This is a genomic window from Streptomyces rugosispiralis (genome assembly GCF_024505145.1).
Classification (GTDB): Bacteria; Actinomycetota; Actinomycetes; order Streptomycetales; family Streptomycetaceae; genus Streptomyces; species Streptomyces rugosispiralis.
The window spans coordinates 57672-111641 of record NZ_JANIAA010000009.1 but is presented as its reverse complement, the minus strand read 5'-3'; the positions used below and the strand labels follow the sequence as shown (position 1 = coordinate 111641).

At 72.1% G+C, this 53970-nt stretch carries 57 protein-coding genes and 6 tRNA genes (2 of these 63 running past the window's edge); 25 read left to right on the top strand and 38 right to left on the bottom strand.

Annotation, left to right across the window (positions count from 1 at the left end):
* The 4 genes from NP777_RS17095 to NP777_RS17080 form a co-directional block, all read right to left on the bottom strand.
* Nucleotides 1–624, bottom strand: the 5' portion of a protein-coding gene (locus NP777_RS17095) for a carbohydrate ABC transporter permease (protein WP_391858529.1). Its footprint begins 378 nt before the window's first position; only the first 624 of its 1002 coding nucleotides appear in the window; its start codon is at nt 622–624; its stop codon lies beyond the left edge, outside the window.
* Nucleotides 625–635: 11 nt separating this feature from the next.
* Complete coding sequence (locus NP777_RS17090) at nt 636–1916, bottom strand: ABC transporter substrate-binding protein (protein ID WP_256651007.1); 1281 nt, start codon at nt 1914–1916, stop codon at nt 636–638.
* Nucleotides 1917–2183: 267 nt separating this feature from the next.
* Nucleotides 2184–2255, bottom strand: a tRNA-Val gene (locus tag NP777_RS17085).
* Nucleotides 2256–2321: 66 nt separating this feature from the next.
* On the bottom strand, nt 2322–2777 hold the full coding sequence (locus tag NP777_RS17080) for a TIGR02611 family protein (protein WP_256651006.1): 456 nt from the start codon (nt 2775–2777) through the stop codon (nt 2322–2324).
* A 190-nt stretch (nt 2778–2967) separates the two neighbouring features.
* Between NP777_RS17080 and NP777_RS17075 the strand changes: the two genes are divergently transcribed.
* Complete coding sequence (locus NP777_RS17075) at nt 2968–3381, top strand: SsgA family sporulation/cell division regulator (RefSeq protein ID WP_003959770.1); 414 nt, start codon at nt 2968–2970, stop codon at nt 3379–3381.
* Nucleotides 3382–3720: 339 nt separating this feature from the next.
* The gene (locus tag NP777_RS17070; RefSeq protein ID WP_256651005.1) at nt 3721–4290 is read left to right on the top strand and encodes a CGNR zinc finger domain-containing protein; all 570 of its coding nucleotides are present in this window, start codon (nt 3721–3723) and stop codon (nt 4288–4290) included.
* 88 nt (nt 4291–4378) lie between these two features.
* Here the strand turns inward: NP777_RS17070 and NP777_RS17065 are convergent, their stop codons facing one another.
* Complete coding sequence (locus NP777_RS17065; protein ID WP_256651004.1) at nt 4379–4552, bottom strand: hypothetical protein; 174 nt, start codon at nt 4550–4552, stop codon at nt 4379–4381.
* Between the two features lie 68 nt (nt 4553–4620).
* Nucleotides 4621–5082: a hypothetical protein gene (locus NP777_RS17060; protein WP_256651144.1), complete on the bottom strand. Its 462-nt coding sequence runs from the start codon at nt 5080–5082 to the stop codon at nt 4621–4623.
* A gap of 133 nt (nt 5083–5215) precedes the next feature.
* Here NP777_RS17060 and NP777_RS17055 point away from each other — a divergent pair, with 133 nt between their 5' ends.
* Nucleotides 5216–5731, top strand: a complete 516-nt coding sequence (locus NP777_RS17055) for a DsbA family protein (RefSeq protein ID WP_256651003.1) — start codon at nt 5216–5218, stop codon at nt 5729–5731.
* Nucleotides 5732–5784: 53 nt separating this feature from the next.
* Here the strand turns inward: NP777_RS17055 and NP777_RS17050 are convergent, their stop codons facing one another.
* The 3 genes from NP777_RS17050 to NP777_RS17040 form a co-directional block, all read right to left on the bottom strand.
* Nucleotides 5785–6630 (bottom strand): GNAT family N-acetyltransferase, encoded by an 846-nt coding sequence (locus NP777_RS17050; RefSeq protein ID WP_256651002.1) that lies wholly within the window; start codon nt 6628–6630, stop codon nt 5785–5787.
* A 176-nt stretch (nt 6631–6806) separates the two neighbouring features.
* Nucleotides 6807–7634, bottom strand: coding sequence for an aminotransferase class IV (locus tag NP777_RS17045; RefSeq protein ID WP_256651001.1), 828 nt, complete (start codon nt 7632–7634; stop codon nt 6807–6809).
* Nucleotides 7631–8689, bottom strand: coding sequence for a chorismate-binding protein (locus tag NP777_RS17040; RefSeq protein ID WP_256651000.1), 1059 nt, complete (start codon nt 8687–8689; stop codon nt 7631–7633). The genes NP777_RS17045 and NP777_RS17040 overlap by 4 nt, the downstream gene beginning before the upstream one ends.
* A gap of 160 nt (nt 8690–8849) precedes the next feature.
* Between NP777_RS17040 and NP777_RS17035 the strand changes: the two genes are divergently transcribed.
* From NP777_RS17035 to NP777_RS17015, 5 genes are all read left to right on the top strand, one after another.
* Nucleotides 8850–8922: transfer RNA gene (locus NP777_RS17035), tRNA-Gly, on the top strand.
* Nucleotides 8923–8950: 28 nt separating this feature from the next.
* Nucleotides 8951–9021, top strand: a tRNA-Cys gene (locus NP777_RS17030).
* Nucleotide 9022: 1 nt separating this feature from the next.
* Nucleotides 9023–9094, top strand: a tRNA-Val gene (locus tag NP777_RS17025).
* Nucleotides 9095–9118: 24 nt separating this feature from the next.
* Nucleotides 9119–9190 (top strand) — tRNA-Val (locus NP777_RS17020).
* An 11-nt stretch (nt 9191–9201) separates the two neighbouring features.
* Nucleotides 9202–9273, top strand: a tRNA-Val gene (locus tag NP777_RS17015).
* A gap of 65 nt (nt 9274–9338) precedes the next feature.
* Here NP777_RS17015 and NP777_RS17010 read toward each other — a convergent pair.
* Both NP777_RS17010 and NP777_RS17005 read right to left on the bottom strand, forming a co-directional pair.
* Nucleotides 9339–9620, bottom strand: coding sequence for a TFIIB-type zinc ribbon-containing protein (locus NP777_RS17010; RefSeq protein ID WP_020867118.1), 282 nt, complete (start codon nt 9618–9620; stop codon nt 9339–9341).
* A gap of 76 nt (nt 9621–9696) precedes the next feature.
* Nucleotides 9697–10668 carry a phosphotransferase family protein gene (locus NP777_RS17005; protein ID WP_391858528.1) on the bottom strand — a complete coding sequence of 324 codons (972 nt, stop codon included), beginning with the start codon at nt 10666–10668 and terminating at the stop codon, nt 9697–9699.
* Between the two features lie 176 nt (nt 10669–10844).
* Here NP777_RS17005 and NP777_RS17000 point away from each other — a divergent pair, with 176 nt between their 5' ends.
* Nucleotides 10845–11744, top strand: a complete 900-nt coding sequence (locus tag NP777_RS17000) for a cyclase family protein (protein ID WP_256650999.1) — start codon at nt 10845–10847, stop codon at nt 11742–11744.
* 139 nt (nt 11745–11883) lie between these two features.
* Complete coding sequence (locus tag NP777_RS16995; RefSeq protein WP_256650998.1) at nt 11884–12471, top strand: TetR family transcriptional regulator; 588 nt, start codon at nt 11884–11886, stop codon at nt 12469–12471.
* 243 nt (nt 12472–12714) lie between these two features.
* Here the strand turns inward: NP777_RS16995 and NP777_RS16990 are convergent, their stop codons facing one another.
* Nucleotides 12715–12933, bottom strand: coding sequence for a hypothetical protein (locus NP777_RS16990; RefSeq protein WP_256650997.1), 219 nt, complete (start codon nt 12931–12933; stop codon nt 12715–12717).
* A 285-nt stretch (nt 12934–13218) separates the two neighbouring features.
* On the bottom strand, nt 13219–13455 hold the full coding sequence (locus NP777_RS16985) for a hypothetical protein (protein ID WP_256650996.1): 237 nt from the start codon (nt 13453–13455) through the stop codon (nt 13219–13221).
* A 308-nt stretch (nt 13456–13763) separates the two neighbouring features.
* Between NP777_RS16985 and NP777_RS16980 the strand changes: the two genes are divergently transcribed.
* On the top strand, nt 13764–15122 hold the full coding sequence (locus tag NP777_RS16980) for a serine/threonine-protein kinase (RefSeq protein WP_256650995.1): 1359 nt from the start codon (nt 13764–13766) through the stop codon (nt 15120–15122).
* Nucleotides 15123–15464: 342 nt separating this feature from the next.
* On the opposite strand, the gene NP777_RS16975 is transcribed toward NP777_RS16980, so the two are convergent.
* The 9 genes from NP777_RS16975 to NP777_RS16935 form a co-directional block, all read right to left on the bottom strand.
* Nucleotides 15465–16283 (bottom strand): TrmH family RNA methyltransferase, encoded by an 819-nt coding sequence (locus NP777_RS16975; protein ID WP_256650994.1) that lies wholly within the window; start codon nt 16281–16283, stop codon nt 15465–15467.
* A gap of 81 nt (nt 16284–16364) precedes the next feature.
* The gene (cobA, locus tag NP777_RS16970) at nt 16365–17585 is read right to left on the bottom strand and encodes a uroporphyrinogen-III C-methyltransferase (RefSeq protein WP_256650993.1); all 1221 of its coding nucleotides are present in this window, start codon (nt 17583–17585) and stop codon (nt 16365–16367) included.
* Nucleotides 17586–17701: 116 nt separating this feature from the next.
* Entirely contained in the window at nt 17702–21937 is a 4236-nt protein-coding gene (gene cobT, locus NP777_RS16965) for a nicotinate-nucleotide--dimethylbenzimidazole phosphoribosyltransferase (protein ID WP_256650992.1), read from the bottom strand.
* Between the two features lie 280 nt (nt 21938–22217).
* A complete protein-coding gene (gene cbiE, locus NP777_RS16960) occupies nt 22218–23471 on the bottom strand; it encodes a precorrin-6y C5,15-methyltransferase (decarboxylating) subunit CbiE (RefSeq protein WP_256650991.1) in 1254 nt (417 codons plus the stop codon).
* A 295-nt stretch (nt 23472–23766) separates the two neighbouring features.
* Complete coding sequence (locus tag NP777_RS16955; protein WP_256650990.1) at nt 23767–24414, bottom strand: GNAT family N-acetyltransferase; 648 nt, start codon at nt 24412–24414, stop codon at nt 23767–23769.
* A 198-nt stretch (nt 24415–24612) separates the two neighbouring features.
* Entirely contained in the window at nt 24613–25437 is an 825-nt protein-coding gene (locus NP777_RS16950) for a MetQ/NlpA family ABC transporter substrate-binding protein (RefSeq protein ID WP_256650989.1), read from the bottom strand.
* 85 nt (nt 25438–25522) lie between these two features.
* Nucleotides 25523–26311 (bottom strand): methionine ABC transporter permease, encoded by a 789-nt coding sequence (locus NP777_RS16945; protein WP_256650988.1) that lies wholly within the window; start codon nt 26309–26311, stop codon nt 25523–25525.
* Nucleotides 26308–27363, bottom strand: coding sequence for a methionine ABC transporter ATP-binding protein (locus tag NP777_RS16940; RefSeq protein WP_256650987.1), 1056 nt, complete (start codon nt 27361–27363; stop codon nt 26308–26310). Before NP777_RS16940 ends, NP777_RS16945 begins: the two co-directional genes overlap by 4 nt.
* Before the next feature lie 410 nt (nt 27364–27773).
* Nucleotides 27774–28421, bottom strand: a complete 648-nt coding sequence (locus tag NP777_RS16935; RefSeq protein WP_256650986.1) for an HAD-IA family hydrolase — start codon at nt 28419–28421, stop codon at nt 27774–27776.
* A gap of 148 nt (nt 28422–28569) precedes the next feature.
* Between NP777_RS16935 and NP777_RS16930 the strand changes: the two genes are divergently transcribed.
* Nucleotides 28570–28938 carry a hypothetical protein gene (locus tag NP777_RS16930; RefSeq protein ID WP_256650985.1) on the top strand — a complete coding sequence of 123 codons (369 nt, stop codon included), beginning with the start codon at nt 28570–28572 and terminating at the stop codon, nt 28936–28938.
* Nucleotides 28939–28954: 16 nt separating this feature from the next.
* Nucleotides 28955–29419: a hypothetical protein gene (locus tag NP777_RS16925; protein ID WP_256651142.1), complete on the top strand. Its 465-nt coding sequence runs from the start codon at nt 28955–28957 to the stop codon at nt 29417–29419.
* A gap of 30 nt (nt 29420–29449) precedes the next feature.
* On the opposite strand, the gene NP777_RS16920 is transcribed toward NP777_RS16925, so the two are convergent.
* The 3 genes from NP777_RS16920 to NP777_RS16910 all read right to left on the bottom strand — a co-directional run bounded on the left by NP777_RS16920 (nt 29450) and on the right by NP777_RS16910 (nt 31919).
* Complete coding sequence (locus NP777_RS16920; RefSeq protein WP_256650984.1) at nt 29450–29953, bottom strand: GNAT family N-acetyltransferase; 504 nt, start codon at nt 29951–29953, stop codon at nt 29450–29452.
* Nucleotides 29954–30076: 123 nt separating this feature from the next.
* Nucleotides 30077–30598, bottom strand: a complete 522-nt coding sequence (locus tag NP777_RS16915; protein ID WP_256650983.1) for a sigma-70 family RNA polymerase sigma factor — start codon at nt 30596–30598, stop codon at nt 30077–30079.
* A 157-nt stretch (nt 30599–30755) separates the two neighbouring features.
* Nucleotides 30756–31919 carry a glycerophosphodiester phosphodiesterase gene (locus NP777_RS16910; protein ID WP_256650982.1) on the bottom strand — a complete coding sequence of 388 codons (1164 nt, stop codon included), beginning with the start codon at nt 31917–31919 and terminating at the stop codon, nt 30756–30758.
* A gap of 263 nt (nt 31920–32182) precedes the next feature.
* Between NP777_RS16910 and NP777_RS16905 the strand changes: the two genes are divergently transcribed.
* Together NP777_RS16905 and NP777_RS16900 are read left to right on the top strand one after the other, a co-directional pair.
* On the top strand, nt 32183–32857 hold the full coding sequence (locus NP777_RS16905; RefSeq protein WP_020867138.1) for a lysophospholipid acyltransferase family protein: 675 nt from the start codon (nt 32183–32185) through the stop codon (nt 32855–32857).
* Nucleotides 32858–33065: 208 nt separating this feature from the next.
* Nucleotides 33066–33872 carry an alpha/beta fold hydrolase gene (locus tag NP777_RS16900; RefSeq protein WP_256651141.1) on the top strand — a complete coding sequence of 269 codons (807 nt, stop codon included), beginning with the start codon at nt 33066–33068 and terminating at the stop codon, nt 33870–33872.
* Between the two features lie 209 nt (nt 33873–34081).
* Here the strand turns inward: NP777_RS16900 and NP777_RS16895 are convergent, their stop codons facing one another.
* From NP777_RS16895 to NP777_RS16880, 4 genes are all read right to left on the bottom strand, one after another.
* Nucleotides 34082–35071, bottom strand: a complete 990-nt coding sequence (locus NP777_RS16895) for an aldo/keto reductase (RefSeq protein ID WP_256650981.1) — start codon at nt 35069–35071, stop codon at nt 34082–34084.
* A gap of 38 nt (nt 35072–35109) precedes the next feature.
* Nucleotides 35110–36540: an argininosuccinate lyase gene (gene argH / locus NP777_RS16890; protein ID WP_256650980.1), complete on the bottom strand. Its 1431-nt coding sequence runs from the start codon at nt 36538–36540 to the stop codon at nt 35110–35112.
* A gap of 121 nt (nt 36541–36661) precedes the next feature.
* On the bottom strand, nt 36662–37858 hold the full coding sequence (locus NP777_RS16885; RefSeq protein ID WP_256650979.1) for an argininosuccinate synthase: 1197 nt from the start codon (nt 37856–37858) through the stop codon (nt 36662–36664).
* A 105-nt stretch (nt 37859–37963) separates the two neighbouring features.
* Nucleotides 37964–38443: a MarR family winged helix-turn-helix transcriptional regulator gene (locus NP777_RS16880; RefSeq protein ID WP_256651140.1), complete on the bottom strand. Its 480-nt coding sequence runs from the start codon at nt 38441–38443 to the stop codon at nt 37964–37966.
* A gap of 35 nt (nt 38444–38478) precedes the next feature.
* Here NP777_RS16880 and NP777_RS16875 point away from each other — a divergent pair, with 35 nt between their 5' ends.
* From NP777_RS16875 to NP777_RS16850, 6 genes are all read left to right on the top strand, one after another.
* On the top strand, nt 38479–39039 hold the full coding sequence (locus tag NP777_RS16875) for an SDR family oxidoreductase (protein ID WP_256650978.1): 561 nt from the start codon (nt 38479–38481) through the stop codon (nt 39037–39039).
* Nucleotides 39040–39117: 78 nt separating this feature from the next.
* A complete protein-coding gene (locus NP777_RS16870; RefSeq protein WP_256650977.1) occupies nt 39118–39351 on the top strand; it encodes a hypothetical protein in 234 nt (77 codons plus the stop codon).
* Between the two features lie 113 nt (nt 39352–39464).
* Nucleotides 39465–40316, top strand: a complete 852-nt coding sequence (locus NP777_RS16865; protein WP_256650976.1) for an endonuclease/exonuclease/phosphatase family protein — start codon at nt 39465–39467, stop codon at nt 40314–40316.
* A 191-nt stretch (nt 40317–40507) separates the two neighbouring features.
* A complete protein-coding gene (locus tag NP777_RS16860; RefSeq protein ID WP_256651139.1) occupies nt 40508–41836 on the top strand; it encodes a ferredoxin reductase family protein in 1329 nt (442 codons plus the stop codon).
* A gap of 13 nt (nt 41837–41849) precedes the next feature.
* Nucleotides 41850–42335, top strand: a complete 486-nt coding sequence (locus tag NP777_RS16855) for an FMN-binding protein (protein WP_256650975.1) — start codon at nt 41850–41852, stop codon at nt 42333–42335.
* A 47-nt stretch (nt 42336–42382) separates the two neighbouring features.
* Nucleotides 42383–43123 (top strand): FAD:protein FMN transferase, encoded by a 741-nt coding sequence (locus NP777_RS16850; protein WP_256651138.1) that lies wholly within the window; start codon nt 42383–42385, stop codon nt 43121–43123.
* A gap of 55 nt (nt 43124–43178) precedes the next feature.
* Here the strand turns inward: NP777_RS16850 and NP777_RS16845 are convergent, their stop codons facing one another.
* On the bottom strand, nt 43179–43577 hold the full coding sequence (locus NP777_RS16845; RefSeq protein ID WP_256650974.1) for a DUF488 domain-containing protein: 399 nt from the start codon (nt 43575–43577) through the stop codon (nt 43179–43181).
* 51 nt (nt 43578–43628) lie between these two features.
* Here NP777_RS16845 and NP777_RS16840 point away from each other — a divergent pair, with 51 nt between their 5' ends.
* Together NP777_RS16840 and NP777_RS16835 are read left to right on the top strand one after the other, a co-directional pair.
* Nucleotides 43629–44219, top strand: coding sequence for a pyridoxamine 5'-phosphate oxidase family protein (locus NP777_RS16840; RefSeq protein WP_256650973.1), 591 nt, complete (start codon nt 43629–43631; stop codon nt 44217–44219).
* A 66-nt stretch (nt 44220–44285) separates the two neighbouring features.
* On the top strand, nt 44286–45302 hold the full coding sequence (locus NP777_RS16835) for a bile acid:sodium symporter family protein (RefSeq protein ID WP_256650972.1): 1017 nt from the start codon (nt 44286–44288) through the stop codon (nt 45300–45302).
* A gap of 68 nt (nt 45303–45370) precedes the next feature.
* On the opposite strand, the gene NP777_RS16830 is transcribed toward NP777_RS16835, so the two are convergent.
* From NP777_RS16830 to NP777_RS16805, 6 genes are all read right to left on the bottom strand, one after another.
* The gene (locus tag NP777_RS16830) at nt 45371–45922 is read right to left on the bottom strand and encodes an arginine repressor (protein WP_201854629.1); all 552 of its coding nucleotides are present in this window, start codon (nt 45920–45922) and stop codon (nt 45371–45373) included.
* Between the two features lie 8 nt (nt 45923–45930).
* Nucleotides 45931–47133 carry an acetylornithine transaminase gene (locus NP777_RS16825; protein WP_256650971.1) on the bottom strand — a complete coding sequence of 401 codons (1203 nt, stop codon included), beginning with the start codon at nt 47131–47133 and terminating at the stop codon, nt 45931–45933.
* On the bottom strand, nt 47130–48077 hold the full coding sequence (gene argB / locus NP777_RS16820) for an acetylglutamate kinase (RefSeq protein ID WP_256650970.1): 948 nt from the start codon (nt 48075–48077) through the stop codon (nt 47130–47132). Before argB ends, NP777_RS16825 begins: the two co-directional genes overlap by 4 nt.
* Nucleotides 48074–49228, bottom strand: a complete 1155-nt coding sequence (gene argJ / locus NP777_RS16815; protein WP_256650969.1) for a bifunctional glutamate N-acetyltransferase/amino-acid acetyltransferase ArgJ — start codon at nt 49226–49228, stop codon at nt 48074–48076. The genes argB and argJ overlap by 4 nt, the downstream gene beginning before the upstream one ends.
* Complete coding sequence (gene argC, locus NP777_RS16810; protein ID WP_256650968.1) at nt 49225–50253, bottom strand: N-acetyl-gamma-glutamyl-phosphate reductase; 1029 nt, start codon at nt 50251–50253, stop codon at nt 49225–49227. Before argC ends, argJ begins: the two co-directional genes overlap by 4 nt.
* An 85-nt stretch (nt 50254–50338) precedes the next feature.
* Nucleotides 50339–51106, bottom strand: a complete 768-nt coding sequence (locus tag NP777_RS16805; RefSeq protein WP_256650967.1) for an SDR family NAD(P)-dependent oxidoreductase — start codon at nt 51104–51106, stop codon at nt 50339–50341.
* Nucleotides 51107–51214: 108 nt separating this feature from the next.
* Here NP777_RS16805 and NP777_RS16800 point away from each other — a divergent pair, with 108 nt between their 5' ends.
* Complete coding sequence (locus NP777_RS16800) at nt 51215–51802, top strand: TetR/AcrR family transcriptional regulator (protein ID WP_256650966.1); 588 nt, start codon at nt 51215–51217, stop codon at nt 51800–51802.
* Nucleotides 51803–51886: 84 nt separating this feature from the next.
* Here NP777_RS16800 and NP777_RS16795 read toward each other — a convergent pair whose 3' ends face one another.
* Entirely contained in the window at nt 51887–52780 is an 894-nt protein-coding gene (locus NP777_RS16795) for an NADP-dependent oxidoreductase (protein ID WP_256650965.1), read from the bottom strand.
* 121 nt (nt 52781–52901) lie between these two features.
* Here NP777_RS16795 and NP777_RS16790 point away from each other — a divergent pair, with 121 nt between their 5' ends.
* Nucleotides 52902–53489 carry a TetR/AcrR family transcriptional regulator gene (locus tag NP777_RS16790; protein WP_256650964.1) on the top strand — a complete coding sequence of 196 codons (588 nt, stop codon included), beginning with the start codon at nt 52902–52904 and terminating at the stop codon, nt 53487–53489.
* A gap of 111 nt (nt 53490–53600) precedes the next feature.
* On the opposite strand, the gene NP777_RS16785 is transcribed toward NP777_RS16790, so the two are convergent.
* Nucleotides 53601–53970: the 3' end of an NADP-dependent isocitrate dehydrogenase gene (locus tag NP777_RS16785; protein ID WP_256650963.1), read on the bottom strand. 1850 nt of this gene lie beyond the right edge of the window; 370 of the gene's 2220 nt are visible here — the last part of the coding sequence; its start codon lies beyond the right edge, outside the window — the gene reads right to left on this strand; it ends in the stop codon at nt 53601–53603.

Below are 53970 nucleotides of genomic sequence, written 5' to 3'. Positions count from 1 at the left end.
CAGGAAGATCACCATCGGCGCGCCGAACTGCCAGACGGTCAGCGTGGTGAGAGTGGGCAGCGCCCAGTCCGGGTCGCCGATCCAGCCGCCGACGTCCCATCCGAAGAGACTCATCGACTTGTCGACGACGGCGTCGTCGTTGAAGATCGCCCGCCAGACGATGCCGATGCTCACGCTGGCGCCGATGAGCGAGGGGGCGTAGAACGCCGAGCGGTAGAAGCCCTGGCCCTTACGGGGTTTGACCAGCAGCAGCGCCACGGCGAGGGCCGCCGCCAGCTTCAGCGGGGTGCCGATCAGTACGTACTTCAGCGTCACCTGGACCGAGGTCCACCAGCGGTCGTCCTGGAAGAGGTCCTGGAAGTTCTTGAACCCGATCCACCGGGGCGAGTCGAAGAGGTTGTAGTCGGTGAACGCCAGATAGAGCGAGACGAGCATCGGGCCGAGGGTGAGCAGCAGGATCCCGATGCACCAGGGCGTCAGGAAGAGATAGCCCGCGAGGGTCTCCCGGCGGCCCCGCCGCCGCCCCGCCGCCGGGGCGGGGCGGGTGCCGGGGGCGGCCTTCCCGGCGGCCGTCCCGCCGGGAGGCCGCACTCCGTCCGCCGCACGCGTCGTGGTCGGTGTCACGGAAGCTCTCCTCACGAGCCGAGCGCGGACTCGGCCTCGCTGAAGAACTGGTCGACCGCCTTGCCCATCGAGCTCTGCCCCAGCGCGACCTGGGTGTAGATCCGCAGGAAGGCGGCCTCGGCGACATCGGCGCCGGCCGGGTGCGGGGTGATCGGCTCCAGCTTGGCGCTCACGCTCTTCTCATACGCGGCGATCTTGGCGTCGACGCCCTGCGGCTTGTAGGCGTCGTACTGGGCGGTGGTCGCCGGGATGCCGCGGTTGTAGCCCATGATCTTGCCCACCTCGGGATCATGGGTCATGAAGTCGATGAACTGGGCGACTTCCTTGGGGTGGTGGGTGCGGGCGGAGCCGCTGAGCATCAGCGAGGAGAGGTACTGGGCGGTGCGCTTGCCGTCCGTGGTCGGGACGGGCCCGAGGTCGAGAGTGGTCTTGGTCTCGGCGGCGAAGCGGACCAGGAAGTTGTCCCAGGTGAACTCGGAGGCCGACAGATCGGCGCTGATCGACGCCTTGGGCTTGGCCTGCTCGGACTTCTTGCCCGGCACCAGTTCATCGGCCTTGGCGTGCTGCTGCCAGCGGCCCCACCACTCGGTGAGGTCGTCCTTGGTGAAGCCGAGCTTGCTGTCCTTGGTGAAGAACGCCTTGCCGTTCTGCCGCAGATACAGGTCGTAGAGGTACATCACATTGGCGTTGTCGCTGGCGCCGTAGAGGGTGCCGTCGCTCTTGCGCACCTTCTTGGCGGCCGCGAAGAAGTCGTCCCAGGTCCATCCGTCCTTGACGGTCACTCCGGCCTTCTGGAACGCGTCCGGGTTGTAGAAGAAGGCGAAGGTATTGGCGCCGACCGGCACTCCGAGGAGCTTGCCGTCGATATCCCCGGCCTTCTCCAGTCCGTCGCGGAATCCCTTCAGGCTGAGATTTCCGGCGTCGGCCTGACCATTCAGATCCAGCAGAAGGTTCTTGTCGCCGTATTTGCGCAGGAAGGCGTAGGAGTTCTGGAAGACGTCCGGGGCGTTTCCGCCCGCGGCCTGGGTATTGAACTTGCTCCAGAAGTCGGTGTATTCGGAGAAGTCCGTCTTGACCTTGATGTTCGGATGTTCCTTCTCGAAGAGCTTGACCGTCTTCTGGATCAGCTCCGCGCGGTCCTTGGCGCCCCACCACGAGTAACGGATGGTCACCTTGCCGTCCCCGGAACCGCTTCCGCCGCCACAGCCGGTGGCCAGCAGCCCCAGCACGGCCGCCGCGGCCGCTGCCGCCCGGACCCCTCTCGCCCTCGCCGTCCATCGCCCAGCACCCATGACACGCCCCTCCCGGGCAGGTCGTCCGACTGCCCCCGCTAGCTTGAAACGTTTTAGGCAAGCGCTTGCCGGGACAAGTTAGGGACCAACGAGGCGTACGTCAACGGTTCGGACAGGATCACTCAGGATCGAGGTGAAGCGCTTCGACGAAAGCGCTTGGGAGAGCCGCGCCGAGCACTCGGCGGCACGGCGGCACGGGACACCTTCGGACATGCGACAACGCCGAAGGCCCGGGAGGCTGATGCCTTCCGGGCCCTCGGTCCAGGGTGGGCGATACTGGGTTCGAACCAGTGACCTCTTCGGTGTGAACGAAGCGCTCTCCCACTGAGCTAATCGCCCTGGCGCACGCCCAACATTAGCGCATGCCGAACCGTGCTCATGACCAGTCCCACGACGCCGGACCGCTCACTGCTCGATCTTCCACGGCATCACGATGCCGAACTTCCACACGTAGGCCGACAGCGCCACGGCGCAGATCACCACCGCGATCGTGGTCAGTATGAGATTGCGCCTGCGCACCCTCGGATCCAGGGCGCGGTGCGCCGCCTCGGTGACCTTGCGCTTGGTCCAGGCCAGCACCAGCTGGGCCCAGACGAACTCGGTCGCCCAGATCGCCATTCCGGCGAAGATCACCAGCCACCCGGGACCGGGCAGGGGCAGCAAAATGACGCCCAGAACCACGACCCCGAGACCGACGATGAACACGCCGACCTGCCAGCTCAGGTGGAGCGGGCGCGACCGTCTGATGAACCGCGGCGCCCGGGAGCCCCACACCGGCTCCTTCGCCGACGCGTCGCCCCCCGTCGCGACCTGGGACCCCGCCTCATCGGCCCCACGCCGCCCGTCACTCTCCGCATTCATGTGACCCAACTTACCTGATCGTTTGAAGTCACCGGAACGGCGGTAGCGGCCGGTCCGGAGCTGGGCCGCATGAGCTACCAGAAGAGCCGCAAAACGGTCAGAGGGGTTTACAACGGCACCGTAGGTGGCATGTCGATTTCGCCGACGTGCGAATCCCCGAGCGCACACTGAGCGAAAGGCCCTGGCGCTTATGAACACCACGGTCAGCTGCGAGCTGCACCTGCGCCTCGTTGTGTCGAGCGAATCCTCACTGCCTGTACCCGCGGGCCTGCGGTATGACACGGCCGACCCTTACGCCGTGCACGCCACCTTCCACACCGGAGCCGAAGAGACGGTCGAATGGGTGTTTGCCCGCGATCTTCTCGCCGAGGGTCTGCACCGGCCCACCGGCACCGGCGATGTCCGGGTGTGGCCGTCCCGCAGCCACGGCCAGGGAGTCGTCTGCATCGCCCTGAGCTCCCCGGAGGGGGAGGCACTGCTCGAAGCCCCGGCGCGGGCCCTGGAGTCGTTCCTGAAGCGAACCGACGCCGCGGTGCCACCCGGTACCGAACACCGCCATTTCGACCTCGACACAGAGCTCTCCCACATCCTGGCGGAGAGCTGAGACCCGGCGAGAGCTGAGCGCTCGGCCGTCCGACTCGGGGAGACGGCGCGAGCCGGGGCGCGACCGCATCACGTACCGACGATCCCGATCATGGCAATCCCGACAATCGCAGAGGCAGGCGACGGTGCCGTCGCCGCGGCGGCGTCCGCGGTGACGGCACCGTCGTATGACCGTCCGGCACCGCCGCCGGACCGCCCGGCACCGCCGCCGGACCGCCCGGCACCGCCGCCGGACCATCCGGGCCGCCTGGTGAACGTCCGGGGCCCGGCAGGACTAGAGTCGGGCAGATCGAGGGCAGCCCAGGGGCAGCCGCCGACCCAGCCGGCCAGGGAGCCAATCGTGCTGATCAACCACGACACCCGGTGCGCGCTCGACGCCGTCGTCGATCTGGTGAACACCGCGCCCGAGGGCGCGGACCGGGACGACCTCGCCGATGTCGCCGCACTGCGCCGGTTCGTCGAGCGCAATGCCATCAGCGACATCGGCACGCTCGGGGAGCGCGACCTCACCGCGGTACGGGCCGTACGGACCCGGTTCGCCGAGGTCTTCGCGGCGGCCGGGAACGAGGCCGCCGCCCGCCGCACCGCGGAACTGCTCAACGCGATGATCGCCGCGGCCGGCACCACGCCCCGGCTCACCGACCACGACGGCTACGACTGGCATGTGCACTACTTCGCGCCCGGTGCCTCGCTGGCCGACCACCTCGCCGCCGACTGCGGGATGGCGCTGGCGTTCCTCGTGGTGGGGGGCGAGCGGGAGCGGCTGCGCCGCTGTGAGGCCCCGGACTGCCGCCACGCCTTCGTGGACCTGTCCCGCAACCGCTCCCGGCGCTACTGCGACAGCCGCACCTGCGGCAACCGGCTGCATGTCGCCGCCTACCGCGCCCGGCGCCGCGAGGCCGCGAGCTGACTTCCGCGTACGGGGTTCGGAGGCCGGGCGGGGCGCCGCCTCACCGCCGATGAGCGGGTCACCATCGGTAACCGGACCGGGCGCCGCCTCACCACCGGTAGAGGTCGTGGACGGCGGTCACGAAGAGCAGCATGCCGATGAAGGCCAGGAACAGCATCAGCGGCGGCTGCGAGAGGGCGAAGAGACAGCCACGGGTCTCGTCGCTCGGCGGAACAGGGGGTCCTTCGATGGGGGATTGCTCCCCGGGCGGTGATTGCAACATCTCGCGGAGATCATGACCCAGCCATGAGCCCGCCTGCGAACGGTGATCGTTTTTTGATCGGTCGCTTGTCAGATCCCGTGCTTTTTGAGTATGGCCTCGATGTCGGAGAAGTCATCTGTGCCAGAGCTCGTTCCACCCTTGGTCTTCGGCTTCTCCGCCGCCTTGGACCCGCCGGCTCCCCGGCCCGGCCCCAGCGCGGGCTCCGAGGCCCCCGCCGACACCCCGCCGGCACGTTCGGCCGCGGCCGCCGCGCGGCGCTCCTTACGGGTGCCACCGGAGCGGTGCTCGACCGCCCGCGTGATCATGAACAGCACCCAGGAGAGGCCCAGCAGGCCGAAGCCCAGCCAGATGCTCGGCTTGAAGACCAGGTCGGTCAGCCAGTCCAGGATCCCGGTCATGGCCAGGCCCAGCGGGATCAGGGCATAGGCGGCGATCCGCGTCGCCGCCAGGAACCGCTTGCGGTAGGCGGTCACCCCGGCGATGCCCAGACCGGCCGCGGACAGCGCGGCGCAGATGGTGTCGGTCAGCATCGTTCCTCCCGTGAACTGGGCTTCCGGTATGTCCATCGTGCACCCCGTAAGGCGGCCAGGGCCATGGCCCGAGCCCGGGATCAGGGACATCTCCGGGTACGGAGCAGGGTCCGGGGGCTGGAAGACTGGCCCCATGAGCCACACCGACCCCTCCCCCCGTCCCGTGCTCGACGTCTGGTGCGAGCTGCAGTGCCCCGACTGCCGTACCGCCCTGGGCGATGTGCGCGCACTGCGCGACCGCTTCCAGGACACGCTGGACATCCGGCTGCGCCACTTCCCGCTGGAGCGCCACCGGCACGCCCACGCGGCGGCTCAGGCGGCCGAGGAGGCCATCGCCCAGGGGCGCGGCTGGCCGTTCGTCGAGGCCGTCCTGGAGCGTACCGAGGAGCTCGGGACCCGCGGTGAGCCGGTGCTGGTGGAGGTGGCCCGGGAACTGGGTCTTGACGCCGAGGAGATGGACACCGCGCTGGTCGACGGCCGGCACATCCTGATCGTGGACGCGGACCAGGCCGAGGGCCGGGCGATCGGGGTCACCGGCACCCCCACCTATGTGATCGGCGGCGAGCGGCTCGACGGCGGCAAGAGCCAGGAGGGGCTGCGGGAGCGCGTCGAGGAGATCGCCGCCCGGCTCGTCGCCGAGCGGTCCTGAAGCTCTGAGGGCAAGCTCTGAGGGCCAGCTCCGAGGGCGCTCGGCACAGACTCTTACAGCAGCGGCTTGTAGAGCTGGTACTCGATCGGCTCGTAGCCGAGCGACTCGTACAGCCGCAGCGCCGGAGTGTTGCCGCCGAAGACGTGCAGGCCCAGGCTGTGCGCCCCGTGCGCCAGGCCGGCCCGCTCGGCGGCCAGCATCAGGGTCCGGCCGTGCCCGTGGCCGCGGTGCTCCTCGGCGACCTCGACGGCGTAGACGTACGCCTCCCCGCTCTCGGCGGCGTCGGGCTCCCCCTCGCGCAGCGCGATCCAGACGGTGCCCACGTCCGTGCCGCCGTGGGCGAGGACGCGCAGCAGGGCCGCGGGGGTGTCCGGGCCCTGCGGCAGCAGCCTCGCGTAGTCGGTGTCCGCCTTGGTATCGGCCTGCTGCCGGGTGAGTCCGCGCTTCAGCAGATCGGCGACGTATCCGGCCCGCTCGTGGGCGTGCCACGCCGGGTAGTCGGTCTCCGTGAGGGGACGTATCGCGCTGCCCTCGGGCAGCTCCGGCGGGTCCGTGAGCCGCTTGAGCATGTTGCGGCCGCGCTCGCGGTAGCCGAGCGCGGCCGTGAGCCCGAGGGCGGTCGTGGCCGACGCGGGGACGCTCACCATCAGCTGGGTGCAGCCCCAGCCGCGCAGCACCTCCTCGGCGGCGAGCGCGGCGACCGTGCCGCGGCCGCGGTGCCGGTCGGCCTCGTCGATGTGGAGCCGCTCGATACGCCCGGCCGCCGGGCCCAGGAGGGCGTCGGTGGCGAGGCTTACGGAACCGACGGGGCGGCCGTTGACGCACACCTCGTACGCGCGGGCACGCCCGCCGCCGTCGGTGTGCCGTTCGGGCGCGGTGGGCCGCAGAGTGGTGGTCACGAAGGTGTTCTACCGGCCCGCCGGGCGATCGTCACCCGTTTTCCGGCGCGGATCCGCCGCGATCGGCGGTTCGGGCCCCGGGCTTGGCCCGCTCAGGGCCCCGATGTCCCCCGCCGCCCGCTCGGGGCCCGATGCCCCGGCGGCCCGCTCAGGGATCGATGTCGGCGGCCGCCCGCTCAGGGATCGATGTCGGCGGCCGCCCGCTCGACGAAGATCCGCAGGGCCTCGGCGGTGACCGGCCCCGGGGCGCCGGGCAGGGTGTGGCCGTCCACGCGGTGGACGCCCTGTACGTCGCGGGTCGTGGAGGTCATGAAGACCTCCTCGGCCCGGTACAGCACGTCCAGCGGCAGATCGGTCTCCTTGGCGCCCACCCACTCCAGCACCAGGGCGCGGGTGATCCCGGCGAGGCAGCCGGAGGAGAGCGGCGGGGTGTGCAACTGGCCGTCGAGGACCACGAAGACGTTGGAGCCGGTGCCCTCGCAGAGCGCGCCGACCGTGTTGCCGAAGAGTGCCTCGGTGGCGTCCTGCTCACGGGCGCGGGCGAGCGCCATCACGTTCTCGCCGTACGAGGTGGTCTTGAGGCCGGTGAGCGCCCCGCGCTCGTTGCGCGCCCAGGGGACGGTGACCACGGCCGTGGCGTCGGGCCTGCGGGCCGCCTCGACCAGCGCGACCACCACGGTGGGCCCGGCCGTGCCCCGGTCGGAGCCGAGCGGTGAGATCCCCCCGGTGTAGGTGATCCTCAGCCGTCCGAACGCCACGGGGTGGGCCTTGAGCACCTCCTCGCAGCCCCGCCGCACCTCGTCCAGGTCCGGCTCGGGAAGCCCCAGGCCCGTGGCCGAGCGGGCCAGCCGCCGCAGATGGCGGGTGAGGGCGAAGGCCCGCCCCTCGGTGGCCTTGACGGTCTCGAAGACGCCGTCGCCGACGGTGAGCCCATGGTCGAACACGGACACCATCGCGCTGTCCGGGTCGCAGAGGGATCCATCGAGCCAGATGGCCGGTTTCATCGCGTCGCCCTTCCCGTCGTCTGCTGTACACCCGACGCTACCGCGAGCAGCCGGGCGGCCTTGAGTTCCGTTTCGTCCCATTCGCGCTCCGGGTCTGAGCCCCAGGTGATGCCCGCCCCGGTGCCGAACCGCAGCACGGCCCCGGCCGGGCCGCCGCGGTCGATCCAGAAGGTCCGTATCCCGACCGCCAGCTCACCGGTGCCGCGGTCGGCGTCGACCCAGCCGATACCGCCGCAGTACGGGCCGCGGGGCGCGGTCTCGAGCTCCGCTATGACGCGCAGCGCGCTGGACTTGGGCGCGCCGGTGACCGAGCCGGGCGGGAAGGTGGCCGCGAGCAGTTCCGGCCAGCCGGTGCCGGGGGCGAGTTCGCCGCGCACCGTGGAGACGAGGTGGACCAGTCCGGGGTGCGGTTCGACCGCGCACAGCGCCGGGACGGTCACCGAGCCGGTGGCGCAGACCCGGCCCAGGTCGTTGCGGACCAGGTCCACGATCATCACGTTCTCGGCGTGGTCCTTCTCCAGCAGGTCCTCGGGGCCGCGGCCGGTGCCCTTGATGGGGCCGGACTCCACGGTGCGCCCGGTGCGCCGCAGGAACAGTTCGGGCGAGGCCGTGGCGACCTCCACCCCGTGGGCCGGCAGCCTTACGGTCCCCGCGTACGGGGCGGGGTTGCCCAGGGCCAGCAGCGCGGTCAGCGCGTCCACATCGGCCCCGGCCGGATCGGGCAGCGGCGCGGACAGCACCCGGCAGAGGTTGGCCTGGTAGACCTCGCCGGCCGCGATCCGCCGCCGGATGGTGCGCACCCCGGCGGTGTAGGCGGCCCGGTCCAGTGACGAGGCCCACTCCCCCACCGCGGGACCGCGCCAGCCGCCGGGCGCGGGCGGCGGCACCGGCTCGGCCCGTACATCGCCGAAGCGAGCGCAGACCAGACGGCCTTCGAAGTCCGCGACAACGGCCCAGAAACCCTGGGCTTCCAGGGCCGACGGGTCGCTGGTGACATCCCGTAGATCGGTGGCGAGCAGGCCGCCGAAGCGGGCGAGCGGGGGCAGGTCGTGCACGGTTGCGAGTCTATGGTGCCCAGGTCAGGGCGGTCCCGGGAGGGAGTGCGGCGCGCGAGCAGGGCAGCACGCTGCGGAAACGGAATTTGAGCTGGCCCCGGAATCCGCTAGAGTTCAACACGTCGCCGGGACGCGGAAGCGCCCCGGAGAAACGACACCTGCGGACGTGGCTCAGTTGGTAGAGCATCACCTTGCCAAGGTGAGGGTCGCGAGTTCGAATCTCGTCGTCCGCTCGGAGTGGGGGTTTCGACCCCCACGGCTGGTGGAGTGGCCGAGAGGCGAGGCAACGGCCTGCAAAGCCGTCTACACGGGTTCAAATCCCGTCTCCACCTCGGACGATTAGCTCAGCGGGAGAGCGCTTCCCTGACACGGAAGAGGTCACTGGTTCAATCCCAGTATCGTCCACTCGGATCCTCACGGATCCACCCTGCGCGATTAGCTCAGCGGGAGAGCGCTTCCCTGACACGGAAGAGGTCACTGGTTCAATCCCAGTATCGCGCACGCAGTCCCGCGGACGATTAGCTCAGCGGGAGAGCGCTTCCCTGACACGGAAGAGGTCACTGGTTCAATCCCAGTATCGTCCACATCGATCGCCGGAGGGCCGGAGCGAAAGCTCCGGCCCTCCGGCGTTTCCCGGGTCAGAAGCTTCTCAGGACGAGAAGAGCATGTGCCCGAAGCCGCGCTTGTGATGGCCGTGGTGGCCGCCGTGGTGTCCGTGCTGCGGGGCGCCCCACGCGGGTGCGGCCGGGTACGCCTGCGGGGCACCGGGCGGAGCGGGCGGCACCGCTTGCGTCCACTGCGACTCAAGGCGGGTCAGCGCCTCCAACTCCCCATAGTCCAGGAAGATCCCCCGGCAGCCGCTGCACTGCTCTATCTGCACGCCATTGCGGTTGTACGTGTGCATCGGCGCATGGCACTTGGGACACTGCATGGTCCGCTCAACTCCTCATGCTTCGGACAGGCGCGCCGCAACTTGCCTCCGGGCGCGTGGACTTCACCCTACGGCCTCATCCCGCGGCCTCCATGAAGTGGGCGATGCGGACGGATGCCTCCACCATCGCCTCCTCGGCCTCGTCCAACGCCCGCCCGGCGGCCGCCGCCTTGGCGAGCGCGAGCGCGGCGGTCTGGACGGTGAGGGCGCGGGCCGGCACGTCCAGCCGCGGCCAGGGGTCACGCTCCCCCGCGGCGGAGCCGCCCGCGGCCCGGTACGCGCCCAGGAACCGCCCCCAGTCCTCGGCGGCGAGCAGCCCGGCGGCGTACCAGGCGGCGGGGCGGGCGAGGTCCCAGGCCGGGTCGCCGAGGCCGAGGTCATCGATGTCGATCAGCCGCCAGTCGGTGGCACGGTGGCGGATGAGCTGGCCGAGGTGGAGATCGCCGTGGCAGAGCCCGATGCGTTCGCCGCCTTCGTCACCTTTGTTCATGCGATCCGTACGGTCGTCACCTTTGTTCATGTGATCCGTACGGTTCACGCCCCGCGCCCAGCCGGGCAGTCCGGTCCAGGCCCGCAGCACGGCCCGGGTGGCCACGCTGTCGGGGAGCGCCGCCGCGCGCAGCCGGGCGATGGCGCGGGCCGCCTTGGCCGGGCCGCGCATCGCCGGGAGCGGGCCGGGCAGTTCGGCGATCGGTACGGAGTGCAGCCGGGCCAGCAGCTTCCCCGCCTCGACCCAGGGGACGGCGTCCGGGGCGTCGGGCGCCACGGGTTCGCCGTACGGCCAGAGGGTGACCTGCCGCCCGTCGGGCAGCGCCCCCATGCCGTCGACCGGCGGCAGCAGTATCTCCGCGCACCGGGGGTGGGCCGCGACACCGAGCCGTACCGCCAGCTCGGCCGGGTCCGTACCGGGCGGATGCGCCTTGGCGACGACGTGGCCGCACCGGACGACGGTGCCGTCCGGCCGGTCCGCCAGGACGGTCACCTCGGCGGTGGCGTCGCGCTGGGCCCGGCGGAGGGCGGTGACGAGCTGCGCCGCGGTTTGGCTCACGGCTCCCCCATGTTCATTCGGCTGCCCCGGGATCGTAGCCCTTGCCGGGCGAGGTGCCGGGGCTCCGGACCTCCTGGTGTCGGGCGATACACCCGCGCGCGGACCTCTCGTTCTCCCGCTCCGTGGATGGGTTACAGATTTTGAACTCTGTAACAATGGCGGTAGCTTTCGGTGCCATGGACACACGACACACGGGAACCGACGCGCCGGAGGACCTGCCGAGCAACTGGGGCCGGTGGGGCGCGGACGACGAGCGCGGCACGCTCAACCTCATCACCGGGGAAGCCCGGGCCAGGGGCGCCGCGGAGGCCCGCACCGGGCGGACGGTGTCACTCGCGCTTCCGATCCGGCCGGCGCCGCTCATCAGCGGCCCCTTCGCGCCCGCCACCCAGGACGCCTCGCCGGTCCAGCAGATGATGGTCTACGTCGGCTCCCCGGCGCCCGCGACGGCGGATGTGATGCTGGTGACCAACCACCACCCGCGCTCCACGCATCTCGACGCGCTGGGGCACTCGATCCGGGACGGGCGGGTCTATCCGGGGCGGCCCGTGGACGAGGCCGTGACACCGGCCGGTGCCCGGCACGGCTCCACAGCGGCGTACGCCGCCGGGATCGCCACCCGGGGAATCCTGCTCGATCTGGCGGCCGACGGCCCGCTGCCCAGTGGCCACGCGGTCACCTCGCGGGACTTCGAGGCGGCCGAGGAGCGCCAGGGCGTACGGCTGGAGTCCGGGGACGCCCTGGTGGTGCGCTGTGGATGGCCCATGACGCCCGACCCCGACCGGCCGATGCCGGGGATGAGCCTGGACGCGGTGCGCTGGATGCACCGGCGCGGTGTGTCGCTCTACGCGGGCGACATCGGCGACCCGCACCCGGACCTGGACCCCGCCTGCCCCTTGCCGCTGCACCGGGTCGCCCTGCCGATGATGGGCCTGCCCCTGATCGACGCCGCGGAGGTGAACGAGCTCGCCGCCGTCTGCGCGGAGCTGGGCCGCTATGCTTTCCTGCTCACCGTGGCGCCGCCGCGTATCCACGGGCTGACCGGGGTGCCCGTCAACCCACTCGCGGTCTTCTGACCCGCCACCAGGAGGAACTGGCAGTGAGGGAGCAGTCGGTGCCGGACGCCGGGGCCGGGAGCCGCGCGGTGCGGTTCGTCCGGAACGCGGTGCGGTTCGTACGGAACGGCGAACGGTTCGTACGGAACGGCGAGCCCTGATGCGTTCGGGCCCCCTCGACGCCGAGACCATCCTGACGGCCACCGAGGACGTGCTGCGCCGCCATGGACCGGCGAAGGCCACGGTGCTGGACGTGGCGCGGGTTCTGGGGGTCAGCCACGCCAGCGTCTACCGCCACTTCCCGTCCAAGGCGGCGCTGCGCGAAGCCGTCACCCGGCGCTGGCTGGGCCAGGCGCGCGACCCCCTCGCGGCGGTCGCGGCCGACACCCGGCAGGCCCCGCCCGAGCGGCTCCGCACCTGGTTCACCACACTCTTCACCACCAAGCGGACCCTGCTGTCCGAGGACCCGGAGCTCTTCGCCACCTACCGGGTCCTGACCGCCGAGCACAGCAGCGCGGCCGCCGACCATGTGGCCGAACTGATCGAGCAGCTGCGCGGCATCATCGCCGACGGCGTCACCAGCGGCGACTTCGCCTCCCCCGACCCCACCGCGACGGCGCGCACCGTCTTCGCCGCCACCATGGCCTACCACCACCCCGCCCACGCCCCCGAATGGCAGACCCCGGGGGCCGAGGCCGCCCTGCGGTCCATCTGCGCCTTGCTCATCGACGGCCTGCGCCCGCGCTGAACAACCAGCTGCCTCGCGAACCCGGCTCGGCATCACCGCCCCCGTGGCGGCGGCCCCGGCGCCCGAGCCCCGTGCAGGGCCGTGAAGGGGTCACGACGGCGGTCCGAACGGGTCCGGAAAGGCGCGATGCCCGGACAGCTCCCCAGCTGTCCGGGCATTCGTGCCGTCCGCCGCACCCCCGTCCCCACGGGGTTAATGGCCGGAAGTCCCCGGCCCGGGCCGCTCTCCCGGGCCCGGGGCGCCTCAGCGCCCCAGCATTCCCGCCACGGACGACGCTTGTGTGACGACGGCATCCCAGCCGCCGAAGGTGATGGTCAGGAGGATGGCCATCGGCAGCACCATCGCCGCCGCGACCAGAGGATGGCGGGTGCCGGTCTGCGGGCCGCCGAACGCGTCCACCGCCGCGCTCGCGGACCTGCGACGACGTGTTCCGATGAGCGTGCGTCCAGCCGTGTCCGCCATCGTCCCTCCTCCGTCACATCTGGGGCGGCGAGCGTCTGACCTCGGGGGACGAGTGCTGCGCCCGCCGCTTGACGACAACATTAGGCGCGCGGCCCGGTCCTCGGCGTCATGCCTTCGTACCGATTGCCGGGCCTCCCGGAGGATGACCCCGGGAGGCGTCGACTACTCCCCTGGGTGGAGATGCGCGCTCACGCCTTGGGGTCTTCCCGGAGGGGACCGCGGAAGGGATGCCTCCGGGAGCCCTCCGGAGCCCGCGGAGGGTGCCCCTCCGAGCGCCTGCGGACGCTACTCACCCTCCCCCTCCTCGCTCCGCTCCACCGGCTGCTCCACCAGGGCCAGCACCCGGTTGGCCATGAAGCGGGCCGTCCGCACAACGGACCCATTACGGGTGACTTCGCTCACTTCCACCACCCCCCGCCGGACCGCCGTCTCGACCCTCCGGCCCGCCCTGGTGGCCACCACTTCATACGTCCGCGTCGTGTCCCCCGCGTCCACGACTATCTCCACACGATCACCCTTCACGGTCTCAATCCCCCTTCTGAGACGGCCTTTTGAGATCACGCAGCAGCGGGCCCGAGCGCGGATTGCCACGATTCCGGCCCACTTCTCCAGGATCCCAGGCACCACTGACAATCCATCGGCCGACGCATGCGCGGCCTCTCAGCGCGAGGGGCCGTCAATCCGTAAGCTGTGCACGTCAGACGGACGGCAACGGAACAACAGCGGCGAACCGACGGCAGTTCGACGGCAAACGGCAAGCAGACGGCAGCGGATGGGGCTCCCCACCAGGGGTTAAGGGAAGGGGCCCCCACCGGAGGTAGGGGACGGACATGGCGATGATGCGGCTCCGGCGCGAGGACCCGCGTGTCGTCGGCTCCTTCCGCCTCCATCGGCGGCTCGGCGCGGGCGGCATGGGCGTGGTCTACCTCGGCTCCGACCGGCGCGGACAGCGGGTGGCGCTGAAGGTGATCCGGCCGGATCTCGCCGAGGACCGGGAGTTCCGGTCCCGGTTCGCCCGGGAGGTCTCCGCCGCGCGGCGGATCCGCGGCGGCTGCACGGCCCGGCTGGTGGCCGCGGACCTGGAGGCCGACCGGCCCTGGTTCGCCACCCAGTACGTACCGGGCCCCTCCCTCCACGACAAGGTGAACGAGGAGGGCCCGCTGCCTGCCGCCCAGGTCGCGTCGATCGGGTCGGCACTGGCCGAGGGGCTGTTGGCGGTCCATGAGGCGGGGGTCGTCCACCGCGACCTCAAGCCCTCCAACATCCTGCTCTCGCCCAAGGGCCCGCGCATCATCGACTTCGGTATCGCCTGGGCGACCGGGGCCAGCACCCTCACCCATGTGGGCACGGCGGTCGGCTCGCCCGGCTTCCTCGCGCCCGAGCAGGTGCGGGGCGCGGCGGTGACCCCGGCGACCGACGTCTTCGCCCTCGGCGCCACGCTCGCGTACGCCTCGACGGCGGACTCGCCGTTCGGGCACGGCAGTTCCGAGGTGATGCTGTACCGGGTGGTGCATGAGGAGCCGCAGTTGCTGGGCGTCCCCGACGCCCTGGCCCCGCTGCTCCACGCCTGTCTGGCCAAGGACCCGGAGGACCGGCCGAGCACTCTGCAACTGTCGCTGCGGCTGAAGGAGATCGCGGCGCGCGAGGCGCACGGCCACGGCTCCGGTGCCGGGGGCTACGGGGGTGGGCAGGGCCGTCCTCCGGCGCGGCGCCCCGAGGCGTACGCGGACCAGCACACGGAGCGGCGCTCCGGCGGTACGCCCGCGCCGCGGAGCGGGCCCCCGCCGCAGCGGCCGGGGGCCAGTACGGGCGGGGGCTCGGGCCGCCCCTCGGGGCGGAACACGCCCGCGCGCCCGGCCCAGCGCCGGGGTGGCCAGCGGCCACCCGCGCGTACGGACCGCCCGGGGCGCCCGGCCCAGACCGTGCGCACCTCGCCGAACGGACGCCGCCCCAGCGGGCCCAACCGCCGGCTGCTGCGGCAGCGGCTGACCGTGTTCGTCGTGGTGACGCTGCTGGTGGCGCTGGGGATCGCGGCGGCGCAGGGCTGTCAGGGGCCGGCGAACGGTCTGGGTGCGCCGCCGAAGCCGGCTGGGGCGGGGGCGGTTTCGTCGGCGGCACCGGGCTCGGTGGCGGGCTCGGTTGCGGGCTCGGTTGCGGGCTCGGTGGCGGCTGAGCCTGACGGCCGTTAGTTGCGGCTGAGTCTGACGGCCGTTGGGTACGGAGTGTCCGGCGGGGGTTGGCGCCTGCGGCGGGCTGTTCCCCTCCCCGCCCCTTCCCACAACTGGGGCTCCGCCCCAGACCCCGCTCCTCAATCGCCGGAGGGGCTGGAAGGCGGGGCTCCGTCCCAGATCCCCGGGGTCCAGGGGCCCAGAGGCGAAGCCCCTGAGATCCCCGGGATCCAGGAGCCCAGAGGCGAAGCCCCTGAGATCCCCGGGATCCAGGAGCCCAGAGGCGAAGCCCCTGAGATCCCCGGGGTCCAGGGGCGAGGCCCCTGCTACGCGGCCTGCCACTCGGCGGACGCCCCCTGGCGGTCAGCGCGTCGGTCTGCCCGAGGTCACCGCGTAGAAGGCGACCGCCGCCGCCGCGCCCACGTTGAGGGAGTCCACGCCGTGGGCCATGGGGATCCGGACCCACTCGTCCGCGGCCATCAGGGCCTGGGTGGAGAGCCCGTCGCCCTCCGCGCCCAGCATCAGCGCGACCCGCTCCAGGCGGTGCGGGGCCGCCTCGTCGATGGTGGTGGCCTTCTCGTCGGGGGTCAGCGCGAGGATCTTGAAGCCCGCCGCCCGGACCGCCTCCAGCCCGCGCGGCCAGCTCTCCAGCCGGGCGTACGGCACGGAGAAGACGGCGCCCATGGAGACCTTGACCGAGCGCCGGTAGAGGGGGTCGGCGCAGTCCGGGGAGAGGAGCACGGCGTCCATGCCGAGGGCCGCCGCGCTGCGGAAGATGGCGCCGGTGTTGGTGTGGTCGTTGACGGACTCCATGATGGCGACGCGCCGCGCGCCCGCCAGGATCGTCTCCGCGTCCGGCAGCGGCTTGCGCTGCATGGAGGCGAGGGCGCCGCGGTGGACGTGGTAGCCCGTCACGCGCTCGGCCAGTTCGGGGCTGACGGCGTAGACGGGGGCGGGGACGTCCTCGATCACGTCCCGCATCACATCGACCCACTTGGACGACAGCAGCATCGAGCGCATCTCGTAACCGGCGACCCGGGCGCGCCGGATCACCTTCTCGCCCTCGGCGATGAACAGGCCCTCGGCCGGCTCCCGCTTGCGTCGTAGCTCCACATCGGTCAGACCCGTGTAGTCGCTCAGCCGCGGGTCGTCCGGATCATCGACGGTGATGAGATCAGCCACTTAAGTGATACTGCCTTGTCCTGGATGCGGTGCCAATGAGCCCGACGCGAATAAGTTACCGGCGGTTACGTCTCGATGACGTCACCGGTGGTCACGGGACGAGACGGCGACGACCTCGCCGATCACCACGACCGCCGGGGGCCGTACGCCCTCGGCCGCGACCTTCTCCCCGACGGTGGCGAGGGTCGCGTCCACCCGGCGCTGGGCCGGGGTGGTGCCCTCCTGGACCACCGCGACGGGGGTGTCGGCGGCGCGGCCGTGGGCGACGAGGGCCGCGGCGATGGCGCCGATCTTCTCGACGGCCATGAGCAGCACCAGCGTGCCGCGCAGCCTCGCCAGCGCCGCCCAGTCCACCAGGGAGCTGGGGTCGTCGGGGGCGACATGGCCGCTGACCACCGTGAACTCATGCGCGACGCCCCGGTGGGTCACCGGGATCCCGGCCGCGCCCGGGACGCTGATGGAGCTGGAGATGCCGGGCACGACGGTGCACGGGATCCCGGCCTCGGCGAGCGCCTCCGCCTCCTCCATGCCGCGCCCGAAGACGAAGGGGTCGCCGCCCTTGAGGCGGACCACCGACTTGCCCGCCTTGGCGTGCTCGATCAGCGCGTTGTTGATCGCCTCCTGGGCCATGAAACGGCCGTACGGGATCTTCGCCGCGTCGATCACCTCGACATGCGGCGGCAGTTCATCGAGCAGATCGCGGGGGCCGAGGCGGTCGGCCACCACCACGTCCGCCTCGGCGAGGAGGCGGCGGCCGCGCACGGTGATCAGGTCCGGATCGCCCGGCCCGCCGCCGACCAGCGCCACATGCGGGCCGCGGGTGCGGTGGCGGGGCGCGGCGAGGGTGCCGTCCCGCAGCCCCTCCACCACGGCGTCCCGTACGGCGGCGGAGCGGCGCGGGTCCTGCCCGGTGAGGACGGCGACGGTGACGCCCTCGCTCCGCCCGGTGGCCGGGGTCCAGGCGGAGGCGGCCTCGGCGTCGTCGCTGCGTACGCACCAGATGCGGCGCGCCTCGGCCTCGGCGGACGCGGCGGCGTTGGCCTCCGGGTCGTCGGTGGTGATCAGGACGTACCAGGCGCCCTCGAAGTCACCCTCCTGGTAGCGGCGGCGCTCCCAGCGCACCTCCCCCGCCTCGGCCATGGCCTCGACGGAGGCCGTGGCGGACGGCGAGATCAGCAGGATGTCCGCACCGGCCGCTATCAGCGCGGGCAGCCGGCGCTGGGCGACCTGACCCGCCCCGAGGACGACGACACGCCGCCCGGAAAGGCGCAGCCCGACCGGGTATGCGAAGTTTTCGGACATGGCGGTGCGGCTCTCCTCATGCGAATCATGCGAAGCAACGGCCGCTGCGGCGCTGGAGCGGCTGATCGTCTGTGGGGCGGAGCCCCCGCCGACACCCTACGCGGCGGGGGCACGCATCAGTTCTTCTCCGTGACCCCTGCGGAGTCGAACGTGGCCACCTCGTGCATCGCCCGTGCGGCGCTCTGCACCACCGGGAGGGCGAGCAGCGCCCCGGTGCCCTCGCCGAGCCGCAGATCCAGGTCGACCAGGGGGCGCAGACCCAGCTTGTTCAGGGCCGCCACATGGCCCGGCTCGGCGCTGCGGTGGCCCGCGATGCAGGCCGCCAGCACCTCGGGCGCGATGGCCCGGGCGACCAGCGCGGCGGCGCCCGCGCTCACCCCGTCCAGGATCACGGGCGTACGCAGCGAGGCGCCGCCCAGCAGCAGCCCGGCGATCGCGGCGTGCTCAAGACCGCCGAACGCCGACAGGACGCCGATGGGGTCGGCCGGATCTGGCTGGTGCAGCTCGAGACCGCGCCGTACGACATCGATCTTGCGCGCGTGCATCTCGTCGTTGATGCCCGTGCCGCGCCCGGTCACCTCGGCCGGGTCGGCGCCGGTGTAGACGGAGACCAGGGCGGCCGACACGGTCGTGTTGGCGATCCCCATCTCCCCGGTGAGCAGCGCCTTGTTCCCCGCGGCCACCAGATCGCGGGCGGTCTCGATGCCCACCTCGATGGCGCGCAGCACCTCCTCGCGGGTGAGCGCGGGGCCGACGGTGAAGTCTCCGGTGCCCGCCCGCACCTTGCGCGGCAGCAGCCCGGGGGTGCTGGGCAGATCGCTCGCCACGCCGACGTCCACGACGCACACCTCGGCGCCCACCTGGCCGGCGAAGGCGTTGCAGACCGCGCCGCCGCCCAGGAAGTTGGCCACCATCTGGCCGGTGACCTCCTGCGGCCAGGCGGTGACGCCCTGGGCGTGCACCCCGTGGTCGCCCGCGAAGACCGCGACGGCCGCGGGCTCCGGGATCGGCGGCGGGCACTGCCGGGACAGCCCGCTCAGCTGGGCGGAGATGATCTCCAGCATGCCGAGCGCGCCCGACGGCTTGGTCATCCGCTTCTGCCGCTCCCACGCCTCGCCGAGCGCCTTGGCGTCCAGCGGGCGGATGCCCCGCAGGGTCTCCTGGAGCAGATTGTGCGGGTCCCCGCCGGGCAGGGTGCGGCGGCCGTACGCCTCCTCGTGGACGACCCAGGACAACGGGCGGCGCTTGGACCACCCGGCCTTCATCAGCTCGGGCTCCTCCGGGAACTCGTCGACGTATCCGACGCACAGATACGCCACGACCTCCAGATGCTCGGGCAGCCCCAGCTCCCGCACCATCTCGCGCTCGTCGAAGAAGCTGACCCAGCCGACGCCGAGGCCCTCGGCGCGGGCGGCGAGCCACAGGTTCTCCACCGCGAGCGCGGAGGAGTACGGCGCCATCTGCGGCTGGGTGTGCCGGCCGAGGGTGTGGCGGCCGCCGCGGGTGGGGTCGGCGGTGACGACAATGTTGACCGGGGTCTCGAGGATGGCCTCGATCTTCAGTTCCTTGAACTGCTTGGCCCGGCCCTTGGGCAGGGACTTGGCGTACGCGTCCCGCTGGCGCATGGCCAACTCGTGCATGGCACGCCGGGTCTCCGCCGAGCGGATCACGACGAAGTCCCACGGCTGGGAGTGCCCCACGCTGGGCGCGGTGTGCGCGGCCTCGAGGACGCGCAGCAGCACCTCGTGCGGGATGGGGTCGGGCCGGAAGCCGTTACGGATGTCCCGGCGCTCGCGCATCACGCGGTGGACGGCGGCGCGCTCGGCCTCGTCGTACCCCTCGGCGCGGGGGCCGAGGGGGATGGGGACCGCTTCGGGCTCGGGCTCCGGCACCGGCTCCTGCTCCGGCCCGGATTCCGACTCGGGCTCCGGCTCCGCTGCGGGTTCGGGGGCCGTTTCGGGGGTGGTGTCCTCGGGGGCCGTCTCGGGTTCCGGCTCCGGCTCGGGCTCCGGCCCAGGCTCCGGCTCGGAGGCGGCGGCTTCGGCTTCGGAGTCGGCTTCGGCTTCGACGTCAGCTTCGGAGTCGGCGGCTTCGGCGGTGCCGACGTCGGGCTCCATGGCTTCGGGCTCGGCGGCTGCCGCGTCCGTGGTCTCCGGTTCGGCGATCTCGGCCTCGGGCTCGGGCTCGGATTCCGTCGCGTTGGCCTCGGGCTCGGCGGCTGCGGGCTCGGCGGCTGCCGCGGCGTCGGGTTCCGGAGCACCGGCTTCCGGCTCCGCGGCGTCCTGCTCGGTGGTCTCGGGCTCGGTGACTTCGCCTTCGGGGGCCGTTTCGGGGGCCGGGGCCTCGGGTTCGGCGGGCTGGGCCTCCGCCCCTGCCTCAGCCTCGGCCGTGGGCCCGGTGGCCTCCGTACCGGTCTCCGACGCTGCCTCGGCGGCCGCTTCCGGCTCCGGCTCCGGCTCCGGCTGGGCGGGCGTCGTCTCGGCCTCGGCGCTCTCGGGTGCCTCCGCCTCGGGAGCTTCGCTCGCGGCGGCCTCGGGCTCCGGAGTGTCCGCCACTTCGGCCTCCGGAGCCTGCTCCTCCGGTGACGGCTCCTCAGCCACCGCCTCGGGGGTCTCCGCCTCAGAGGTCTCCGCCTCGGCTGCGGTCGGCTCGGGCTCCTGCTCGGGCGCCTCGGCCGCCGCCTGCTCCTCGGCGGGCTCCTCCGGCGTCGCGGCCTCGGCCTCCGGTGCGGCCTCCGGTGCGGCCTCCGGTGCGGCCTCCGGTGCGGCCTCCGCCGTCGCCTCAACCCGCGGCTCGGCGGGCTCCTCGGCCTGCGGCGGCTCGTCGGCCACTATCGAGTGCCCCGGGTCCACGGCGGGCTGCTCCACCGTTTCGGCGGACTGCTCCGGGAGCTGCTGAGCGGCCTCCTGGGCGGGGTCCTCGGCGGCGGGCGCCTCGGCGGCGGGGGCGGGCGGCATCTCGATCGCGATCGGCTCATGGGCCAGCTGCGCCGGAATCTCCGGCACGGCCTCCGCGACCGGATCCGGGACCGGCTGGGCCTCGGGCAGTTCGGTGACGGGCTCGGCCTGGGCCTGGGCCGGGATGTCGACGACCTGCTCCTCGGCCAGGGCGGCCTGCGGGGCGGGCTCCTCGACGGGCGCCCCGGCCTGGGCCGGGATGGTCGCGCCCATCTGGTGCGGGTCCGCGACCGCCGGGTCCGCATACGCCTGGTCCATCGCGACCGGCTGGGCCTCCGGCGCCACCGCCTCGGGCCGGGCGAACTGCTCGGGACCGGGCTCCGCTTCGGGCGTCTCCGCGACCTGGGGCTCCTCGGCCGGAACGCCCGTCTCCACGGGCACGGCATGCTGCACCGGCGGCGTGGAGTCCCAGGCGTCCCCCGGCGGCGGGGCGTCGACGAGCTGCGAGAGGTCCGCGAGCTGGGGCCCGGGGAGCCGACCCGGGTCGTCGGGCTGCGGGGTGAAGTACTGCGGCCCGGCGGCGTACTGGGGCGCGGTGGAGTAGTCCGCCGCCAGCGGCTGCTCGGGCATGCCGGGCGGCTGCTCCGGCGTGACCGGCTGCTGCTCGGGGACGACGAACTGCTCAGGCGCGGCGAACGGCTGCTCAGGCAGGACGAACTGCTCGGGCCCCGCGAACGGCTGCTCGGCCATCCCGCCCTGCTCGGGCCCCGGGACGCCCTGCTGCGCCCCCGCCGCGTACTCCGGCCGCGGCTCGGGCTGGGCGGCGGCCTGATGCGGCACCTGCGGCTGCGGCTCGGGTGCGACCTGCGGCTCCAGGACCTCCGGGACGGCCTGTTGCTCGGGCGCGACCTGCGGCTCCGGCGCCGCCTGCGACTGGGGCTGCGGCTCCGGCTGGCGTACGGGCGCGGCGTGCCGGCCCGCCGCCGGACCCCGGTCGGCGAGCGAACGCACCACGCCGTTGGAGGTGTCGGGCACCGGCGGGCCCATGTGGAGCGGCCGCCGGGCGGGGGCGGTGGGCGCCGCGTAGGCGGCCGGGGCGGGGGCCGGCTGCGGTACGGGCTGCTCCGCCACGGGCTGTGGCTCGGGCATCTGGGTCTCGGCGTACGCGGCGGGGTCGAGCACGCCCGCCTCGTACGCCCCGGTCTGGTACTGGGCCTGCTGCTCGCTCCAGGCGCCCTGGGCACCCGGCATCAGCAGCAGGTCGTCCTCCTCGCCCACGTGCTCCGGGCCTTCGAGAAAGGTGTAGGCGGCGCCGGGAGGGACACCGGGCTGCGGCTGTTCGATGTAACCGGCGTCGGCCGGCGGGGCATGGACATCCGCCGGGTGCGGGTGTCCGAGTCGTCCGCCTGCGTTCTCCGGCAGTCCCTCTCCCGGGACCTGGCCGGTGTCGGTCATGCGTACCCCTCGCCCATCGCTAGTGCTCCTTCCAACCGCCTACCGCCGAGAGCAAGCCCCCTGAGCAAGAACGAGCATGCGCCGTGCGCGGCACGTAGACACGCCCGAGGCTTGCCTACCGCGGCCCCGCCAAGGGAGGGGCACATTCCGGCCTTTGGCCAATAAAGCGCCGAACGCCGGGCAGCGGTAAAGGCAGTACAACGATCCGCCAGCCTACCTCGCGCGGTGCCCCGAGCAGGTCACCGGGGCGAAGCTCGGGGCGAACGTCACAAGGACAAAATCACTGGTGCGGGCGGTGGCCGCACAGCATGAAGGCGACCGCCCGCTCCCGTTCGGTCCAGCCCCGCGTGTCCAGTTCGACGGACTGGAGGAGCACGCATTCGACGGCGTAGCCGCCGTCCTCCAGCGCCGCGCCGATGGCCTCCGCCTCGTCCCGGGTCGCGGCCTGGGTGACGATGCGCTCGGGGCGGCGCGCGGCGCACGCGGCGACCACGGGCGCGCCCCCGCCGCCGATCCGCACCACGTCCGGCTCCGGCAGGTCCTCCAGCACTCCGGGGGCGACGCCCTGGACCACCTGGAGCTGTACGGCGAAGCGGCGGGCCAGGGTGGCGGTGCGCTCGCAGGCGTCCGGCTCGCGGTCGACGGCGATGACGGCGGCGCCGAACCCGGCGGTCTCGACGGCCGCCGCGCCGCTGCCCGCGCCGATGTCCCAGACCAGGTCGCCCAGGCGGGGGCCGACGCGGGCGAGTTGAAGGGCGCGCAGCTGCGGGGACTCGCTCTCGCTCAGCGCGGTCCCGTACGCGGGGCCGGGCAGCGCCCAGCCGCGGACGGCGCCCGGGTAGCCGGGCTCGCGTCCGGCGATCCAGCCGCCGCTCTGCAGCGCGCCGCGGGCGGCACCGGCCGACGCGCCGCCGCGGACGGGCGCTATGCCGGAGCCGCCGATGACGATGACGAGGTTGGGGTCGCGCCAGGCGTGGTCGGCGGCCTTGTCGGAGGTCAGCACGGTGACCTGCTCGCGCTCGGTGCCCAGGGCCTCGCAGATGATGAAGGTGCGGTGCACCGGGCCGAGCAGCAGCGCGAGTTCGGCGGGCCCGGCACCGGGCGAGGTGAGGACGGCGACCTTGGTGTGGGCGCGGCAGACGTTGACCGCGCGGCGCAGATCGCGGCTGTGGGCGACGACGACCTGGGCGTCGTCCCAGGGCATTCCGGCCCGCGCGAAGGCGGTGGCGACGGAGGAGACGGCGGGGACGACCTCGACCTCGAGCCCGTGCTCGGGGGCGCGCAGGGCGCGGACGACACCGAAGAAGCCGGGGTCGCCGTCGGCCAGGACCACGGCGGAGCCGCGGTGCTGGGCGATCCTGCGGGCCGCGAGGTCCACGCTGCCGAGCCGGATCCGCTCGGCGCCGGGCGGGACTTCGGGCAGCGCCAGGTGATGGGCGGCACCGGCCACGAGGGTGGCCGCGCCGAGGGCGGAGCGGGCCGCGTCCGTGAGCGGGGTGCCGTCCCAACCGATCACCGTGACGCGGTCGGCCATCGTCCTTGTTCTCCCCTATGTGTGGCGGGTCGGGTCTGTCGGTGCGTCGCGGTGGGATGCGGGCGCGTCGCGGGTGCGGTGCCCGTGAGGGTCCACGGGCGGGTCGCGGCCGGTGCGCCGCGGTGCGCGGGTCACGGCCCCGGACGCGGCCGAGGCGCGGGTGCTCAGCGCGGACAGAGAGTACCCCGGCTGGTCCGGACCGCCGGAGTGGGGGCGGGCGCTGGGGTGGTGCGCCGAGGGCGCGGACGGCGCGAATGCGCCGGATGTCCGCCCCGGCCAGGGTGCGGTGGGGGCGTCAGCCCCACTCGGAGTAGCTGGGGTAGACGCCGAAGCCGTCGGGCCCGGAGATCCGGTCGGGGGCGCCGTCGAGGTCCTCGGCGAGCAGACTCCAGACGATGAGGTCGGTGCGCAGATCGGTCCAGCCACCGTCCTCCGTCTGGGTGCGGGCTATCCAGGCATGGCGCAATACGCCCTCGCTGATGCAGCCGACCTTCTGGGCTACCTGCTGGGCGGCGGTGTTGCCGGCCGCGGTACGCAGCTCCAGGCGCTCGAACTTCTGGTCCTGGAACAGCCAGCGGGCCACGGCCAGCACCGACTCCGAGGCATAGCCCTCACCGCGCGCCCAGGGGGCGACGATATAGCTGACCTCGGTGGCCAGCAGCCGCCAGTCGGTGTGGCACAGATGCACGATGCCGACGAGTCGCTGGGTGAGGAATTCGGCGACCGCGAAGACGATTCCGCGGCCGGTGGTCCGTTCCGCCGGGGCGAGCCGCAGCGCCTGATCGCGGGCGTCCCCGAGGCCGTACGGATAGGGCGCCCGGGTCCAGGCGATGACGCTTTCGTCGTTCATCATGTCCGCGAGCGCGGGTATGTCCGCTTCCTCGAACGGGCGCAGCACCAGCCGTTCCGTACTGATGGAGATGTCCGGGAAGGTGGATGTCATGCGCCGCTCCGTAACCGGGGATCGTTGTCTGGGCCGTGGAAAGGCCCAGCATGCAGCATCACGCAGGGGAAATGCAGCACGGGGGGTGAATCGGAAGGCTCCGCATCCGGTTGTGGTCCGGACGCGGAGCCTCGGGGATCCGCCAGCGGGCGGGAAACGTTGGCGAATTCGTTGCGGTGGTGACGGTGTGCCGGGGGATCAGAAGGACGGCAGCACGGAGCCCTGGTACTGGTCCTTGATGAACTTCTTCACCTGCGGGGAGGTGAGGAGCTTGGCCAGCTTCTTCACCCGCGGGTCGTCCTCGTTGCCCTTCTTCACGGCCAGGAAGTTGGCGTACGGGTTGTTCTTGGGCGACTCGAGGATGATGGCGTCCTTGGCGGGCTTGAGGTGCGCCTCGATGGCGTAATTGCCGTTGACGACCGCGGCGTCCACGTCGTCGAGCGACCGCGGCAGCTGGGCGGCCTCCAGTTCCTTGAACTTCAGGCCCTTGGGGTTGTCGGTGATGTCCTTGGGGGTGGCCTCGTTGCCGACGCCGCTCTTGAGCTTGATGACGCCGTTGGCGTCCAGCAGCTTCAGCGCGCGGGCCTCGTTGACCGTGTCGCTCGGGACGGCCACGGTGGCGCCCTTCTTGAGCTCGTCGGTCTTCTTCACCTTGTGCGAGTAGAGTCCGAGCGGCTCGAGGTGCACGGTGACGACGGGCACGATGTCGGTGCCCTTCTTCTTGTTGAAGTCGTCGAGGAACGGCTGGTTCTGGAAGTAGTTGGCCCCGACCGAGCCGTCCTGGGTGGACAGGTTCGGCGTGTTGTAGTCGGTGAACTCCTTCACCTCAAGCTTGAGGCCCGCCTTGTCGGCCAGGTGGTCCTTGACGTAGTTGAGGATCTCCGCGTGCGGGACGGGGCTCGCGGCGACGACCAGCGCGCCGTTCTTGTCGTCCGACGAACCCGGGGCGCCGCAGGCCGCGACGCCGAGGGCGAGCGCTCCGGCGGCGAGGACGGTGGTGACGGTCTTGGTGGTGTTACGCACGAAAAGTGCCTTTCTTCGGGGACGCACGAATCCGCCGCGGGTGCGGAAGCGGAATTCGGTCTGGCGGTATGGGGGGTGTGGGGGCTCAGGGGACCTTGGTGGGCTCCACGGTCTCGATCTCGCTGGGCGCGGCCTGCGGCTCCGGCGCCGGAGCGGGCTTCTGGGCCCGGGACGCGCCGCCGCGCAGCAGCACCAGCCGCGGGGCGACCGAGGAGCGGCCGCGGTGCGACAGGCCACGGGCGGCGAGGTCGCCCGCGAACTGGATGATGGCGATGACCACCGCGAGGATGGCGACGGTGATCCACATCAGCTTGGTCTCGAACCGCAGATAGCCGTAGCGGACCGCCAGGTCACCGAGGCCACCGGCGCCGACCGTGCCGGCCATCGCGGAGTAGCCGATGAGCGCGACGATCGTGGTGGTCGCACTGGAGATCAGCGACGGAAGCGACTCGGGCAGCAGTACCTTGCGGACCACCGTCCAGGTGGAGCCGCCCATCGACTGCACGGCCTCCACAAGACCGCCGTCCACCTCGCGCACCGAGGTCTCCACGAGCCGGGCGTAGAAGGGGATGGCGCCGATGGCCAGGGGCACGATGGCGGCCTCGGGTCCGATGGTGGTGCCGACGATCGCGCGGGTGAAGGAGATCAGCGCGACCATCAGGATGATGAACGGCATCGAGCGGGCGATGTTGACGACCTGCCCGACGACCTTGTTCACCACGACGTTCTGGAGGACTCCGCCGCGGTCGGTGAGGACCAGCAGCACGCCGAGCGGCAGTCCGCCGCCGACCGCGATCAGCGCCGACCAGCCGACCATGTAGAGGGTGTCCCAACAGGCCTGCTCCAGCAGGGGCTCCATCTCGGACCAGGTCACTTGGCGCCCTCCTTGAGCAGCGGGGTCGGGTTCGCGCGCGGGCCGTCGGCGATGGCCGCCACATCGACCTGGAGGCCCTGCTCCCGCAGGAAGCCGATCGGGACGACGTTCTCCTCGAACCGGCCGGGCAGCTCGATCCGCATCCGCCCGACCTGGTGGCCGCCGACGGTTTCCATGGCGGCGCCGAGGATCGAGATGTCGATGTTGTACGTACGGGACAGCTGGGAGATGACCGGCTTGGTGGCCGCCTCGCCCTGGAAGGTGACGTCCACCACCGTGCGGTCCTCGCCCGAGGGCACCCCGCCGACCGGGAAGAGCTCCTGGGCCAGCTCGGAGCCGGGCGTGGCCAGCAACTCGCTGACCTTGCCGGACTCCACGATCCGCCCGTCGCGCATCAGCGCGGCCGAGTCGCAGATCGTCTTCACGACGTCCATCTCGTGGGTGATGAGCAGCACGGTCAGGCCAAGCTGCTCATTGAGGTCGCGCAGCAGCTGGAGGATCGAGCGGGTGGTCTCGGGGTCCAGCGCGGAGGTCGCCTCGTCCGAGAGCAGCACCTTGGGGTCCCCGGCGAGCGCACGGGCGATGCCGACGCGCTGCTTCTGGCCGCCGGAGAGCTGCGCGGGGTACGCCTTGGCCTTGTCGGAGAGGCCCACCAGCTCCAGCAGTTCCAGGGCCTTGCGGGTGCGCTCCTTGCCGGAGACGCCGAGGATCTCCAGGGGCAGCTCGACGTTGTCCCGCACGGTGCGCGAGGAGAGCAGGTTGAAGTGCTGGAACACCATGCCGATGCGGCTGCGGGCCTGGCGCAGCGCGGACCCCGCACGATGGCCTCGGCCGGCCAGCGCGGTCAGGTCCTGGCCGGCCACGCTGACCGTGCCGGAGGTGGGGCGTTCCAGGAGGTTGACACAGCGGATGAGGGTGGACTTCCCGGCGCCGCTCTGGCCGACGACGCCGTACACCTCACCCTCGCGGACATGCAGATCGACGCCGTCGAGGGCGGTGACCTCGCGGCCTCGTGAGCGGTAGACCTTGGTCAGGTCCGTGGTGGTGATCACAGGGTTTCCGTCACTGTTGAGTGCGCGGCGGTTGGTGCCGCCGGGCACGGCTCGTTCATTGCGGAACGCGGCAGGGTGGACCCGAGGGCTTGCCCGGTGTGTGGGCGGGGTTCGGGTTCCGGTGGCGCGGGGCGGCTCGGTCCGGCGTGATGGACGCACGGAACCGGCTCAGCGGGTCTCGCTTCGGGGCGCGAGGCTCAGCGGGGGCCCTCAGCAGTCACACATTCGACACCGACAACGAGCACCGGGCGCGGGGATCGCCTCGGTCGCAGGGATGCGGCAGCTCGTCGTGGTCATGGCTGCAAGTAAAACAGACACCGGTATGGACCCATCAAGCATGTCCGTATAGCGGACGGCGCTGCTCGGTCCGTGGACGGTCGAAAACGGTCGAAAGAGGTGGCGGGACCGGTTCAGACCCGGCAGGTGATCTCCACTCCCCCGTCGGAGACCTGTGCGGACACCGCCGACAGGTCCTCGACCACGACATCGGCGACCAGCTTCGCCCGGTCGGTCGTTGTGGCCAACGCCACGGTCCGCATCCCGGCCGCGCGGCCCGCGGCGAGCCCGGCCGGGGCGTCCTCGAAGACCACACAGCGTGCCGGGTCGACTCCGAGCCGCTCGGCGGCCAGCAGGAACGGTTCGGGGTGGGGCTTGCCACGGGTGATGTCATCGGCGCTGATCAGCGTCCCCGGACGTATCGCCACCTCCGCCAGGCGGGCCTCGGCCAGCTCACGGTAGGCGGAGGTCACCACGGCCCAGCGCCCGGCGGGCAGCCCCGCCAGCAGCTCGGCGGCGCCGGGGAGCAGCTTCACCCCGCCCGGTACGTCCGCCAGCTCCAGCTCGTCGATGCGCGACCGGGCCCGCGCGGCGCGGTCGGCGGGGAGCAGGTCGGCGATGATGTCGTCGGCCGGGCGGCCGTGCAGCTCGACCCGGGCGAAGTCCTCCGCCGCGATCCCCTGCTCCTCGGCCCAGCGGGTCCAGCAGCGCTGGACCGAGTCCAGGGACGAAACGAGGGTTCCGTCGTTGTCGAACAACAGCGCGTCAGCGGAGATCTTCATGAGTCGCAGCGTACGTGGGGGTGGCGGAGGCCCTCGCGCGCGGGGCCGGGCGCGGTGCGGTGGGCCGGGCCGATTACCCTCGTCCCATGCTTGTCACTCCCTGTGTGCGCCGCCGTCGGGTGCGCCGCCGCACCGCGCGGAGGTCCCGTTGATCGACGCGCTGACGGTCGCGCTCGGTGTGACCGCGCTCCTCCTCGCCGCGTGGTGCGGCTTCGCCGCCTACCGGGACCAGCCGACCAAGGACTGGCACTTCATCGGCATGGCCCTGGTGGCCCTGCTGGCGATCGTGCAGCTGGTCATAGGAGTGGTGCGGCTGGCGGGCGGGGCCGACCCGCAGCAGGGCGTGGCCATCTTCGTGGCGTATCTCATCGGCTCGGCGCTCGCGGTGCCGATCGCGGCGTTCATGTCGCTGACGGAGCGGACCCGCTGGGGGTCGGCGACGGTCTCCGCGGCGGCCGTGGTGCTGGCCGTGCTCGAGGTGCGGCTCTACGACATCTGGGGAGGCATCGGTGGCTGAATCACGGGAGGCGTCGATGACGGAGGACTCGGCGGCCGGGGAGGCGACCGGAAAGGCCGGGAACGCGGCCGGAAAGCCGGAATCCACTGTGCGCACCGGGCTCGGTCAGGGCCCAGGGCGGCTGCTGGTGATGCTCTACGGGGTCTTCACGGTGGCCGCCGCGTCCCGCTCGATCTACCAGCTGATCGCGCAGTACCAGGAGGCCCCGCTCGCCTACATCCTCTCGGCGGTCTCCGCCGCGGTGTACGCGTTCATCACGGTCTCACTGGTGCGCGGCGGCGAGGGCGCCCGTAAGGCGGCGATCGTCTGCTGTGCGCTGGAGCTGCTGGGGGTGCTGACCGTGGGCACCTGGACCCTTGCCGACCCGTCGGCCTTCCCGGACCAGACGGTGTGGTCCGACTACGGGATGGGCTATCTGTTCATCCCGATCTTCCTGCCGGTCACGGGCCTGCTGTGGCTGCGGAAGGCCCGCCGGGGCTGACCCCGGCGGGCCCGTGTCCCGCGTCCCGCGTCAGGCGCTGGCGGCGTACGCCGTGGCCGTGGCGTCCTTCTCCAGGGTGACCAGGCTCAGCCGGCGGTTGACCTCCTCGGTGCCCACCTGGGCGTAGCCGTAGCGGCGGTACAGCCGCAGATTGCCCTCGCTGCGATGGCCGGTGAACAGGCGGTACCGCTTGGCGGCCCGCTCGCCGGAGAGCCGCTCCTCGATCGCCGCGAGCAGCCGTCCGCCCAAGCCGTGCCGCTGCATCCGGGGGTGGACGATCAGCTTGGCGATGGCGGCGGTGCCCTTGTCGTCGACGACCCCGCGGACCGAGCCGACGACCTCCTCGCCGAGCCGGGCGACGAGCACACAGCCCTCGCTCAGTTCGGCGCGCAGGTCGTCGAGCGACTGCGTCAGCGGTTCGATCGAGTAGTCGCCGTAGAGCTCCGCCTCGCCCTGGTAGCACAGATACTGCAGCTTCAGGATCCGCTCGGCGTCGTCCGCGGTCGCCGCGGAGATGGTCACGCTCATGCCCATGTGCGCATGCCTCCCCTATGTCGTCAGTCCACCGGTCGCGTTGAGGGTAGGAGTGCGACCGGGGGTTCATGGCCTGGGTGGAGGCGCCGCGTGGTCGGCGTCCGCCTCCGAGGCGCCGGTTGTCTATCGCTCCTTTCCCCATGGTTCAGGAGCCGCAACCTCCACCGTGAGCATTCTGCGCAGGCAACCCAGACATCGGGAACGTACCGGGCCCAGACTGCCCTGTGACATTCCCAACTGACCGGCGATTTCGCGATACGTGGGATCCGCGCGGGAGAGCATCGCCGCGAGCAGCGCGGGGCAGCGTCCGGGCAGCCGCCGCACCGCCGCGCGCAGCGTCCGGCGGGCCTCCGCGGCCAGCACGGCGTGTTCGGCCGGACGGGGTTCGGGGCCGCTGGGCGGGCCGCCGGCCACCGGGTCGTACGGCACCTCACGGCGCGCCCGGCGCCTGGCCCCGCGCACCTCGGCCCGTACGGCGCGGCGCAGCCAGCGGGTGGGGTGGGGCGGCGGTCCGGCGTCCCGGGTGCGTTCGAGCAGCCGCAGCCAGACGGCCTGTTCGAGTTCGGCGGGCTCGACGCCGACGCCGTGTGCCTCGGCCGCCGCCTCGGCTGCCAGCAACGGGCCCAGCTGCTTCACAAGGTCCATGCCGGGCGGGACGAGGGCCGGTCGTGGGGTGGTTGCCGGGTGACCGCGGTCTCACCCGACCGGGGAAGCGGCGGGGCCGCGCCTTGACGCTCGCGCGGCCCCGCCGCCTCTCACGGGCGGATCGGGTGGATCGAACAGATCGGGCGGATCGGACGGATCACTTGCGGAAGTCCGCCGCCGCGAGCAGCGCCGTGTCCGCGTTGTCGGAGAAGATTCCGTCAATTCCGGTCGCGAAGTATGCCTTGAACGCCCCGAAAGCGTCACCGTAGGCGTTGGGGTCGCTGCCGCGGCGGAAGTCGGCCGGGAGGAAGGTGTTCTCGTTGCGCATGGTGTACGGGTGCAGGATCAGCCCCGCCGCGTGCGCGTCCTTCACCACGCTGGTCGGCGTGGACAACTTGCCGTCCGACGTCCGGGGGATGATGACCGACAGATCGGGGCCGATGCCCTGGGCGTAGCTCGCGATCCACTTGAGCCCCTCGGGCTTGACCAGGTCCGCGACCGTCCGCGGGTCGTTCGCCTCGACGAAGTCCCAGGGTCGGCTGTCGATGGTGGACAGCAGCACGACGGCCGGGGTGTCCACCAGCTTGCGCAGCCGCTGGATGCTGCTCGGCTCGAAGGACTGCAGGAACAGCGCCGCGTCCTTCTTGTGGCGGCCGTACCGGCGCAGCAGCTTGGCCAGCGGCTCCTCGAGACCGAGCCCCAGCTTGCGGAAGTAGGTGGGGTGCTTGGTCTCCACGTACAGCCAGACGCGGCGGCCCCGCCTGCGGCCCTCGCGGTCGGCCCACTGGAGCACCTCTTCGAAGGTGGGCACCTCCCAGCGGCCGTCGTAGAGGGTGTTGCGCTGGCGGTTGCCCGGGATGCGCTCCTTGGCGCGCAGGGTCTTCAGCTCGGCGAGGGTGAAGTCCTCGGTGAACCAGCCGGTGAGCTTGGTGCCGTCGACCGTCTTGGTGGTCTTGCGGTCGGCGAACTCCGGGTGGGCGGAGACATCGGTGGTGGCCGTGATGTCGTTCTCGTGGCGGCAGACCAGATGGCCGTCCTTGGTGGGGACCAGGTCCTGCTCGATGATGTCGGCGCCCATGTCCAGGGCGAGCTGGTACGAGCCGAAAGTGTGCTCGGGCCGGTAGCCGCTGGCGCCGCGGTGGCCGATCACGGTGGGAACCGGCAGCTCATGGCCCCGGCCGGACGTTCCCGCGACCGCGCCCGGCGCGGTCCGGGTCTCCGCGGCCGTCGCCGTGCCCGCACCGCTCAGCGCCATCGCTCCCGCACCGAGGGCCGCGGCCCCCAGCAGGGCGCGCCGTCCGGGCTTCTGCTCCCGCTCCATGCAGCACTCCTTGATGTGGTGTTCAACACCTGTCAAATCCCGTCAGAGAACGGCCTGATGGTAGGCGTGGGCGGCTTTCCTGCGGGAGACATCGGGCGAAACGCGTGGGGAACGCGGGTCAACGCCGCGTACCAGGTGGGTGAACCTGGTGTGCGCCGGAGCGCGACCGGCGAGTATCGTCCTCTATCGGCGCTCGGGTGCGGTACGAGGTTGACGAACCGTACGACGGTGCGTCCCAGACCTTGACCCCGACCGGAGGGCCCGTGTCCCGATTCGCGTTTCTGAAGGCAGTACTCGGTCCGCTGATGCGCCTGATGTTCCGCCCACGGGTCGAGGGGGCCGAGGGCATTCCGGGCTCGGGCCCGGTGATCCTCGCCGGGAACCATCTCACCTTCATCGACTCGATGATCCTGCCGCTGGTCTGTGACCGTCAGGTCTTCTTCATCGGCAAGGACGAGTACGTCACGGGCAAGGGCCTCAAGGGCCGGCTGATGGCCTGGTTCTTCACCGGCGTCGGCATGATCCCGGTGGACCGGGACGGTGGACGCGGCGGTGTCGCGGCGCTGATGACGGGGCGCCGGGTGCTGGAGGAGGGCAGGGTCTTCGGCATCTACCCCGAGGGCACCCGCTCCCCCGACGGCCGCCTCTACCGCGGCCGCACCGGCATCGCCCGGCTCGCGCTGATGACCGGCGCGCCCGTGGTGCCGTTCGCGATGATCGGGACCGACCGGATCCAGCCGGGTGGCAAGGGGCTGCCGCGGCCGGGCAAGGTCGAGGTCCGCTTCGGCGAGCCGCTGGAGTTCACCCGCTACGAGGGCATGGACCGCGACCGCTATGTGCTGCGGGCCGTGACCGACGAGGTGATGAGCGAGGTCATGCGGCTGTCGGGGCAGGAGTACGTGGACATCTACGCCACGAAGGCGAAGTCGGCCGCATAACGGCTGACGCCCGATGGTTCGGGCGAACCGCGGCGGTCCGGCGTTCGGGCCGCCGCGGTTCTGTGTCCGGGCGCGCGGAGTTCCATCCGGGCCGCCGGGGCTTTGCGCTCGGGCCGGTGTCGTGGGTCGGCGGCTTTGCGGAAGATCTGGTTCCGCTACCCGCTGGTCACCATCGGGCCCGGCCACTATGGTGCCGCGGGTGACCACGATGACCGTGCCCTCCCCCGACTTCGTGATGCTGCGTGGTCGGCGGTTCGCCGTGACCGATTTCGGCGGACCGGGCGACCCGGTCCTGGCCCTCCACGGCCACTTCGGCCGGGGCCGGATGTACGCACCGCTGGCCGCCGCCCTCGCCCCCGAACGACGGGTGATCGCCCTCGATCAGCGCGGGCACGGGCTGACCGGCGGCGGTGGCCCCTTCACCCTGGACGAGTACGTGGCCGACGCCGCCGCCCTGCTCCGGGAGCTGGGTCTCGGCCCGGTCCCGGTCGTCGCCCACTCCACCGGCGCGGTCGGCGCGTACGCGCTGGCCGCCCGCCATCCGGATCTGGTGAGCGCGCTCGTCGTCGAGGACATCGGCGCGGTGACGGACCGTCCGGTGGTCAGCCATCCGGTGCTCGATGTCTCCGGGTGGCCGACCTGGGCCGTGGACCGGGAGAAGCTGCGCGCCGCCATAGAGTCCCGGGGCATCCCGGACGCCTCGTACTTCCTGGACAGCGCCGAGCCGGATCCGCAGACGGGCGGCTGGCGGCTGTTGTTCGAGCCCAGCCACATGATGGCGTCGCAGCAGGCCATGTGCGGTGACTTCTGGGACGACTGGCTGGGCTCCTCCTGCCCCGCGCTGCTGATGCGCGGCGAGCACAGCTCGCTGCTGCCGCCGGGCCACGCCCATGAGATGTCCACCCGCCGCCCCAACACGCGGCTGCGCGAGTTCGCCGGGTGCGGTCACTGGATCCATGACGACGCGCCCCGGCCGTACGCCCGCGCGGTCCGTTCGTTCCTGAGCGTGCTGTAGCTGTAGCGGGTATCCGGCGGTACGCGTACGCCTGCGGCGGGCCGCGCGGCGGATCTCAGCCCGTCCGGCGCTTGAGGACACGCCCGAAGGGACGCGGGGCTGTGTCGATGTGCGGCTCCGCCGCGGCTGTGTCCATGTGCGGCTCCGCCGCGTGGGCGACCCGCCACGACGGCGCCGCGGACATCGACGGCATCTCGGGGCCGGAGCCGTCAGGCCCAGGGCAGCTCCGAGCGGCGCCGCCAGTAGGTCTCCGGGGTCTCGGCCAGCGCCTCCAGCCGGGCCAGTCCGGGCTCGTCCAGGCGGAGGTCGGCGGCGGCCAGGTTGGAGCGCAGCTGGTCCGTCGTGGCGGCGCCGGAGAGGACGACCGTCACCCAGGGCCGGTGCAGCACCGCGGCCAGCGCGACGGCGTCCGGAGTGGCGCCCGTCTCCTCGGCCACCCGGCGCAGGGCCGCCGGAAGCCGCTCGGCCGCCTCGGTGAGCCGGCCGTTGGCCACGGCTTCCTTGACGATGACCGCCCGGCCCGCCTCATGGGCCTCGGCCAGCGCCGCCCCGGCCGACGGCTCCAGCAGGTTGTAGGTGGACTGGACGGTACGGAAGAGCGGCCTGCCGTCGACCTCCACGGCCAGCGCGGCGCGGATCGCCTCGGCCTGGCGCGGACCGCTGGTGGACACGCCGACCGTCACGCCCTCCGCGGCTAGCTCCGCCAGCCGCGCGTGCAGCCCGGGGTCGGTCAGGGCCGGGCTCTCGGGGGTCACCGAGTGGATCTGGTAGAGGTCCAGCCGGTCGCCGAGCAGCGCGTCGGTCAGCTCGCGCTGCCGCTCGAAGGTCTCGACGCCATGGTCCTTGACCTCGTGGGTCTCGGCGTCCGTACGCCACTCGGCGACATACGTATAGCCCCACTTGGAGCCGACGACCACGTCCCGTGCGGCGTCCGGGCGGTCCCGCAGCCAGTCGGCGAGGAACTCCTCGGCCCGGCCGTAGGAGCGCGCCGCGTCCAGATAGCGCACCCCGGCGGCGTACGCGGCGTCCAGCAGCTCATGGCTGCGCCGCCGCATCACCTCGACCGGGCGCTCGGCCGGGAGGTCACGGTCCCGGCCGAGATTGATGTAGGCGGGGCGGCCGACCGCGGCCAGGCCGAGCCCGATCCTGGCCACCCCCGCCCCGGGGGCCGCGATCTCCGCGAGTCGTTCGACGCCCATACTCCCTGTCCCCACCTCTCCCGTTCGGTCTGTCGCTGTCAGCGTTTGGCGCCCGCCCACGCGTACTGAGCGGCCAGATCCTCCTTGACCTCCGCGAGCTGGGCCCGCACCGCCAACGGGGCGGTGCCGCCGCGGCCGCCGCGCGCGGCCAGCGCGCCCTGCACATTGAGGACGCCGCGGACCTCCGGCGTCAGATGCGGGGAGATCTTGGCGAACTGCTCGTCGGTGAGCTGGTCGAGCTCGATGCCCGTCCGCTCGCACTCCTTGACGCATTCCCCCGCGACCTCGTGCGCCACCCGGAACGGCACACCCTGCCGCACCAGCCATTCGGCGATGTCGGTGGCCAGCGAGAACCCGGCCGGGGCCAGCTCCTCCATGCGCTCGCGGTTGACGGTCAGCGTGGCCATCATCCCGGTGAAGGCCGGGAGCAGCACCTCCAGCTGGTCGCAGGAGTCGAAGACCGGTTCCTTGTCCTCCTGGAGGTCGCGGTTGTACGCGAGCGGCAGGGCCTTGAGCGTGGCCAGCAGCCCGGTGAGGTTGCCGATCAACCGGCCGGACTTGCCGCGGGCCAGCTCCGCGATGTCCGGGTTCTTCTTCTGCGGCATGATCGAGGAGCCGGTGGAGAAGGCGTCGTGGAGGGTCACGAAGGAGAACTCCTTCGTGTTCCAGAGGATGATCTCCTCCGCGATCCGCGACAGATCGACGCCGATCATCGCGGTGATGAACGCGAACTCGGCCACGAAGTCACGGGAGGCCGTGCCGTCGAGCGAGTTGGCGGACGAGCCACGCTCGAAGCCGAGGTCGGCCGCGACCGCCTGCGGGTCGAGCCCCAGCGAGGACCCGGCCAGCGCGCCCGAGCCGTACGGCGAGACGGCGGTGCGCTCGTCCCACTGCCGCAGCCGCTCCGCGTCCCGCGACAGCGCCTGGACATGGGCGAGGACATGGTGGGCGAAGAGCACCGGCTGGGCGTGCTGGAGGTGCGTACGGCCGGGCATGGCCACGTCGGGGTGCGCCTCGGCGAGCCCGACCAGGGCCTGCTGGAGGTCGGCGATCAGCCCGCCGACGATCCGGGCGTGGTCGCGCAGATACATCCGGAAGAGGGTCGCGATCTGGTCGTTGCGGGACCGTCCGGCCCGCAGCTTGCCGCCGAGGTCCGGGCCCAGCCGCTCCAGCAGACCGCGCTCCAGGGCGGTGTGGACGTCCTCGTCGGCGATGGTGCCGGTGAAGTCGCCGGAGGCGACATCGGCCTCCAGCCGGTCCAGACCCGCCAGCATCCGCTCCAGCTCATCGGCGGTGAGCAGCCCCGCCGTGTGCAGCACCCGGGCGTGGGCGCGGGATCCGGCGATGTCGTACGGCGCCAGGCGCCAGTCGAAGTGCACGGAGGCGCTGAGCTTCTCCAGTGCCTCGGACGGGCCGTCGGCGAAGCGGCCGCCCCAGAGCCGGACGTCACCGCTGTTGCCGTTGCTCACGCTGTTGCTCCTGTCGACTGTGGGTGTGCGACCGCCTCCCCGCCGCGGGGCGGGGAGGCGGCTTCGGTGCGTCGCGTACGTCTCATACGTCTCGTACGCGGGCTTGACGCTGGTACGCAGGCTACTGCCGCAGATCCCGCTTCGCGGCGATCTTGCTGGACATCCCGAAGATCTCGATGAAGCCCTTGGACAGCGACTGGTCGAAGGTGTCGCCGGTGTCGTAGGTGGCCAGGTGGAAGTCGTACAGCGAGGTGTGCGACTTCCGTCCGGTGACGACGGCCCGGCCGCCGTGCAGGGTCATCCGGATCTCGCCGGAGACGTGCTCGTTCGCCTCGGCGATGAATCCGTCCAGGGCCCGCTTGAGCGGCGAGAACCACAGACCGTCGTAGACCAGCTCGCCCCAGCGCTGCTCGACCTGCCGCTTGTAGCGGGCCAGCTCGCGCTCGACGGTGACGGCCTCCAGCTCCTGGTGGGCGGTGATCAGCGCGATGGCGCCGGGCGCCTCGTAGACCTCCCGCGACTTGATGCCCACCAGCCGGTCCTCGACCATGTCGATCCGGCCGACGCCCTGGGCGCCCGCCCGCTCGTTCAGCCGCTGGACGGCCTGGAGCACGGTGACGCGCTCGCCGTCGATCGCGACGGGGACGCCCTTCTCGAAGGTGATGACCACCTCGTCGGCCTCGCGCGGGGTGGCCGGGTCGGAGGTGTACTCGTAGACGTCCTCGATCGGCGCGTTCCAGATGTCCTCCAGGAAGCCGGTCTCCACGGCCCGCCCGAAGACGTTCTGGTCGATCGAGTACGGGGACTTCTTGCTGGTCGCGATCGGCAGGCCCTTGGCCTCGCAGAAGGCGATCGCCCGGTCCCGGGTCATCGCGTAGTCCCGGACCGGCGCGATGCAGGTCAGATCGGGCGCGAGGGAGGAGATACCGGCCTCGAACCGCACCTGGTCGTTCCCCTTGCCGGTGCAGCCGTGGGCGACGGTCCCGGCGCCGTGCTTGCGGGCGGCGGCCACCAGGTGCTTCACGATGGTCGGCCGGGACAGCGCCGAGACCAGCGGGTAGCGGTCCATGTACAGCGCGTTCGCCTTGATCGCCGGAAGGCAGTACTCCTCGGCGAACTCGTCCTTGGCGTCCGCGACCTCCGCCTCGACCGCCCCGCAGGCGAGCGCACGCTTACGGATGACGTCCAGGTCCTCGCCGCCCTGGCCGACGTCCACGGCGACGGCGATGACCTCGGCACCCGTCTCCTCGGCGATCCAGCCGATGGCGACGGAGGTGTCCAGGCCGCCCGAGTAGGCGAGTACGACGCGCTCGGTCACGGGTGCCTCCTTGACGTTCCATACGCTTCTCTGCATGAGTATGCACTGCGCCGTATGTTTCGTCAAAGCGGCCGGCGTCGCCCCCCACCCGGTCGCCCCACCCGGTCACCGCTCCGTACGCCGCCGGACGTCCGCCATCAACCTGGCCAGCAGTCCGGCGAGCACCGTGCGCTCCTCGTCCGACAGGCCGCGCACCAGCCTGGCCTCGCGGCCGAGCACGGTGTCGACGGACCGCTCGATGAGGGCGTGGCCCTCGGCCGTCAGGCACACCAGGACGGTGCGACGGCCGGTGGTTCCAGGTCTGCGCACGACGAGGCCGTCCCGCTCGGCTCGGGCGACGCGCTGCGAGATCGCTCCGGCGGTCACCAGGGTCCGGCAGGTGATCTCGCGCGTGCTCAGGGCGTAGGGCGGGCCGGAGCGGCGGATGACGGCCAGCAGATCGAGGGTGGCCGCGTCGATCCCCGCCGCCCGCAGCGCCCGGTCGCGGTCGTCGGCGAAGAGCTTTCCCAGCCACCAGATGGGGGTGACGATCTCGATCGACTCCGTGGGGGCGCCCGGCCGCTCCCGCTGCCAGGCGGTGGCGATGTCCGCGGCGGAGGCGACGGGCCCGGACTCCTCCGATGAGCCATGGGCACCAGGCTCCGGGACCCGATCTCGCCGACCGGCTCGGCGAGCTGGACGTCCTGGTCAACGCGGCCGGCGGGCTGCCCGAGGCGGCGGCCGACGGGCTCCCGCCCCTGGACGCGCTGCTCGCCCAGTGGCACAGCAGCCTGTCCCAGAACCTGCTCACCGCGGTGCTGACCACCGCCTCGGTCCAGGAGAGGCTGACCGACGGCGGCTCCGTCATCAGCATCGGCTCGATCGGCGCCGAGCGCCGGGGCGGCTCCTACGGCGCGGCCAAGGCCGCCCTGGCCGCGTGGAACGCCTCGACCTCCGCCGAGCTCGCGCCGAAGGGCGTCACCTGCAATGTCATCTCCGCGGGCTTCATCGCCGGTACGAACTTCTTCCAGGGCGGGATGACCGACGAACGCCGCGGCGCGCTCGTGGCGGAGACCCACAACAAGCGTGCGGGCACCGTCGAGGACATCGCCCGGACCGCCTTCTTCCTGGCCTCGCCCGGCGCGCGGCACATCACCGGCCAGACCATTCACGTCAACGGAGGTGCTTTCACCACGCGGTAGCACCTGCCCAACCGGCCGCCGGGCTGAGACCATGGCGGGGCGGGGGCGCAGTCGCGGACCGAGGGGGAGTCGGGGCCGGTGGAGAAGAAGCAGATGATGGTGCTCGGCGTATTCGTGGTCGGGGTCCTGTGGATCAACAACCACGGTGACGGCAACACCCGCGACGGCAAGTCGCCGAATCCGCATCAGACGGCCCGGTATCCCGTCCACTTCGAGAAGCACGACGGGAAGAAGGACGGCGGAAAGGACGCCAAGAAGCAGCCCAAACCGCGCTCAACGGTGTCCTACCCGATCAAGTTCCACCACCGGTGACATCCTTACGGGTGCGGGCGGCGCACCGCTCCGGCCGAGACGACTCCCACCCGCCCGGGGCCGTTCATGGCGCCGTGGGAGGGCGTTCGGAACCGGAACGCACGCTAACCGCCATGAATCACCTGAACCCCGCCCCCAGCCGCCGCCGGTTCCTCGCCGCGGCGGCCGGCCTCGGTGCCGCCGCCGGGACGTCCGGGGTGGCGGCCGCCGCCACCGGCCCGCGGCCGCTGCGCGTGGCCACGTTCAACATCCACCACGGCGCGAGCCCCGCCGACGTACTCGACCTGGACCGCGTCGCCCGGGTGATCCAGGCCATGCGGGTGGACGTCGTCGGTCTGCAAGAGGTCGACCGGTTCTGGAAGCGCAGCGGCTTCGTCGACCAGCCCGCCTGGCTGGGCGAGCGGCTGGGGATGCGTCACGCCTTCGGCGCCAACCTCGACCTGGACCCGGAGGAGTCCGGGCGGCCGCGCCGTCAGTACGGCACCGCGGTGCTCTCCCGCTGGCCGATCCGGTCCTGGACCAACACCCATCTGCCGCTCGTCCCCGGCCATGAGCAGCGCGGTCTGCTCCGGGCCACGCTGGACGTGCGCGGCGTCTGCGCCGACTTCGCGGTGACGCATCTCCAGCACGACGACAGCCAGGAGCGCGAGCGGCAGTCCGCCCGGATCGTCGAGCTCCTCGGCTCCTCCCCCGAGCGAACCGTCCTGGTCGGCGATCTGAACGCCACGGCCGAGACCCCGGAGATCCGGACCCTGACCGATGTGCTCGGCGATGCGTGGCCCCAGGCCGGCACCGGCGACGGCTTCACCTACGACTCCGTCAACCCGCACGCCCGTATCGACTTCCTCCTCCCCTCCCGCGACCTGCGCCCGCTCACCGCCCAGGTGTTCACGGCGGACCCGGGGGCGTCGGACCACCTGCCGGTGGTGAGCGAGCTGCTGCCGCCCGTGCGCCACCGCCGGTGACGCCCGAAACCTGTGAATCCTGAGCCGGATCTGTGAGCCACGACCCGAAACCTGTGAATCCCGGCGGCCTTTGAGTCATCCCGCGACGGGGGCCGTATTCCCTTGCGCCGGAGCCCAAGGGACCGGAGCCCAAGGGAAGGGGACAGGCCGTGACGACGCTACTGAACAGCCGGGCCGGGCGGCGGCAGGCCATGCGCCGCATCCAGCCTCGCCGTTCGCATGCCGTGCCGTTGATCCTGCTCAGCCTGGCAGGTGCGGCGGCGGTGCTGTCGCTGTGGTGGCAGAACACTCCGAACGTCGACGGCACCGCGCAGTGGCTGACCCACGCCGGGCGGCTCAGTGGGCTGCTCGGCGGCTATGTCCTCGCCCTCGTCGTCCTCCAGATGGCGCGCGTTCCGGCGCTGGAGCGGCGGGTGGGGTCGGACCGGGTCGCGCGGTGGCACGCGTTGAGCGGGCGGTACGCGCTGTGTCTGATCGTGGCGCATGTCGGGCTGATCATCGCGGGCTACGCGGAGCAGGCGGGCACCGGCTTCGTCGACCAGTCCGTCACCGTGGTCATGGACTACCCGGACATGATCAAGGCGGTGGTCGGCACCGCGATGCTGGTGGTGATCGGGCTGATCTCGGCGGGGATGGTGCGCCGCCGGATGCCGTACGAGGTCTGGTACTACCTGCATCTGTTCACCTATCTGGCGGTCTTCCTGACGTTCTGGCACCAGCTCGCGACCGGCGCGGAGTTCGTCGGGAACAAGACCGCGGAGACCGCCTGGTACGCGCTGTACGGCACGGTCACCGCGCTGGTGGTCTGGTACCGGCTGCTGGTGCCGCTGCGGCTGAACCTGCGGCACCGGATGCGGGTGGAGGCGGTCGTACCGGAGGCGCCCGGAGTGGTGTCGGTGCTGATCAAGGGGCGCAAGCTGCACCGGATCGGGGCGCAGGCCGGGCAGTTCTTCCGATGGCGGTTCCTGGCCCCGGGGATGCGCTGGGGCTCCCATCCGTACTCGCTCTCCGCGCCGCCCCGGCCGGAGCTGCTGCGGATCACGGTGAAGGCGGTGGGCGGCCACAGCACGGGGCTGGCCTCGCTGGAGCCGGGGACGCGGGTGTGGGCGGAGGGGCCGTACGGGGCGATGACCGCGGCGCGGCGCAGCCGCGGCAAGGTGCTGATGATCGCGGGCGGGGCCGGGATCACCCCGATCCGGGCGCTGTTCGAGACGCTGCCGGGCAAGGGCAGCGACCTCACCCTGCTGTACCGGGCCCGCAGCGTCGAGGACCTGGCGCTGTGGAACGAGCTGAAGCAGATCGCCACCGAGCGCGGGGCCCGGCTGCTGTACGCGGTGAACGGCCCGGACGGCGCCCGGCCGGAGATCACCGCGGAGCGTCTTGGCCATCTGCTCCCCGACATCGAGGACCACGACGTCTATCTGTGCGGCCCACCGGGCCTGACCGAGCACGCGTACGGGGCGCTGCGTGAGGCGGGGGTTCCGGATCGCCGGATCCACCACGAATCCTTCGAGCTGTGACCGAGGTGAAGCCATGAAGAGGAAGCATCCGCTGCGCCGCATCATCGTGGGAACGGCCGCCACCGTCTCCGGTCTGGTGCTGCTGCTCGCGCTGAAACAGCCAGGTTCGGGGGGCGGCCAGGCCGTCGCCGAGAACCAGCCGGGGCAGGCGCCCCCGGTCGCGGCCACGGCACCGCCGGGCGGGGCCGGGGCACAGCCGGGCGGGGCCGGGGCACAGCCGGGCGGGGCCCGTACGGTCACCGGCGACGCCGTGCAGACGCAGTACGGCCCGGTCCAGGTGAGCCTCACCGTCAACGGCGGGAAGATCACCGCCGCGCAGGCGGTCAAGACGCCGGACTCCGGGCCGCGCAGCGAGCAGATCGCCAAGGACTCCATCCCGAAACTCAACCAGCAGGCGGTGGCCGCGGCGAAGGTGGACACGGTCTCCGGCGCCACCTATACGAGCGAGGGCTACGCCAAGTCCCTGCAGAGCGCGCTCGACAAGGCGGGTGCCAAGTGACGTACGGAATGGACGAACCCGAGCCGCTGCGCCATGTCGAGCACGTCATGGGCACGGTCTTCTCCTTCGACGTCCGCGAGGTCGCGCCCGCCGACCGGCCCCGGGTGCAGGCCGCGCTGGACGGGGCCGTGGTCGGGCTGCACCGGGTGGACGAGCTGTTCTCCACCTACCGCCCGGAGAGCCAGATCAGCCGGCTGGGGCGCGGTGAGCTGACGCTGTCGCGGTGCGACCCGGAGGTCCGGGACGTACTACGCATGTGCGAGGAGGCCGAGCACCGCAGCGGCGGCTGGTTCACCGCCCGCTACGCCGGTGGCCGCCCCGACCCGACGGGCCTGGTCAAGGGCTGGGCCGTGGAGCGCGCCGCCCGGATGCTGGTCTCGTCGGGCGCCGGGTCGGTGTGTGTGAACGGCGGCGGCGACGTCCAAGTGCACGGCGGCCCCTGGCGGGTGGGCATCGCCGACCCGCTGCGCCGGGGCGAGCTGGCGGCGATCGTGGAGGCCCACGGCGAGCTGGCCGTGGCCACCTCGGGCCCGGCCGAGCGCGGCTGCCACATCCTGGACCCCCACACCGGCCGCCCCCCGGCCCAGGGCCTGGCCTCGGTCACCGTGATCGCCACCAGCCTGGCCGACGCGGACGCCGTGGCCACCGCGGCCTGCGCCATGGGCGCCGAACGCGCCCGCCCCTGGCTGGGCCGGCTCCCCGACGCCGAGGCATTCGTCATCACCGCGGACGGCTCCACCTGGCACACCAGCGGCTTCGCCCGCTATTCGGCGGAGCTATGTGTATAAGCCGATACCGGTGTACGAGACGGTCCCTCTCCAGAAGGCGATCCCTGAGCGGCGCTCACCCCTGGTCGCGGATCGCCTCGGTCAGCACCTGGACATGGCCGTGGTCGAGGTCCTTCACCGCCGTGAGGAGGGTCAGCGGGCCGGAAGTGGTCAGCTCGCGGAGGTGGGCGACGGCCTCGCGGCGCTCCGGGGTGGTGAGCTCGGCGCGGTAGCGGCGGGTGAATTCCGGGAAGAGGTCCGGGTCATGGCCGTACCAGCGGCGCAACTCGGTGGACGGGGCGGCGTCCTTGGTCCATTCGTCCAGGTGGGCGTCGGCCTTGGCGAGGCCGCGCGGCCAGACGCGGTCCACCAGGACGCGGGTGCCGTCGTCCGGGTCGGGGGTGTCGTACACCCGGCGGATCCGGATCGCGGGCTCGGCCGCGGACGCCCGCGCGGAGGCTTTCTTGGTGGCCATACGCCCATGGAGACATCGCCCCGGCGACCACCCGCAGGGATAATGCGCCACATGGGAAAGGTGTACGAACGCATCGACGGCAGACTCCGCACCTTCATCGAAGAGCAGAAGATGTTCTTCACCGCCACCGCCCCGCTGGCCGGGGACGGCACGGTGAACCTCTCGCCGAAGGGGCTGGCCGGCTCCTTCGCCGTACTCGACGAATTGACCGTGGCCTATCTGGACTTCGCGGGGAGCAACGCGGAGACCATCGCCCATCTGCGGGAGAACGGCAGGATCACCCTGATGTGGTGCGCCTTCACCGGACCGCCGAACATCGTGCGCGTCCACGGCCGGGGCGAGCCGGTGTTCCGTGACGATCCGCGGTTCTCCGCGCTGCTGGCGCACTTCCCGGACATCGACGTCGAGGACCACGGGCTGCGGGCGGTCATCGTGGTGACGGCCGAGCTGATCCGCGACACCTGCGGCTACGCGGTCCCGTATCTGGACTACCGCGAGGAGCGCCCGCTGCACGCCTCCCGCTTCCGGCGGGAGGACGACGAATCGCTGGACCGCTACTTCCACAAGAAGGAGCACATCGCCAGCAGCATCGACGGTCTGCCGGGGCTTCCACTGCCGCTGCCGCCACTGAGTTCCACATAGTGGGTGTAGTGACCACATAACGAGACGGTGTTGCGGAAGGCGCCTCCGGAAGCGTTCCATCACGCGGTGCGATCCGAATCGAAGAGCTCCGCGGACCATGACCCGACCACGGCGGGGCAGTCGCCCGCGCCGTCACCGGAGCCCGCCGCCGCCGACCGGGCGGCCCGGCGGGCCGTCACCGTCTTCCCCCTCCTCGTCCTCGCCGCCGGTGCGGCGGGTCTCGGCACGCCCGGCACCTTCAGCGGGTGGGCGCCGAACGTGCCCTATCTGCTCGGCGTGATCATGTTCTGCATGGGCCTCACCATGACCCCGCGGGACTTCTCCGGTGTGGTCAAGCGGCCCTGGGCGGTGGCGCTCGGGCTGGTCGCGCACTATGTGATCATGCCGGGTCTTGGGTGGCTGATCGCCAACGCCCTCGGTCTCTCCCCGCAGTTGGCGGCCGGTGTGATCCTGGTCGGCTGTGCGCCGAGCGGAACGGCCTCCAATGTGGTGACGTATCTGGCGCGCGGCGACGTGGCGCTGTCGGTGTCGGTCGCCACCGTCTCCACGGTGCTCGCGCCGCTGGTCACCCCGCCGCTGACGCTGCTGCTCGCCGGGGAGTTCCTGCCGGTGGACGCGGGGTCGATGGTCACCGACATCCTCAAGACCGTGCTGCTGCCGGTGGTCGGGGGGCTGGCCGTACGGCTGGTCGCCGGGCGGTACATCCAGCGGGTGCTGGGGCTGCTGCCCTGGCTGTCGGCCGTCACCATCGGCGTGATCGTGGCGATCGTGGTGGCCGCCAGCGCGGACGCCATCAAGTCGGCGGCGGCGCTGGTGCTGCTCGCCGTGGTGCTCCACAACGGGCTCGGCCTGGCGCTGGGCTACGGGGCCGGGAAGGTGGCCCGGCTGGGCGCGCCCGCCAGCCGGGCCATGGCCTTCGAGGTCGGCATGCAGAACTCCGGGCTCGCCGCCTCCCTGGCCGCCGCCCACTTCACCCCGCTGGCCGCGCTCCCGGCCGCGGTGTTCTCCGTCTGGCACAACGTCTCGGGGGCGGTGGTGGCGGCCTGGATGTCGTACCGAGCCCGCAGCCGGAGCGCGGCGTAAGGGCTTCGTGCAGCCACGATGGCGCCGCAGACGACCGACGGCACAGCGCGGCACATCCAGCGAAGCGCCTAGCGCTCCTTCTGGGCCAGTCGCAGCAGATGGTCGGCGAGCGCCTGGCCGCCCAGCGGGTCGCGGCTGATCAGCAGGAGCGTGTCGTCGCCCGCGATGGTGCCGAGGATGTCGTGCAGCTCCGCCGAGTCGATGGCCGAGGCGAGGAACTGGGCGGCGCCCGGCGGAGTGCGCAGCACCACGAGGTTGGCCGACGCCTCCGCCGAGATCAGCAGCTCACCCGCCAGCCGGGCCATCCGCGCCTCGCTCGCCGACTCGCCGAGCGGGGCGCGCGGCGTGCGGTCGCCGCCCTCGCTCGGCACCGCGTAGATCAGCTCACCGCCGGTGTTGCGGATCTTCACCGCGCCCAGCTCGTCCAGGTCCCGGGACAGCGTCGCCTGGGTGACGGAGAGCCCGTCGTCCGCGAGCAGCTTGGCGAGCTGGCTCTGGGAGCGCACGGCCTGCCGGTTCAGGATGTCCACGATCCGGCGGTGGCGTGCGGTGCGGGTCTGCGGCACGGCCGGTCCGCCGTGGTTGGCGTCCTGCGCGTCGGTGTGCTGCGCCTCGGTCATCGGTGTCGTCAGTCTCCGGCTCGTCGTTCCCCGTCTCCCTCATGTGCGGCGTCCAGCACGGCGGGCAGCTCCCGGAGGAAGGTGTCCACCTCGCCGTCGGAGATGACGAGCGGCGGGGCGAGCCGGACCACATCCGGCGCGACCGCGTTCACCAGGAGTCCCGCGTCCTGAGCCGCCTTCTGCACCCGCGGCGCGAGGGACTCTGTGAGCACGATACCGAGCAGCAGCCCGGCGCCGCGGACCCGGGCGACCAATGCGTGGTCAAGCGATTCGATTCCGTTACGCAGCCGCTCCCCTGCCCGCTTGACCCGGTCCAGGAGACCGTCGGCGGCGATGGTGTCGAGGACGGCGAGACCGGCGGCGCAGGAGACGGGGTTGCCGCCGAAGGTGGATCCGTGCTGACCCGGGGTCAGCAGGTCGGCCGCTGGCCCGAAGGCGAGGGTGGCGCCGATGGGCAGCCCGGCGCCGAGCCCCTTGGCGAGGGTGACGACATCGGGCTCGACGCCCTGCGCCTGGTGCTCGAACCAGTGCCCGGTCCGCCCGATCCCGGTCTGGATCTCGTCGAGCACCAGCAGGGTGCCGGTAGCCCGGGTGATCTCCCGCGCCGCCGCCAGATAGCCGGCCGGCGGCACGATGACGCCGTTCTCGCCCTGGATGGGCTCCAGGATGACGAGGGCGGTGTCGGTGGTGACGGCCGCGCGCAGCGCCTCCACGTCCCCGTACGGCACATGCGTCACATCGCCGGGCAGCGGCAGGAAGGGCTCCTGCTTGGCGGGCTGGCCGGTCAGGGCCAGCGCCCCCATGGTGCGGCCGTGGAAGCCGCCGGTGGTGGCCACCATATGGGTGCGCCCGGTGCGCCGCCCGATCTTGAAGGCGGCCTCGACCGCCTCCGCGCCGGAGTTGGAGAAGTACACGCGTCCGGAGCGGCCGAAGAGCTGGAGCAGCCGCTCGGCGAGCGCCACCGGGGGCTCGGCCACGAAGAGGTTGGAGACATGGCCGAGGGTGGCGATCTGGTCGGACACCGCCCGGACGACGGCGGGGTGGGCGTGGCCGAGGGAGTTGACGGCGATACCGCCGACGAAGTCGAGGTACTCCCTGCCGTCCGCGTCCCAGACCTTGGTGCCCTCGCCGTGGGTGAGCGGGAGGCGGGGGGTGCCGTAGTTGTCCATGAGCGCCCCCTGCCAGCGCCGCTTCAGCTCCGCGTTGCTCACTGGTCCTCCCCCTTGTCGCCGTCGTTGCCCTTGTCGTCGATCACGGTCCCGTCCGGCAGGACCATCGTGCCGATGCCCTCGTCGGTGAAGATCTCCAGCAGGATGGAGTGCGGTACGCGCCCGTCGAGCACCCGGGCGGTGGTGACCCCGTGGCGCACGGCGTACAGACAGCCCTCCATCTTCGGCACCATGCCGCTGGCCAGCTCCGGGAGCAGCTTCTCCAACTGGCTCGCGGTGAGCTTGCTGATCACCTCGTCGCTGTTGGGCCAGTCGGCGTAGAGGCCCTCCACGTCGGTGAGCACCATCAGCGTCTCGGCGCCCAGCGCCACGGCGAGGGCGGCCGCGGCCGTGTCGGCGTTGACGTTGTAGACATGGCCGTCGTCGGCGCTGCGGGCGATGGAGGAGACGACCGGGATCCGGCCGTCGTCCAGCAGGGCCCGGACCGCGCCGGTGTCGATCTCGGTGATCTGGCCGACCCGGCCGATGTCCACCCGCTCGCCGTCGATCTCGGCGAAGTGCTTGGTGGCGGACATCAGATGCGCGTCCTCGCCGGTCATGCCGACGGCCAGCGGGCCGTGCCGGTTGAGCAGCCCGACCAGTTCGCGCTGGACCTGTCCGGCCAGCACCATCCGTACGACGTCCATGGCGTCGTCGGTGGTGACCCGCAGCCCGGCCTTGAACTCGCTCACCAGGCCGTGCCGGTCCAGCTGTGCGCTGATCTGGGGGCCGCCGCCGTGGACGACGACGGGGCGCAGCCCCGCGTGGCGCAGGAAGACGACGTCCTGCGCGAAGGCGGCCTTCAGCTCGTCGTCGACCATGGCGTTGCCGCCGAACTTGACCACCACGGTCTTGCCGTGGTGGCGGGTCAGCCAGGGCAGCGCCTCGATGAGGGTGCGGGCCTTGGGCAGGGCGGTGTGTTTACGGGTGGCGGTCGGCTGGCTCATGAGGAATAAGCGCTGTTCTCGTGGACGTAGTCGGCGGTGAGGTCGTTGGCCCAGATGACCGCCGAGGCGCTGCCCGCGGACAGGTCGGCGGTGATGCGGACCTCGCGGTAGCGCATGTCGACCAGCTCCCGGTCCTCGCCGACCGAGCCGTTCTTGCACACCCAGACGTCATTGATCGCGACGTTGAGCTGGTCCGGATCGAAGGCGGCCGAGGTGGTGCCGATCGCGGAGAGCACCCGGCCCCAGTTGGGGTCCTCGCCGTGCACGGCGCACTTGAGGAGGTTGTTACGGGCGATGGAGCGGCCCACCTCCACCGCGTCGTCCTCGGTGGCCGCGCCCACGACCTCGATCCGGATGTCCTTGGAGGCGCCCTCGGCGTCCCCGATGAGCTGGCGGGCGAGGTCGGCGCAGACCTCGCGGACCGCCTCGGCGAACTCCGCGGTGTCGGGAGCGACACCGGAGGCGCCGGAGGCCATCAGCAGCACCATGTCGTTGGTGGACATGCAGCCGTCGGAGTCGATCCGGTCGAAGGTGGTGCGGGTGGCGGCGCGCAGCGCGGTGTCCAGCCCGGCGGTGTCCATGTCGGCGTCGGTGGTGAGGACGACGAGCATGGTGGCCAGGCCCGGGGCCAGCATCCCGGCGCCCTTGGCCATTCCGCCCACGGTCCAGCCGGCGGGGCTCTGCACGACGGCCGTCTTGTGCACGGTGTCGGTGGTCTTGATGGCGATCGCGGCCTTCTCGCCGCCGTGCGGGGAGAGCGCCTCGGCGGCCTTGCCGACCCCGGACAGCACCGCGTCCATGGGCAGCCGGACACCGATGAGCCCGGTGGAGGCCACGGCGACCTCGCCCGCGCTGTGGCCGAGGACCTCCGCGACCTTCTCGGCGGTGGCGTGGGTGTCCTGGAAGCCCAGCGGGCCGGTGCAGGCGTTGGCGCCACCGGAGTTGAGGACGGCGGCCGAGACCTGACCGCCCTTGATGACCTGCTCGGACCACAGGACGGGGGCGGCCTTGACGCGGTTGGAGGTGAAGACGGCCGCGGCGGCGAGGCGCGGGCCGGTGTTCACCACGAGTGCGAGGTCGGGGTTGCCGTTCTCCTTGATCCCTGCCGCGACGCCGGAGGCCGTGAAGCCCTGGGCTGCCGTAACGCTCATGGAGCGACTCCGATCGTGGAAAGTCCCAGCTCCTCGGGGAGGCCGAGGGCGATGTTCATGCTCTGCACCGCGCCGCCCGCGGTGCCCTTGGTGAGGTTGTCGATGGCGCTGATCACGAGGGCGCGGCCGGCCGCCTCGTCATGGGCGACCTGGAGCAGCGCGGCGTTGGATCCGTACACGGCGGCGGTGGAGGGCCACTGGCCCTCGGGGAGGAGGGTGACGAACGGTTCGTCCCGCAGCGCCTTGTCGTACGCGGCGCGCAGGCTCTCCCCGGTGACTCCGGGCCTGGCCTTGGCGCTGCAGGTGGCGAGGATGCCGCGGGGCATCGGGGCGAGGGTGGGGGTGAAGGAGACCGACACCCGCTCGCCCGCCGCGGCGGACAGGTTCTGGATCATCTCGGGGGTGTGCCGGTGGCCGCCGCCGACGCCGTACGGGCTCATCGAGCCCATGACCTCGCTGCCCAGCAGATGCGGCTTGGGCGCCTTGCCCGCGCCCGAGGTCCCGGAGGCGGCGACGATGACCGCCTCGGGCTCCAGCAGCCCGGCCGCGTACGCCGGGAAGAGCGCGAGGGAGACGGCGGTGGGGTAGCAGCCCGGCACCGCGATGCGCTTGCCGCCCTCCAGCGCGGCGCGGGCACCGGGCAGCTCGGGCAGGCCGTAGGGCCAGGTGCCGGCATGCGGCGAACCGTAGAACTTCTCCCAGTCCGCCGCGTCCTCGAGCCGGAAGTCGGCGCCGCAGTCGACGACCAGGACCTGGTCGCCGAGTTGCTCGGCCACGGCGGCGGACTGCCCGTGCGGCAGCGCCAGGAAGACCACGTCATGCCCGGCCAGCGCCTCGGCGGTGGTGGGCTCCAGCACCCGCCCGGCCAGCGGGAGCAGATGGGGCTGCAGCCCGGCGAGGGGCTGTCCGGCGTTGGAGTTGCCGGTCAGGGTACCGATCTCCACTTCGGGGTGGGCGAGCAGCAGCCGCAGCAGTTCCCCGCCCGCGTATCCGCTCGCGCCCGCCACCGCAGCACGTATGGCCATCACCGTCGTCCTCCCTAGATGATGGCATGACTATACGTTTGATGACAGCTTTATGCAAAAGGTGGCCGGAAAGCCGCGGGGCTCGTCACCGGAGGGTGAGGCCCCCGTCCACCTTGAGGACGACACCGGTCGTCCAGGACGACTGGTCGGAGGCGAGGTAGAGGGCCGCATTCGCGATCTCTTCCATGCGGCCGATGCGGCCGGTGGGGTAGGCGCGCCGCACGTACTCCTCGTACTCGGTGCGCTGCCCGGGTGTCATCGGGCCGAGGTACTGGCGGTCGAAGGTGGGTGTGGCCACCGAGCCGGGAGCAATGGCGTTGACCCGCACGCCGCTGGGGCCCAGCTCGCTGGCGAGGGCACGGGTGAGGGACTCGATGGCACCCCTGGTCGCCGAGTACATGCTGGAGGGGCGGTCGGCGACCATGGTGCTGGCCCAGTAGCTGGACATGTTGATGACGGTGCCCCGCGTCGCGACAAGAGAGGACAGCAGGAGCTGGATGAGGCGGAAGGGCGCGGTGAGGTTCAAGGTCACCATCGCCTCCACATCGTCGAGCGTGACGTCGGCCAGCGGCTTCATGCGGGCCAGGCCCACGTTGTTGACGAGGATGTCGATATCGACATCGAGCCGGGCGATCGCATCGGACATCGCCGACATGTCGGCCAGGTCCACGGCGAGGGTGCGCACCGCGACCCGCTCGCCGCTCAGTTCGCCGGCCGCCTTCGCCAGCTTGTCCGGATCGCGGGCGAGCAGCACCAGGTCGGCCCCCTCCGCGGCGAACGCCGTGGCGATCGCGCGGCCGAGCCCTTCGCTGCCTCCCGTGATCAGCGCCGTACGTCCGTCAAGTCTTCCCATGCCGCCACCCCTCCCGGCTCTTCCGAGGCAAAAAACGGAGAACCTCTCTCCGTTTGCAATCTAACACAATCGGAGAGGGGTTCTCCGATTCCGGGGTAGGCTGGCGGCATGCCCGACGCAGAATCTCCCCCGCGCGCCGACGCCCTGCGCAACCGTGAACTTCTGATCAAGGTCGCCCGGCACGCGGTGGCCGAGTTGGGCCTGGGGGTGTCGGTGAACGAGATCGTGCGACGTGCCGGACTGGGCCAGGCGACGTTCTACCGTCGCTTCGCCTCCCGCGAGGAGCTGCTCTCGGCCGTGCTCGGTGACGTACTCGACGAAGTCCAGGACGGCCTCCGGCGAGCCGCCGAAGCGGACCCCGCGCGGGGCCTGCGGGACGCGCTGCGCCTTCTCGTGGAGCACCAGGCACGCCACCGCGGCCTCTTCGAGCTCCTCAACGACCATCCAGGGGCGGCGGCGGAAGCCCATGCCGACGGCCAGGCGCGAGTACGCGAGCAACTCCGCCACATTGGCGAGCGCGCCCAGGAAGCGGGAGCCATGCACCCTGACGCGCGATGGCAGGACCTGCCCTTCCTCGCGGGCTCACTCGCGGCGACATCCTCTTCCTGCCTCGGCATCGACGCCGACGACGACCTGACCGACCGATTGCTCGGCACGGTACTCGCCGGCCTTCGAGCGGGAGCCGCCCGCGCCTGAGCCCGATCAGACGGTCCTCGCCGCCCTCGAGGGCCACGAGTTCCGCGCGGCCCGGCCCTGAGACCGGGCCGCGCGGGAGACGGCTCAGACGACGATGACCCGGCGCCCGCGCGTATGACCGGCCTGGCTGTCGACGTGCGCCGCCGCGGCCTCGGCGAGCGGGTACGACTTCTCGACCGGGATGTGGAGCTTGCCCCGTGAGATGAGGTCGACGGCCTCGGCGAGCGCGTCCGGCACGCTCCCGGCCACGCCGGAGAATCGGACGCCGAGCTCCGGAGCGCCGAGATCGGCGATGGAGATCACCTTCCGCGGATCCCCGGTCAGCTCGACGAGTTCGCGGATCACCCCGGAACCGGCCAGATCGAGAGCCGCGTCGACCTGGCCGAGCCGCCGCACCCGCTCGACCCAGCCCTCGCCGTACGTCGTGGCGACGGCACCCAGGCTGCGCAGATAGTCCTGGTTCGCGGCCCCGGCCGTGCCGATCACCGTGATGCCCCGGTCGCGGGCGATCTGCAGCACCGCCGATCCGACTCCCCCGGACGCACCGCTGACCAGCAGCGTCTGCCCGGGACGGACACCGACCTCGCGGATGACGCGCAGCGCGGTCTCCACCACGGAGGGGTACCCGGCCGCCTCCTCGAACGTCAGCCCCTCGGGCATCCGGGCCCAGGCCGACACCACGGCGAACTCGGCATAGGTGCTCGAACCCTCGCCGAACACACGGTCGCCGACCTCGACCCCGTCGACGCCCTCGCCGACCTCGTCCACCACCCCGGCGGCGTCCAGCCCGACCCCGGAGGGCAGCTCGACCGGATGGGCTCCCAGTACCTGGCCTTCACGGATCCGCCAGTCGACGGGGTTCACGCCCGCCGCCCGCACGGCGATGCGTAGCTGGCCGGGGCCCGCGTGGGGCTCCTCGGCGTCTATGAGTTGCAGAACGTCCGGACCGCCGAACTCGGCGAAGCTCACTCTCTTCATGCGACCGACCGTAACACTAACCGTTAGGATTTCAGAGCCGTTATGGTTTGAGACCCGCTAGAGTTTGAGAACTGCTAGGATTAGATAACCGTTACGCATTCGCAGCTGATAGCGTGAGTCCATGACCGTGCCGTCCGGACGCCGTGAGCGCAAGAAGGCCGCGACCCGCCAGAAGATCGCCGATACCGCCCTGCGGCTCTTCCTGGAGCGCGGGTACGACGCGGTGGGCATCCGTGAGGTGGCCGCCGAGGCCGATGTGGCCGTCACCACGCTCTTCTCCCACTTCGCCTCGAAAGAGGCCCTGGTGTTCGAGCAGGACCAGGACTTCGAGCGACGCCTCGCGCAGGCGGTCACCGACCGGGCGCCGGACGAGCCGCTCCTCCCCGCGCTGCGCCGCGAGGTCCACGCCCTGGTGCGGCATTGCACGGCGGACGGCGCCGCCCCGATCTGGCACATGATCGAGGGATCACCCGCCCTGCGGGAGTACGAGGAGTCGATGAGGCTGCGCCACGCGGAGTCGCTGGCGACGGCCATCGCCGCCGATCCCGGCCGGTCGCAGACCACGACGGCCTGCCGGACCATCGCGAGGTTCGTGATCGACGCCTATGCGCTGGCCCGTGAGGCGGCCGAGCCGGAGGCCGCGGTGGACGAGATCTTCCGGATGATCGAGGCGGCCTGGGAAGTCGCCTCGCCTTCTCGGCGTACGTGAGGAACTGTTCCACCGGTCCTCCGGGCAGAACAGGGACCGCCCCCGGCCGGGCGAATGCCGGCCGGGGGCGGTGTGGTGCGGTGCGGTGACGCGTCACGCGCGCCTGGCGGGTCAGCCGAGGGTGGCGAGCGCCTGGTTGAGGGTCGCGGACGGGCGCATGACGGCCGCGGCCTTGGCGGTGTTGGGCTGGTAGTAGCCGCCGATGTCGGCCGGGGACCCCTGGACCGCGAGCAGCTCCTCGACGATCGTCTGCTCCTGGGTGGCGAGCGTGTCGGCGAGCTGGGCGAACGCCTTGGCCAGGTCGGCGTCGTCGGTCTGCTTGGCCAGCTCCTGGGCCCAGTACAGGGCCAGGTAGAAGTGGCTGCCGCGGTTGTCGATACCGCCGACGCGACGGCTGGGCGACTTGTTCTCGGCCAGGAAGGTGCCGGTCGCCCGGTCCAGGGTGTCGGCGAGGACCTGGGCCCGCGCGTTGCCCGTCTTC

What these genes read in the sequence shown, in the direction of transcription:
- NP777_RS17090 (WP_256651007.1), bottom strand. Translation starts at nt 1,916, where the DNA reads ATGGGTGCTGGGCGATGGACGGCGAGGGCGAGAGGGGTCCGGGCGGCA.
- NP777_RS17080 (WP_256651006.1), bottom strand. Translation starts at nt 2,777, where the DNA reads ATGAATGCGGAGAGTGACGGGCGGCGTGGGGCCGATGAGGCGGGGTCC.
- NP777_RS17075 (WP_003959770.1), top strand. Translation starts at nt 2,968, where the DNA reads ATGAACACCACGGTCAGCTGCGAGCTGCACCTGCGCCTCGTTGTGTCG.
- NP777_RS17065 (WP_256651004.1), bottom strand. Translation starts at nt 4,552, where the DNA reads ATGTTGCAATCACCGCCCGGGGAGCAATCCCCCATCGAAGGACCCCCT.
- NP777_RS17060 (WP_256651144.1), bottom strand. Translation starts at nt 5,082, where the DNA reads ATGCTGACCGACACCATCTGCGCCGCGCTGTCCGCGGCCGGTCTGGGC.
- NP777_RS17055 (WP_256651003.1), top strand. Translation starts at nt 5,216, where the DNA reads ATGAGCCACACCGACCCCTCCCCCCGTCCCGTGCTCGACGTCTGGTGC.
- NP777_RS17045 (WP_256651001.1), bottom strand. Translation starts at nt 7,634, where the DNA reads ATGAAACCGGCCATCTGGCTCGATGGATCCCTCTGCGACCCGGACAGC.
- NP777_RS17010 (WP_020867118.1), bottom strand. Translation starts at nt 9,620, where the DNA reads ATGCAGTGTCCCAAGTGCCATGCGCCGATGCACACGTACAACCGCAAT.
- NP777_RS17000 (WP_256650999.1), top strand. Translation starts at nt 10,845, where the DNA reads ATGGACACACGACACACGGGAACCGACGCGCCGGAGGACCTGCCGAGC.
- NP777_RS16995 (WP_256650998.1), top strand. Translation starts at nt 11,884, where the DNA reads ATGCGTTCGGGCCCCCTCGACGCCGAGACCATCCTGACGGCCACCGAG.
- NP777_RS16990 (WP_256650997.1), bottom strand. Translation starts at nt 12,933, where the DNA reads ATGGCGGACACGGCTGGACGCACGCTCATCGGAACACGTCGTCGCAGG.
- NP777_RS16980 (WP_256650995.1), top strand. Translation starts at nt 13,764, where the DNA reads ATGGCGATGATGCGGCTCCGGCGCGAGGACCCGCGTGTCGTCGGCTCC.
- cobA (WP_256650993.1), bottom strand. Translation starts at nt 17,585, where the DNA reads ATGTCCGAAAACTTCGCATACCCGGTCGGGCTGCGCCTTTCCGGGCGG.
- cobT (WP_256650992.1), bottom strand. Translation starts at nt 21,937, where the DNA reads ATGACCGACACCGGCCAGGTCCCGGGAGAGGGACTGCCGGAGAACGCA.
- cbiE (WP_256650991.1), bottom strand. Translation starts at nt 23,471, where the DNA reads ATGGCCGACCGCGTCACGGTGATCGGTTGGGACGGCACCCCGCTCACG.
- NP777_RS16955 (WP_256650990.1), bottom strand. Translation starts at nt 24,414, where the DNA reads ATGACATCCACCTTCCCGGACATCTCCATCAGTACGGAACGGCTGGTG.
- NP777_RS16935 (WP_256650986.1), bottom strand. Translation starts at nt 28,421, where the DNA reads ATGAAGATCTCCGCTGACGCGCTGTTGTTCGACAACGACGGAACCCTC.
- NP777_RS16925 (WP_256651142.1), top strand. Translation starts at nt 28,955, where the DNA reads ATGACGGAGGACTCGGCGGCCGGGGAGGCGACCGGAAAGGCCGGGAAC.
- NP777_RS16920 (WP_256650984.1), bottom strand. Translation starts at nt 29,953, where the DNA reads ATGGGCATGAGCGTGACCATCTCCGCGGCGACCGCGGACGACGCCGAG.
- NP777_RS16915 (WP_256650983.1), bottom strand. Translation starts at nt 30,598, where the DNA reads ATGGACCTTGTGAAGCAGCTGGGCCCGTTGCTGGCAGCCGAGGCGGCG.
- NP777_RS16910 (WP_256650982.1), bottom strand. Translation starts at nt 31,919, where the DNA reads ATGGAGCGGGAGCAGAAGCCCGGACGGCGCGCCCTGCTGGGGGCCGCG.
- NP777_RS16900 (WP_256651141.1), top strand. Translation starts at nt 33,066, where the DNA reads ATGACCGTGCCCTCCCCCGACTTCGTGATGCTGCGTGGTCGGCGGTTC.
- NP777_RS16895 (WP_256650981.1), bottom strand. Translation starts at nt 35,071, where the DNA reads ATGGGCGTCGAACGACTCGCGGAGATCGCGGCCCCCGGGGCGGGGGTG.
- NP777_RS16875 (WP_256650978.1), top strand. Translation starts at nt 38,479, where the DNA reads ATGAGCCATGGGCACCAGGCTCCGGGACCCGATCTCGCCGACCGGCTC.
- NP777_RS16865 (WP_256650976.1), top strand. Translation starts at nt 39,465, where the DNA reads ATGAATCACCTGAACCCCGCCCCCAGCCGCCGCCGGTTCCTCGCCGCG.
- NP777_RS16860 (WP_256651139.1), top strand. Translation starts at nt 40,508, where the DNA reads ATGCGCCGCATCCAGCCTCGCCGTTCGCATGCCGTGCCGTTGATCCTG.
- NP777_RS16855 (WP_256650975.1), top strand. Translation starts at nt 41,850, where the DNA reads ATGAAGAGGAAGCATCCGCTGCGCCGCATCATCGTGGGAACGGCCGCC.
- NP777_RS16850 (WP_256651138.1), top strand. Translation starts at nt 42,383, where the DNA reads ATGGGCACGGTCTTCTCCTTCGACGTCCGCGAGGTCGCGCCCGCCGAC.
- NP777_RS16845 (WP_256650974.1), bottom strand. Translation starts at nt 43,577, where the DNA reads ATGGCCACCAAGAAAGCCTCCGCGCGGGCGTCCGCGGCCGAGCCCGCG.
- NP777_RS16840 (WP_256650973.1), top strand. Translation starts at nt 43,629, where the DNA reads ATGGGAAAGGTGTACGAACGCATCGACGGCAGACTCCGCACCTTCATC.
- NP777_RS16830 (WP_201854629.1), bottom strand. Translation starts at nt 45,922, where the DNA reads ATGACCGAGGCGCAGCACACCGACGCGCAGGACGCCAACCACGGCGGA.
- argB (WP_256650970.1), bottom strand. Translation starts at nt 48,077, where the DNA reads ATGAGCCAGCCGACCGCCACCCGTAAACACACCGCCCTGCCCAAGGCC.
- argJ (WP_256650969.1), bottom strand. Translation starts at nt 49,228, where the DNA reads ATGAGCGTTACGGCAGCCCAGGGCTTCACGGCCTCCGGCGTCGCGGCA.
- argC (WP_256650968.1), bottom strand. Translation starts at nt 50,253, where the DNA reads ATGGCCATACGTGCTGCGGTGGCGGGCGCGAGCGGATACGCGGGCGGG.
- NP777_RS16805 (WP_256650967.1), bottom strand. Translation starts at nt 51,106, where the DNA reads ATGGGAAGACTTGACGGACGTACGGCGCTGATCACGGGAGGCAGCGAA.
- NP777_RS16800 (WP_256650966.1), top strand. Translation starts at nt 51,215, where the DNA reads ATGCCCGACGCAGAATCTCCCCCGCGCGCCGACGCCCTGCGCAACCGT.
- NP777_RS16795 (WP_256650965.1), bottom strand. Translation starts at nt 52,780, where the DNA reads ATGAAGAGAGTGAGCTTCGCCGAGTTCGGCGGTCCGGACGTTCTGCAA.
- NP777_RS16790 (WP_256650964.1), top strand. Translation starts at nt 52,902, where the DNA reads ATGACCGTGCCGTCCGGACGCCGTGAGCGCAAGAAGGCCGCGACCCGC.